We start from the raw sequence: 57,671 nt of genomic DNA, 5'->3' as shown, positions 1-57,671 counted from the left end.
TTTTTTCATTCACATTTACTTATATGTTGTTTGAAGGAACAGCATTAGGATATATAATTACCTCACATCAGTTTTATTTTGTTGCAAGTCTGATCATTATAAATATATTTTTCTTTTGGCTTTTTAGGACATATTCAGGAATTATCCGCCATTCGTCTTATATTGATGCTATAAAACTGCTGTTTTCTCAAATGTCAGTTTTAGTGTTTTTTCTATTTTTCAATTTAGTTTTTGAATTATATACCGGACATAAAGCATTCTTAAATACTGCACTTTTTATCAATTTAGTCTTGTCGTTTTGTGGTTTGTTTTTGTACCGAGTTGTAGTAAAACAAACTTTCGAATTATATTTTTCAGAAAAAACTAATTCTAAGTTAATCAGAACCGTAATTTATGGAACAGATGCTAATGCGATTTCAGTTGCAAATGCATTGAAGTTTGAAACGCCTTCCCGATTTAAAATCGTTGGTTTTGTCGATAAAAATAATCAGAATGCATCTAAACGAATGTTAGATTTGCCTATTTTGATTTTGCGAAAAAAATTACCGGCTTTAATGCGTTCCGTAGCAGCAGAAGGTGTTATTATAGCAGATAAAAGTTTATCTAAGGAAGAGCAATTAATTATTGTTGATCAATGTTTAGAATTCAATTACAGAGTATATACAGTTCCTTTGATATCGGATTGGGAAAATCAAAAAGAAATTTCTCAAAAAGTAAAAAATATTCAGATTGAAGATTTATTAGAAAGAAAACCAATAGTTCTGGACAGTAAATCAATTTCAAAACAATTAAAAGATAAAACGATTCTTATTACAGGTGCTGCAGGATCAATAGGAAGCGAAATCGTAAGACAGGTTTTAGGATTTAATCCTAAAATGGTCATTATATTAGATCACGCTGAAACACCACTTCACAATTTGTGTTTAGAGACTTTAACTTTAAATTCAGAATCAAAAATTGTAGCTGTAATTGCGGATGTAAGAAGTAAAAAAGCATTAGAAAAAGTTTTTAAAAATTACAGTCCACACGTTGTTTTTCATGCAGCGGCTTATAAACATGTTCCTTTGATGGAAGAAAATCCATCACAAGCAATTCAGACAAATATTAAAGGCACAAAGAACTTAGCTGATTTGTCTTGCAAATACCACGTCAAGAAATTTGTTATGGTATCTACTGATAAAGCGGTTAACCCAAGTAATGTAATGGGAGCCAGTAAACGAATAGCAGAGAAATATGTACAATCTTTGTTTTTGAAAAATCAAAGAGAAAATGTAGAAGGTGCAACAAAATTTATTACCACTCGTTTTGGAAATGTTTTAGGTTCTAACGGTTCGGTTGTTCCTTTATTTACAAAACAAATTGCCGAAGGAGGACCAGTTACCATAACACATCAGGATATTATTCGTTATTTTATGACAATTCCTGAGGCTTGTCAATTAGTTCTTGAAGCCGGTGCAATGGGTAACGGAGGGGAGATTTATATTTTTGATATGGGTAAACCAGTTAAAATAATTGACCTTGCTAAAAAAATGATTAAGTTAGCAGGATTTATTCCGGATAAGGAGATAAAAATAAAAATTGTTGGATTAAGACCTGGTGAAAAATTATACGAAGAATTATTAAATGATACTTCTAAAACCTTACCAACTTACCATAATAAAATTATGATCGCTCAGGAAATCCAGGATGAATACGAAAATTTGCACATCGAGATTGATGAGCTAATAGGTATAGCTGATTTTTATGACAATGATGATATTGTAACTAAAATGAAGAAGATAGTTCCGGAATTTAAAAGTATGAATTCTACTTTTGAAATTTTAGATAAGTAGTTTCTTATGATAAATTGAACTTTGATTCAAAATGATATTAAAAAGGTGTTTTTTTATAAAACGCCTTTTTGTTTTTTAGATATTTTTTAAGCGATTAAAAATCTTGTTAATTTCCTTGCTTTAATTTATAAAACTATTTTACACATGATGAAATTTTATTTAAAGAATAAATCATTACAATTTAATTGTAATTAATATAAAATGAACGACAACAATAGCCCCAATGATTGGTTGTTTGAAATAACACCTAAAAATAAATTCTTCTCATTAAATTTAAAGGAAGTTTGGCAATATCGAGATTTACTATTTCTTTTTGTAAAACGAGATGTTATCACAGTTTACAAACAAACTGTTTTAGGTCCGCTTTGGTATTTAATTCAGCCTTTATTTACTTCCGTTACATTTACAATAATATTTAATAACGTTGCAGGAATAGATACAGGAACAGTACCTCCATTTTTATTTAATTTAGCGGGAATAACAGTTTGGAATTACTTCACAGCTTGCCTAACCGGAACATCAGATACTTTTAAGGCGAATGCTGCAATATTTGGAAAAGTTTACTTTCCCAGAATTATTACACCACTATCAGTAGTAATTTCTAATTTGGTAAAATTCGGAATTCAATTTTTAATTTTTATTGGTTTCTATATCTTCTATTATTTTCAGGAAGTTGATTTAAGTTTAAACAGCTCAATTTTATTTTTTCCTATTTTGATTGTAATAATGGGAATATTAGGACTAGGTTTAGGAATGCTTATTTCGGCAACAGTAACAAAATATCGTGATTTTAGTCATTTAATTAGTTTTGGTATACAATTGTTGATGTATTTGTCTGCGGTAATGTACCCTATGGAATTAATCAAAGATAAATTACCAAGTTACGGATGGCTTGTTGAATATAATCCATTAGCTTACATAATAGAAACAGCTCGCTACATGCTTTTGAATGTTGGCGAAGTTTCAATTTTAGGATTAACTTATACTTTTATCGTAACTATCGTAGTATTTATTATTGGACTTTTAGTTTTTAATAAAACTGAAAAAAGTTTTATAGATACAGTATAATAGTTACTTAAACGCAATTTCAAGTTTCAATAACTTACTATTCATAATTTATTAATCGACAATTGAAAAAGGACATAATATTAAAAGCCGAAAACATTTCTAAACAATATCGTTTAGGGCAAGTAGGTACAGGAACTTTAAGTCATGACATCAATCGTTGGTGGCATAAAATTAGAGGTAAGGAAAATCCATATTTAAAAATTGGAGAAACGAACGATCGTTCAACTAAAGGAAATTCAGATTATGTTTGGGCTCTGCAAGATATAAATTTTGAAGTTGAACGTGGAGAAGTCCTGGGAATTATAGGTAAAAATGGAGCAGGAAAATCTACCTTATTAAAAATCCTTTCAAAAGTAACCGCTCCAACTACAGGAAGCATAAAATCCCGTGGACGTATTGCTTCGCTTTTAGAAGTTGGTACAGGCTTTAATGGAGAAATGACAGGAAGGGAAAATGTGTTCCTGAACGGTGCAATTCTTGGAATGACTAAAAAAGAAATCACTTCAAAACTTGATGAAATTATTGAATTTTCAGGTTGTGAGCGATATATAGACACACCGGTAAAAAGATATAGTTCAGGAATGACGGTGCGTTTAGCCTTTGCGGTAGCGGCCTTTTTAGAACCGGAAATTTTGGTTATCGATGAGGTTTTGGCAGTTGGGGATGCTGAATTCCAGAAAAAGGCTATAGGAAAAATGCAAGATATTTCTAAAGGTCAAGGTCGCACAGTTTTGTTTGTAAGTCACAATATGGCAGCTGTCAAAAGCTTGTGTACAAAAGGATTAGTCCTGGTTAATGGATGTGTTGCAATGACTGGAAATGTTGAAAATGCTGTTAATTATTATTTAAGTCATGACTCTGAGTCAATGAATAAAAAAGTTTTTTCTTCAAAATATGAAACAAATGAATTTAAACTTCATGAAATTAGTTTAAATGGAGTTGGAAAATTATCTGATGAACCATTGAATGAATATCAAGAAATTGAAATTAATACGTTATTTACTTTAAAAGATAGTTCAAAGAGTTTGCATTTGACATTTGTATTAAATAATGATTCAGGAGAACCGCTTTTTACATTTTCTCACTCAAATAGTAATTTAAAAATAAAGGAGGGATTGAACAGGGTAAAATGTTCTTTTCCACAAGGATTTTTAAATGTAGGTACTTACTATTTAAGTTTTTATGTCATTGAAGATGCTAAGTCAACGCTTTTTGTTGAAAATGATATCATGTCATTTATTATTCAGGAAGGGGAACGTCCTATTGGTTCCTGGATGGGAAAAGAACCGGGATTTATAAAGCCAAAATTTGAGTGGTCAATTAAAGACAATTAAAATAAAATGAAAAAAAAGATTAAAAAAGTCTCTAAATTATTGCTGAAAAAATTAGGCTACAATTTGAGTAAAGTGAGCGCTTCAAATACAGCAATCGATACAAATAGTAAGAATTTTTTATTATCGAATTTTTATGATACTTTAAAAAAGCTAAACTTTGAGCCCAAACATATTGTAGATATTGGTGCTAATCATGGTACATGGACCCGCGAAACTTTACAATATTTTCCTGAAGCATATTATACGCTGTTAGAACCACAGGAATGGTTAAAAGAATCGTTTCAGGATATTTTACAGACTAATGATAAAGTTCAATTTCACCCAGTTGGTGCCGGTGAAAAAAAAGGCTCTTTTCTTTTTACCATTGTAGATCGTGATGACAGCTGTTCTTTTAGATACACAAAAGAAGAAGCATTAAATGCTGGATTTAAACAATTAGAAATTCCGGTAGTTACTTTAAATGAGTTACTTTTTGAAAGTAAAATTCCAGTTCCGGATATTATAAAAATTGATGCAGAAGGATTAGATATTGAAGTGTTAAAAGGCGCAAGTGATTTTTTTGGAAAAACTGAAATATTCATGGTGGAAGCAGGGGTTGTTATTAAATCATTTGATAATAATATCTTAAAATTAATGAATTTCATGGACGAAAATGGATACAAATTATTTGAAATAACAGATTTAAACAGACCTTTTGCATTAAAAGTTTTATGGCTTGTTGAACTTGTTTTTGTGAAAAAAGATGGGTTTATTGACTCTCAAAAAATCATATAAATGATTACAGTAACTAAAACATTTCTACCACCAATAAATGAATATAATAAGCAAGTACAACGTGCTTGGGATAAACAATGGCTCACAAATCGTGGAGAGCTGGTATTAGAATTAGAAGAAAAGTTAAAAAATTATCTCAATATTTCTAATATCATTACAACAAATAATGGTACTGTGCCATTGCAAATAGCTCTAAAATTATTAGGAAATCAAGGTGAAATAATTACAACGCCTTTTAGTTATGTTGCTACAGCCGCTGCAATAGTCTGGGAGAATTGCACTCCTATTTTTGTAGATATTCATCCTAAATATTTAACAATTGACGAAACTAAAATTGAAGCTGCAATTACTAATAAAACAACAGCAATTTTAGCGACTCACGTTTTTGGAAATCCCTGTAATGTTGAGGTTATAGAAATGATTGCTCAAAAGCATAACTTAAAAGTAATTTATGATGCTGCTCATGCATTTGGTGTAACTTATAAAGGTAAATCATTATTTGATTATGGTGACATTAGTACTTGCAGCTTTCATGCTACAAAATTGTTTCATACAGGTGAAGGCGGAGCAATGTTTGCTAAAGATCCAGATTTATATCATAAAATGTTTTATAGCCATAATTTTGGACATGAAGGGTCTCTATCCTTCTATGGATTAGGTATTAATGGTAAATTATCTGAACTTCAAGCTGCAATGGGTTTGTCAATTTTGCCATATATGGATATGATATTTTCTGAAAGAAAAATAATAGTAGAATACTATAATTCAAATTTAGATTTATCTAAAATTCAACTTTTAAAATTACGAGAATATACAAATTGGAATTATAGTTATTTCCCAATTATTTTCAATAGTGAAAGCAAACTATTGAAAATTGAAAAGGTATTAAATGATAACCAAATTTTTCCTAGGCGATATTTTTATCCTTCTTTAAATACAGTAGAATATATGAAAGGAGACTTAATGATTGTTTCTGAAAGTATTGCATCTCGAATCTTATGTTTACCATTATATATAGGTTTATCAATTGAGGAATTACAAAAAATAGTTTCACTTATAAATGAAAATTTATAAATGAAAGTAGCTATAATGCAACCTTACTTCTTGCCCTACATTGGATATTTTCAGTTAATTAATGCTGTAGATACTTTTGTAATTTATGATGATGTTAATTTTATAAAGAGAGGATGGATTAACAGGAATAATATATTAGTGAATGAAAAACAATTTCTATTTACAATTTCTTTAAAATCAGTTAGTCAGAATAAATTAATAAACCAAATTGAAATAAATGAAAATTCGACATGGAAAGGAGATTTATTAAAGACGATAGTACAAGGATATTCAAAAGCTCCATTTTTTGAGCAAGTTTTTCCTTTGATTCAAGATATAATAAAATTGGAGGAATCTAATGTTTCTAAATTTATAATTTATTCTTTACAGAAGATTTGCTCTTTCCTCGAAATTAATACAAAGATTATTATTTCGTCGGATCTTAAAAAAGATAATAATTTAAAAGGTCAGGATAAAATTTTAGAAATTTGTAAAAAACTTGGAGCCAAAGATTATATTAATGCATCAGGGGGAGTAGAATTGTATGATGAGAAAGTGTTTTTAGAGAATAATATGTTTTTAAAATTTATTAAATCTAATACTGTAATTTATCCACAATTTAAAAATACATTTATATCTCATTTATCAATAATTGATGTAATGATGTTTAATTCAGTTGAAAATATTAGGGACTTTTTAAATCAAGATGTGTTATAATGAAAAATTACAATAAAATAATAGAACATTATGAGCATTGTCTTGAAAAATATGGTGACAATCATTTGGGTGTTGATTGGCCCAAAGAAGAAGATGTTGATAAACGTTATAAAGTAATGTTAGATATTATTAGATTCAATGAAGATTCTAATAAACAACATTCTATGTTAGATTTTGGTTGTGGAACAGCACATCTTTTAGAATACATTCAAACAAACAATATCCAAAATATTAATTATTCCGGTTTAGATATCTCTCAAAAATTTATTGATGTTTCGCTAAAAAAGCATCCAAATAATTCTTTTTATTGCTTAGACATATTTGAGTCCGAGAATTCTATTGATAATTTTGATTATGTAATAATGAATGGTGTTTTTACAGAAAAAAGAGAATTGTCATATGATGAAATGTGGGATTACTTTACAAAGATGATAACCATTATATATAAAAAATGTAACAAAGGATTTTCGTTTAATATAATGTCTAAAATTGTAGATTGGGAAAGAGAGGATTTGTTTCATGTTTCCCATGATGCATTAAGTCAATTTTTATGTGATAATCTTACTAGAAATTATGTTATAAGAAATGATTACGGATTATATGAATATACGGTCTATGTTTTAAAAAAATAATCTATATGGCAAAAGTTATAATTTTTGGAATTCAGGATTTTGCTGAACTAGCTCATTATTATCTTGAAAATGATTCAGAACATGAAGTTGTTGCTTTTAGTGTTAATGAAAATTATTTGTCTGAAAATAAAATTTTTCATGGCTTGCCAATTATAGCTTTTGAAAATATTGAGAAGCAATATTCTCCAGATGAATTTAAATTTTTTGCACCAATGGCTCCTCAAAAAATGAATCAGTTACGAGAAAAAGTTTATAATGATATCAAATCAAAAGGATATGAATTGATAAGTTATGTGAGCAGTAAAGCAATTTTATTTAATAATTCGATAGGAGATAATTGCTTTATATTAGAAAATAATACAATTCAACCGTTTACATCAATTGGTAACAACGTCATTTTATGGAGTGGAAACCATATAGGGCACCATAGCACAATAAAAAACCATATTATGTTTACCTCACATGTTGTTTTATCGGGGCATTGTGTAGTTGAAAATTATTGTACGTTTGGAGTAAATTCAACAATTAGAGATGGTTTGCATATTGCTGAAGGTACTTTTGTGGCTATGTCGGCAAGTATTATTAAAAACACAGAATCTTGGTCAATATATAAAGGAAACCCAGGAGTGAAATCTGAAATATCAAGTAAAAGATTATAAAATATGTGGAAGAAAAAAGGATTGATATTTAGAGTAGATGATTATAAAAATGATTTTATCAAATCACATGCATCAATACCATTCGCATATCAGATTGAAGACGATGTTTTTAGGATTTATTTTAGTTCAAGAAATGAAAATGGGAAATCACTTCCTTATTATGTTGAAGCTAGAATAAATGATGGAAATATACAACTGGTTGGAGACGTTACAGGTCCAATTTTAGAGTTGGGAAAACTGGGCAGCTTTGATGATAGTGGTATTATGCCATCATGTTTAATTAATAATAATAATGGGCAGTTATTTATGTACTATATAGGATGGAATCCTCAAGTAACAGTTTCATACAGACTTTCAATAGGACTAGCGGTAAGCAATGATAATGGGCTTTCATTTACAAAATATAGTGAGGGACCAATCTGTGATAGAAATATAAATGAACCTTACTTTAATACCGCCCCATTTGTAATATTAGAAGATAATAAGTGGAAAATGTGGTATATCTCTTGTACTGGTTGGGAATTAATTAATGATTATCCGGAACCATCTTATCATATAAAATATGCAGAATCTGACAATGGAATTGATTGGGAAAGAAATGGCAAAATTAGTGTAGATTATGATGAAAGAGCAAAAGCATTAGGCAGACCATGTGTATTTAAAAAAAATAATATTTATAATATGTATTTTTCATATAGAAATACAGATGGGTATAGAACATCGGATAAAGACGGGTATAAGATTGGCTTAGCAATATCCACCAATGGAATTGTTTGGGAAAAAGAGTATGAAAACACCAATATTAAATTATCAAATTCAGGATGGGACGATAAAATGATGGAATATTGCCATGTATTTGAACATAATGGAATAATTTATATGTTATATAACGGCAATGATTTTGGAAAAGAAGGATTTGGATATGCAGTTATGTAGTTCCCCATTTTTGGCTATATATATGATTACATATAACCATGAATCATTTATTGAAGAAACGATTGAGTCGATGATGACTCAAAAGACTAATTTTGAATATAAGTTATTTATTGGAGAAGATTTCTCCAAAGATAATACTCGCGAAGTTTGCGTGAGACTTAAAGAAAAATACCCAAACAAAATTGATTTGTTTTTAAATGAAAAAAATTTAGGAGCAAATTTAAATGCCAAACAAATTTTTAAAGCTTGTTTTGAAAGTGGTGCAAAATATATTGCCCTTTGCGAAGGTGATGATTATTGGACAGATCCATTAAAACTACAAAAGCAAGTTGATTTTTTAGAAGCAAATCCAGATTATGTAATCTGTTATCATAAAGTCAAAGTATTGCAAAATGGTATTTTAAAAGAAGATACAATTACACAAGAAGTAGCAGAAACGACTACAATAAAAGATCTTGCAAAAGGAAATTATATTCATACTTGTAGCGTTGTTTTCAAAAATAATTTATTCGAAAAATTTCCGGAATATTTTCATAAATCTCCTGTTGGTGATTACTTTCTTCATATGTTAAATGCACGTTACGGAAAGATAAAATTTCTAGATGAGTATATGGGAGTTTACAGGTTACATGAAACTTCAGTATGGTCATCAAAAACTCAGATTAAAAGAGAGCAAATTTGGAGAGAATTTCTAAAAAATATCAGAAAAAACTTTGATAAAGAAGTTCAGGAAATACTAGACAATCAATTAAAACAATATAAAATTTCACATAAAAAAAGAAGAATAGCATCTATAAAGAAATTCATAAAACGTTTTCTCTTTTTTAAAAGAAATAAATAAAATGCTGGATAATTTACCTTTAATTTCAGTAATTGTTCCAAATTACAATCACGAAAATTATCTCAAACAGCGTTTAGAGGCTATTTTTAATCAAACGTATCAAAACTTTGAGGTCATTTTGTTAGATGATTGCAGTACTGATAATAGTAAGGCGATTTTAGTTGAATATGCCAAAAACTCAAAAGTAACTAATTGTGTTTTTAATATAGTAAATTCAGGAAATACATTTAAACAATGGCAAAAAGGAATTGATTTAGCAAAAGGTGACTTTATTTGGATAGCAGAATCAGATGATTTTTGCGATCCTAATTTTTTAGAAAAAGTTAGTAAACCATTATTTAAAAATGATGAAATTGTTTTGTCATATTGTCAATCTAATCGAGTTAATGAAAACGGTTCAATAACAGGAAATTGGAAAGATCATACAGATCCTTTGGATGTAAAACAATTTGAATCAGATTTTATAATGGATGGTAATTTATTCATAGAAAAATACCTTATCTATTTTAATGTTATTCCAAATGCTAGTGCTGCATTATTAAGAAAAAAAAATCTAAAAATTTCTGATGATTTAGTTTCAAATACGCAATTGAAATCCTGCGGTGATTGGATTTTATATCTTCAGCAAATTACCAATCATCAAATTGCATTTATAGCAGAGTCACTTAACAGTTTTAGATTTCACTCTACCAGCGTTATTGCGACCGCAGCTAAAGTAGAAAGCAGAATTTCGATTATCGAAATCAATTTGCAAATGAGAAAAGTGATGTTTTCATTTTTACAAAAAAATAAGCCGGAAAATTTCACACAAATTACATTAAATAATAAAAGCACTGTAAGATCCTTAAAATATAAAAAAGGCATCATTCTAATCCAGAATAATAAAAAATGGAAAGGCACAATTGTGTTATTAAGTGTTTTAAATGAATTTCTATTAAGGTATCAATTTAAGAAAAGGTTAATCTTAAAATTAAAGAAGATAATTTCATGATTTCGATTATAATCTGCTCCAGAGAAAACAACATTTCGACTTCTTTAAAAGATAATATTGCAAGTACAATTGGATTTGAGTATGAATTAGTAATAATCGATAATTCAAAAAATCAATACTCAATTTTTGAAGCATATAATATCGGAATTGGCAAAAGCTACGGAGAAATACTTTGTTTTATACACGATGATATTAAAATAATTACTGAGAATTGGGGAGAAATTTTAAATACCATTTTAAAACAAAATGAAAAAATAGGGTTAATAGGGATTGCAGGTTCAAAAAGCAAAACTAAAATGCCTTCGGCTTGGTGGGATTCTCCGGCTCAGGATATATTTATAAATATTATTCAACATTCTTTAAACAAAGAAAAAGAACATTGGTTTAGAGGATTTACAAATAATCCGTTAGAAGAAGTTGTAGCAATTGATGGCGTTTTTATGGCTGCAAGAAAAGTTGAATCAATAAATTTTAGTGAAGAACTAAAAGGCTTTCATAATTATGATTTAAATTTTTCTTTCGAATATTTAAAAAAGGGATATAAAATCGTAGTTACAAAAGAAGTTTTATTAGAGCATTATTCGAGAGGAATTATTAATAAAGATTGGTGTAAATCAGCAATAGAATTTTATAAATTATACAAAGATTTCCTTCCTTTGTCAGTATCAGAAACTAATAACATAAAATCTCAAGAGTTTAAAAACGGAAATTATTTTGTGAGTCAATTAATTGGGTTTAATTTAATAAAAGAATCTTTTCGCTTTTGGCTGGATTTAATTTGGATGAAGCCAAAAAGCAAATCTCATTTTCAGCTTTTAAAAAAAATAATCAAACAATCCAAAGTCTTTAAAGTATATAAAAATACAAACCAAACAGATTCTAATAAATGAAAATTCTACTAATATCGATGCCGTCGGTTCATGTAATTCGGTGGATAGAAAATTTGCAGGATAGCAATTATGAATTGTATTGGTTTGATATTCTCGAAAGAGGAGAAATACAAACTTTAGATTCCGTTCATCAATTTACAAATTGGAAAAAAAGAAAAAAAAGATATATAAAAGGAGAGTTTTTTTTAAGTAAAAAAATGCCATTTGTATATAGAAATATTATTCCGTTTCTCGAAGTAACGTTAGATGAAGCTTTGCAGAAAGTGATTTTAGAGATTCAGCCAGATATTATACATAGTTTTGAAATGCAAAGCTGTTCTTATCCAATTTTAAAAACAATTGAAAAGTTTCCCAATATAAAATGGATATATTCTTGTTGGGGAAGTGATTTATACCATTATCGAAATTTTAAAAACCATATTTCACAAATAAAAGCAGTACTTAAAAGAGTCAATTTTTTACTTACAGATTGTGAACGTGATCATATAATAGCAAAAGAATTAGGTTTTAAAAATCAATTTTTAGGAATTATTCCGGGTGGAGCAGGTTTTAAAATTGATGAATTAGAACCTTTGAGATTGCCAATCAATGAGAGGAAACTAATTTTAGTTAAAGGTTATGAACATAATTTCGGGCGAGGATTAAATGTTGTAAAAGCCTTAGAGAGTTTGCAAGCAATAACATCTGGTTATGAAGTTGTAGTTTTTGGAGCTCATCCATCTGTAAAAAAATATATTCATGAAAATAAACTTGATTTTAAAGTATACGATCGCCATGAATTAACGCACCAGAACATCTTGGAACTTATGGGTAAATCATTGCTTTATATAGGCAATAGTATTTCTGATGGTATGCCAAATACTTTACTTGAAGCAATTGTTATGGGAGCATTTCCTATACAATCTAATCCTGGCGGAGTTACAGCAGAAATTATAAATCATAAAGTAAATGGCTTATTAATTGAAAATCCCGAAGATGTAAACGAATTAAAAATTTTAATTGCATACTTTTTTGCGAATAAAAATATAAGCGTACAAGCACAAAAACTTAATTATAGTTTGGCACAGGATAAGTTTGAATACGAGACAAATAAAAAAGCAGTTATCGAGATGTATCAAAAAGCAGCCAATATATGATAGCAATTGTTATTCCGTATTACAAGCTTGAGTTTTTTGAAGCAACTCTACAATCCTTAACAAGCCAGACAGACAAAAGATTTAAAGTTTACATAGGAAACGATGCAAGTCCGGAAAATCCAATATTATTGTTGGATAAATTTAAAGATGCTTTTGAATATAGTTATCATTATTTTGAGTCAAATCTTGGCGGAACATCATTAGTCAAACAATGGGAGCGATGTATTGAGCTTACAGATAATGAAGAATGGATGATGATTCTGGGTGATGATGATGTATTAAGTAATAACGTAGTTGAACAATTTTATAAAAATCAAGAAGAAATATCAAAACAAAATATAAATGTAGTTCGTTTTTCTACCAAGGTAATAAATGAAAAAGGCGAAGTTGTTTCAGATAAATTCGATCATCCGGTTTTAGAAAAAGGGCAGGATTTTCTAGCCAGAAAATTTTCAAAAAAAACAAGAAGTTCCCTAAGTGAATATTTATTTAAAAAAGAAATAGTAAAACAAAAAAACTTTAGAAATTTACCTCTTGCCTGGCATTCAGATGATTTGGCTGTATTAGAGTTTTCGGCGCCCAACTTTATTTATTCAATAAATGATGCTCATCTTTTAATTCGCGTTTCGAATTTAAGTATAACAGGAGATTCAAGTAGCAATGATCTTAAAAATCAGGCGACATTTGATTTTGTTAAAATACTTTTTACAGATTATAGCAGCGTTTTAACTAGATTTCAAAGCAAAGCGATTTTAAATAAACTGGAAGTTGCTTTTTTTAATATACCATCGTTTCAAAATTATAAAACAGTACATAATTATCATTTTAAGCAAATAGGATTTGTGTCGGCAATAAATTTTCAGTTACGATTAATAAAATATCGTATAATTTTAATCTTAAAAAAACTTAATATTTTCCAAGCTGTTTACACAGTATATGCTAAAATATTCAATAAATGAAAAACTTTTTTTTAGTTATCCCAACAAGAGACAGATTAGAATGTCTTTCTGATTTATTATTAGATTTAAATGCTTTCGAAAAAAGTATTTCGCAAGTAATTATAGTCGATCAAAGTCAGCTTGACATACAAGCAGATATTGAGAAACTGCCATTGAATTACAACTTTACTTTCGTAAAAAACGGAAGAGATAAATCAGTAAATCATTCCAGAAACCAATCTTTAAAACATTATAAAAACGAAGAATGGCTGTTTTTTCTTGATGATGACTTAAGAATTCCTAATATTGCATTTGAGCAAATTATAGAAATCTTAAAACCTAATATTATTGATGTTTTAATTCCCGGAATTCAATTTGAAGGAATGGAAACAGCAGAATTTAAATATCAAACTATTTTAGATACTATTGCAAAACCACATAATTTTTCAAAACCAAGATTTAGATTGCAAGTATGCTCCGGTTTAAATATTGTAAAAAAAGATGTTTTTAAAGATGCGGGATTCCTGTTTGATGAAAATTTCACAATATGGGGCGATGATTGGGACTACGGAATGCGTTTGCTTCAGGCTGGAGCAAATATTTATTATCAGCCTAAAATTCTAGTCGAACATTTACAAGTTCCCATTGGCGGGCAAAGAGATAAAGGAAAATCAATTGATGTTGAATTAGAAAGACAAAAGCTATATTTCTACTTCTACAAAAAACATTTTTCTACAACTGTTTTAAAACAGCAATTTTATCTGGGTGTAATCGAAGGAATCAAAATAGTGTTACAAACAGGCAAGATTTCAAAATTAAGAAATTGTATCAAAGGACATCGATTAATGAAATTAATCAAATAATAACATCTGTTAATTCAAATAAATGAAAATAGCAATTACAGGAGAAAAAGGTTTTATAGGTATACATCTAACCCAATATTTTAGAAATATTCTTAAATATGAAGTCATTGAACTTGGAAGAGATTATCTGGATCAGCTTTCAAAAGTAAAAGAATTAGATTGGCTTATTCACGGCGCTTTTATTCAACGACATAAAGATCCTGACACTTTAATCGCATTAAATAGAAAACTTACCAGCGAAACAATAAAATGTTTAACAGATAATGATCTTAAATGTAATATTGCTTTTTTGTCATCCTTACAAGAGGATTTAGATAATCCATACGGACAAGCTAAAAAAGAAGCAAAAATTGCTTTAAACGATTATTGTACCTCAGTTAGTAAAGCGTTTATATCCTTTAAACTCCCTAATTCTTTCGGGGTTTACGCTGTTCCTGACAAAACATCTTTTGTGGCCACATTTTGCTACAATCTGCATAATGATTTGCCAATAGAATTTAATAAAAACAAAGTAAAACTGGTTAGTATTAATGATGTATTGCCAATAATTGGTCATTTAAAACAAAGCGAAATTTTGTATCAGGAAACTTCAGTTGATGAAATTTACAGACTTTTACAACATTTTCATGAAATCAACCAAAGTCATAAATTTCCGGAATTGAAGACAAAATTTGAATTAGATTTGTATCAAACTTATTTGAGCTATATTAATTATAAAATATGAGATTATTTATCACGGGTGGAGCTGGTTATCTTGGAAGAGAAATAGTAAAAAGTTTTTATGACAAAGCCGAAATAACAATTTATAGCAGAGATGAGGCTAAACATTATTATTTAAAGAAACAATTCCCAAAAATTAACTGTGTAATTGGCGACGTCTCAGATTTTAAGTTAATGAATAAAGCTGCTAAAAATCATGATCATGGTATTTTTGCAGCCTCTTTGAAACAAATAGAAGCAGTAGATCAAAATGTTGAGGTAGCGCTTAGAACGATTGTAAATGGAGCAATTAATTCCCGCAATGTAGCCGAAGAAAATGATTTTAAAGCCGCATGTTTTATATCTTCGGATAAAAGTCGTGCAGCAACAACATTGTACGGAGCAATGAAGTTTATTGGCGGAGAATCTTTTATAGTTGATGCCGAAAAATCAAATGTTAATCTTACTACAGCAATTTACGGTAACGTATTAAATTCAACCGGAAGTATAATACCATTGATATTAGATTCTATTAAAAATAAATACGAGCTAAAATTATATTCGCCTGAAATGACACGTTTCATGATCGATGTAGAAGAAGCCGTTGGACTTATACACAACTCATTTCAATTTACAGGATTCAATATTATCCCAAATATTCCGAGTTTTAGAGTTTTAGACCTTTTTGAAATTTATAAAGAAGAATATGGATTGAAATTTTCATTAGGAGTACCAAGAATTTCAGAAAAAATACATGAAATTATGATCGCCAAGGAAGAAACTCCAAGAACTTATCTTGATGAAAAACTTAATTTATACATGATGCATTATAAAAGCATTTATGAAAATTCAAATGTGAATTTTGATGAATTTTCAAGTCATAATGTTTCAGTATCAAAAGAGGAATTATATAAAAAGTTGAAAGAAAATAATTTTTTCAGCATTTAAATATTCATCGCTTCCAGTTTTAAAAATAAGCATTTTATGAGAATAGGTAACAATCCTAATAAAGAAATTAGTCAAGAACAATCCTTCTTTATACATCAAATAATAGTTCCTGTTTACATACCCAATGAAGAAGGATATTTTTTAGATGGACTGAAAATATTAAAAATATGTCTGGATTCCTTATTCAATACAATTCATGACAGAACTTTTATTACGATTGTCAATAATGGCAGTTGTAGCAATGTTGTAGAATATCTTAATGATCTTTTTGAACAGAAAAAAATAAAAGAGTTAATTCATACGGATAACATCGGTAAAATTAATGCTGTTTTCAAAGGGCTTTCAGGAAACAATATAGAACTTGTAACTGTTACAGATGCTGATGTTATGTTTCTTTCGGATTGGCAAACGGAAACAATAAAAGTTTTTTCAGAAATTCCAAAAGCAGGAGTTGTCGGAATCGTTCCGCAATTTAATATGTTTAAAAGATATTGTGGAAATGTCATTTTTGATAATTTTTTCAATAAAAATTTAAAATTTCTTCCTGTGAAAAATCAGGAATCCATGATTCATTTTTATGACAGTATAGGATGGGATCGAAACTATAATCAGGATTATTTAAAATTTGCATTAGGTTTAAATTATGGTGACGTTAAATGTTTTGTAGGTTCAGGACATTTTGTTGCCACTTATAAAAAAGATGTTTTTGAAGAATTGCTCTCTTTCATAGGAGGTAAAAAAGCAGCTGGAATTGGCGAAGATTATATTGATAATAAACCCTTGAAAAAAGGATATTGGAGGCTTACAACTTATGATAATTACGCATTTCATATGGGTAATATTTATGAAGACTGGATGCAAAAGATACCAAATAAAATACCAGCCGTTAATTATTCAAACCTGAATTTTATAAAACGTAAAAATGTAAGTGGTATCAGTTATTTTATAAAGAATAAATTTTTTACCAAATTAATCGCTGTAAATTGGGTTTCAAGAAGTTTTATGAAGTGGAAAAAATTACCAGAACAAATGGTGAAAAAATATTAAATGAGCGTAAATCAAATGACTTTTTCAATTTTAATAGCCACAAAAAACCGCAAAGAAGATTTGGCTGTTACATTGACTAAAATAAATTATTTATTAGAAACAGAAGATGTTGAATGCGTTATCATCGATGACGGATCTACTGACGGAACTTTTGAAAGAATAAAAAAAGATTTTCCCCGAGTTAAAATTTATCGTAATGAAATATCAAAAGGATATCTTTATTGTCGGAATAAAATGCTTAATGAAACACAGGCAAAATATGCCATTTCATTAGATGATGATGCACATTTTATTACTCAAAACCCATTACAGCTGATTCAGAAACATTTTGATACAAACAAAAATTGCGGATTAATTGCACTTCGTATTTTTTGGGGATTAGAAGAACCAGCTAAATTTACATCAACAGAAAAATCACAAAGAGTAAAAGGATTTGTTGGTTGCGGACATGTCTGGAGAATGAGCGCATGGAAAGATATTCCTGATTATCCGGAATGGTTTGAGTTTTATGGCGAAGAAGATTTCGCTTCAATGCAATTATTTAAAAAAAACCTGGAAGTTCATTATTTTCCGGACGTTTTAGTAAATCACAGAGTGAATATTAAAGCAAGGAAAAAAAATGCCGATTATACCATTAGATTACAAAGATCACTTAGGGCTGGCTGGTATTTGTATTTTTTGTTTTTACCAGTAAAATTAATTCCGAAAAAAATGACATATTCCATCTGGATGCAGCTAAAACTAAAAGTTTTCAGAGGTGATTTTAAGGCACTAAAAGCATTGGTTTTTGCAGGATTTAATTTAATTGTTTCCATGCCTAAGATTAATAAAAATAAAAACAGATTTTCAGATCATGAATTTTCAGAATTTCAAAAACTTGAAAACACTAAAATTTATTGGCAGCCGGAAGAAACTATCACCTCTTAATTTTTTTTAATGAAAAACATTGCTATAATTCCAGCTCGTGGCGGATCTAAAAGATTGCCGGAAAAAAACATAAAATTAATAGGTGGTTTTCCACTACTGGCGTTTAGTATATTATATGCGCAGGCAAATAGTGAAATTATAGATGAAGTTTATGTTTCAACAGACGATCAGGAGATAAAAAAGATAGCATTGCAATATGGTGCGAAAGTTATTGACAGGCCAGAACATTTATCTGGCGATTTCGAGCCCACAGTTTCGGCATTAAAACATGTTTTGCAAAGCATAGATTCAAATGTTGAAAATGTCATTTTACTTCAGGCAACAAATCCCATAAGACCGGAAAATTTATTGCGTCAAACTTTTGAAATATATCAAGAAGAAAATTGCCGTAGTTTATTTACGGTTTCAGCAAATCATAAAAAATTTGGAAAAATAACAGACCAAAAATTTATTCCGTATAATTATAAAATTGGTCAGAGAAGTCAGGATTTAGAACCGCTTTTTTATGAAAACGGATTACTTTATATCACAAAAGCCGCATTAATTATGGACGATATAATTATTTCTGAAGATGCATTTCCTTTCGAAATAGATCATATTTTTGCCAACATTGATATTGATACACAAGAAGACTTTGATTACGCCCAATATTTATACAACAAACACATAAAACCTTAATTCAGAACCTACTTTATGAATCCATTTATAGAAATAGCAGGAAGAAAAATTGGACAAGATTTTCCGCCTTTAGTAATAGCCGAAATAGGAATTAATCACGAAGGCTCTTTACAAGTAGCAAAAGAAATGGTTGATGCAGCTCATCGCGCAGGTGCTGAGGTTGTAAAACATCAAACCCATATTGTAGAAGATGAAATGAGCGGAGCTGCTAAAAAAGTAATTCCCGGTAATGCCGATGTTTCTATTTATGAAATCATGGAACGCTGTTCATTGAATGAAGTCGATGAACTAGAACTTAAAGACTATGTTGAAAGCAAAGGCATGATTTTTATTTCAACCCCATTTTCAAGAGCTGCGGCAGAACGATTAAAGAAATTTGATATTCCCGCTTATAAAATCGGTTCAGGCGAATGCAATAATTACCCGTTATTAGAACATATTGCTTCTTTTGGCAAACCGGTTATTTTAAGCACCGGCATGAATACTATCGAAAGCGTTCAAAAAGCAGTTGCTATTTTTGACAAACATAATATTCCGGTCGCACTTTTGCATACTACTAATTTATATCCTACGCCCATTCATTTAGTGCGTTTTGGTGCAATGGTAGAATTGCACGAAGCTTTTCCTGATAAAGTTTTTGGTTTAAGTGATCATACTTTAAATAATAATGCTTGTTTAGGTGCCGTTGCATTAGGCGCAAGTATTTTAGAGAGACATTTTACAGATCATATGCAGCGAACTGGTCCGGATATTATTTGCAGTATGGATGAAAAAGCATGTCAGGAATTAATCGTTTCTTCTGCAGAAATAGCTTTAATGCGAGGAGGAACTAAAAAACCGGCTTTAGAAGAACAAGTAACAATTGATTTTGCATTTGCAACAGTCTGCGCTATAGCTTCAATAAAAAAAGGAGAAGTTTTATCTAAAGAAAATATCTGGGTAAAACGTCCGGGAACAGGAAAAATTTTAGCCGAACATTTTAATGATTTAATCGGAAAAACGGCAACAAGAAACATTGAAAACGATGAACAATTGGATTTTTCTGATTTTGAATAAATCAATTTAAATGAAAAAAATCCTCTTTCTTACTGGTACACGCGCTGATTTTGGCAAAATAAAATCATTAATCCAAACGCTGGAAAAACAAGATAATTTTGAAGTCTTTGTTTTTGTAACCGGTATGCATTTACAAGAAGTGTACGGTTATACACTGATAGAAATTGAGCGATGTAATTTTAAAAATGTTTTTACATTCGAAAATCACACGCACGAAACCACAATGGATTTAACCCTGGCAAAAACCATCGAAGGATTATCAAATTATTGTAAAACGATCAATCCGGATATGATAGTGGTACACGGCGATCGTGTAGAAACACTTGCAGGAGCTATTGTAGGTTCACTAAATAATATTTTAGTATCACATATAGAAGGCGGGGAAATTTCAGGAACTGTTGATGAGTTAATTCGCCATAGCGTGAGTAAATTAAGTCATATTCATTTTGTTTCAAATAAGCAGGCAGCAAAACGACTCATTCAAATGGGAGAAATCGAAGAATCTGTTTTTACAATAGGTTCACCGGATATTGATATCATGTTTTCAGACCAATTACCGGATTTAGAAACTGCTAAAGAATACTATAAAATTCCATTTGATGATTTTGCAATCGTAATGTTTCATCCGGTTACTACCGAATTTTCAAAGATGAAAGAATACGCAGAAACATTTGTTGAATCATTATTAAACGACTCTCATAATTACATTGTAATTTTTCCGAATAATGATTTAGGAAGTCAATTTATCCTTGATGCATACCAAAAGCTAAAAGAAAATCCAAGATTCAGAATTTTTCCCTCACTTAGATTTGAATATTTTCTGACTTTATTAAAAGATAGTCAATTTATAATAGGCAATAGCAGTGCAGGAATAAGAGAAGCTCCTTATTACGGAATCCCAATTATAAACATTGGAACAAGACAGCAAAACAGAGCAGTTCACGCAGATATCATCAACACAGATTATTCATCGATTGGCATAAAAGAAGCATTGTCAATAATTGACACGCATCAGGTTCAGGGATCAATTGCCGATTTTGGCGAAGGAAATAGTAACGAATTATTTCTTCAGTCGCTTCAAAAATCGGATATTTGGCACCTCAATCATCAAAAACAATTTAGAGATAGTTAATGCAAAATAAAAAAATATTCATTTTACTTCCCGATGGAGTAGGACTTAGAAATTTTGCTTTTTCTAATTTTTACCAATTCGGATTAAAGCAAAATTTCCAGATAACATATTGGAATAATACTCCTTTTGATTTAACCACTTTAGGTTTTGATGCAATAAATATCAGGAATGCAAAAACAAATCTTTTAACGGATAGTTATAAAAACGCTCGAAAACACATCGAACTTAATTTAAGTATTCAGGCCGAGAAAGATTTGGTTTATAATACATATCGTTTTCCTTTTTCATATAAAAAATTAAAACCAGCCGTAAAAAATTTAATTTCTCAGTTTTTAATTGCCACACATTCTTCAAATAAAGGTTTGGAGAAGATTTGTCAAAAAATTAAAAATTTAGAACAAAGCGGCGATTATTACAAACGTTGTTTAGCAACTCTTCAAACCGAAAAGCCGGATATGGTTTTTTGTACGAATCAGCGCCCGGTTTTGGCAATTGCGCCATTATTAGCAGCACAAAAATTAGGAATTCCAACAGCGACTTTTATTTTTTCATGGGATAATTTGCCAAAAGCAACAATGGTCGTTGAGACTGATTTTTATTTTGTCTGGAGCGAACACATGAAAAATGAATTGTTGCATTATTATCCAAATATAAAAGAAACTCAGATTTTTATCACCGGAACACCACAATTCGAAAGTCATTTTGATACCACTAAAATAGTTTCAAAGAATGAATTTTTTGAAAAACATCAGCTTGATCCAAACAAAAAATATATTTGTTATTCCGGCGATGATTTTACAACTTGTCCGGATGATCCAAAATATTTATCTGATGTTGCAAATGCAGTTAGAGAATTGAATAATGAAGGAAATTCGCTAGGAATTATTTTTAGACGTTGTCCTGTAGATTTCTCTAATAGATACGATCAAATTCTTGAAAAGAACAAAGATATTATCAAACCAATTGCACCTTTATGGCAAAAAGTTGGAGAAGATTGGGATACTATTTTGCCAACAAAAGAAGATCTTGAACTACAAATGAATACAATCAAACATACTGAAATGGTACTTAATTTAGGATCATCAATGGTATTTGATTATGTTGCCCATCAAAAAGCTTGTGCTTTTATAAATTATGATGTTCAAAATAAAATAGATAAAAATTGGTCAGTTTCAAAAATTTACAAATATGTTCATTTTCGTTCCATGCCCAATAAAAATGCTGTTTTGTGGTTGAATTCACCTCAGGATATAAAAGAAAAAATCAAACTTGGTTTAGTGCAACAATCTGAAACTATTGCAAATGCTCAAAAATGGTTTGAAATCATCACTCAGCATCCACCGCAGAATGTGTCAGAAAGAATTTGGAAAGCTATAGAAACCATACTTAACTAATTTCGAATTTTATTTTTAAATAAATTGTTTACCAAATTTTCAAAATAATATGTTTTTTAACTCTTTAGCATTTGCAATCTTTTTACCAATCGTTTTTTTATTGTATTGGTTTGTTTTTAATAAAACAAAAAGCACACAAAATGCTTTATTAATTATAGCCAGTTATTATTTCTATTCCTGCTGGGATTGGAGATTCTTATTTTTATTGGTTTTCTCCACATTTCTGGATTATTACACCGGAATTCAAATTGAAAAAGGAAAATCAGAAGGAAGTCGAAAATTTTGGTTTTGGCTTAGTATTTTAGTCAATTTAGGATTTTTAGGAATATTCAAATACTACAACTTTTTTGCATCATCATTTGCAGATTTATTAAATTCTGCAGGATTAAAAGCAAGTCCAATTTTACTCGAAGTAATTCTTCCCGTAGGAATTTCATTTTACACTTTTCACGGACTTTCGTATGTAATTGATATTTATTACAAACGAATCAAAGCCGAATATAACTTTGTAGATTATTCCTTATTTGTCAGCTATTTTCCGCTTTTAGTTGCCGGACCAATAGAAAGAGCAACACATTTATTGCCTCAGGTAAAAGTAAAACGTGAGTTTGATTTTGAGAAAGCCAAAGAAGGTATTTGCCAGATAGTTTGGGGTTTAGTCAAAAAAGTAGTTATTGCAGATACCTGTGCGACTTATGCAAATGCTATTTTTGACAACTATACCGGAATGAATTCATTTTCATTAATTCTGGGAGCAATTTATTTTGCATTTCAAATTTATGGAGACTTCTCCGGATATTCAGACATAGCACTTGGAGTATCAAAATTATTTGGATTGGATTTGCTGCGAAACTTCAATTATCCTTATTTCTCAAGAGATATAGCCGAGTTTTGGCGTCGTTGGCATATTTCACTTTCATCATGGTTTCGCGATTATTTATACATTCCGTTAGGCGGAAGCAAAGGCGGAATCTGGATGAAAATCAGAAATACATTCATCATTTTTGTAGTAAGCGGATTCTGGCACGGTGCAAACTGGACATACATCGTTTGGGGATTCATAAATGCGGTTTACTTTTTACCATTATTACTATCTGATAGTAACAGAAAAAACATGGACGCCATTGTGTTAAAGTGGAATTTTGACTCTGCAAAAGTACTATTAAGCATTTTATATACATTTTTATTGACTTGTGTGGCCTGGGTGTTTTTTAGGGCAAAAACCATATCAGATGCAGTTTTGTATTTAAAAAGAATCTTTACTAACAGGGAATTCAATTTTCAATATCTGCAAAACGAGCGTTATAATTATGAATTACTCCTTATGATTGGGGTTTTTGTTTTAGTCGAATGGAATAATCGTAACAAAGTAGAACCTTTGTCAGGAAAAAGAAATATGCTTAAACTGGCTTTAGCAATAACAGCAATAATAGCATTTGGAACTTTCTCAGATTATAAAGAATTTATATATTTTCAATTTTAATGAAGCGTTTTTTAATTTATATAATCAAAATTATTGTTGTAGTCATTTTCATTGCCGTTGCTTTGGATGATATATATACAGCCATTTTTATGCAGTCTAAAAACAGAGGAAAAATTGAAACTGTTTTTAACTCCAAAGCCCAAAACTACGATGTTGTCATTTTAGGATCATCAAGAGCAAATAATCATTTTGTTTCACAAATGTTTGAAGACAAAGGATTGAAAACATTTAATTATGGTATGAGTGGCGGTCATTTATTCGAAGCATCATTGATGTTGAAATTAATGATTGAAAGAAAATACGATATCAAAAATGTAATTCTTGAGTCGGATTTGAATCTTTCAAGTGATCATGAAGCCGAAGGAATTGCAGCTTTGTTCTTGCCGTATATTCATAATTCCGGAGTAATAAAAAAGCACTTTTCTAATCAGGAAAATTTCAATGAATTGTATTATATTCCATTCTATCGATATATAAAATATGATTCTAAAATAGGAGTAAGAGAAACTTTTTTTACAACAATTCATAAAAAAACCACGGCTTTAGATAATTTAGGATATTATCCATTAGAGAAACATAAAAATGGCAATATGAAAAACAATATTGCTAACTTAAATCCTTTGAAACACAACAAATATTACGAAGAAATAAAAAATATCTGTAAAACAAACCACATTAATTTTATTCCCATTATGACCCCAATGTGCGAGAATGTTGTTGGAATGAATTATTTTGATAAAGTAAAAAAGACATATCCTGAAATTCATAATTATGAAAACGTAGTAGTTGAAAATAAATACTTTTCGTCTTGCGGACATATGACAGATCAGGGAGCCAAAATGTTTACAGCCAAAATAATTAAAGATTTTTTTAAGAAATAGATGAAGTTAAGAATCCAGTATAAAATCTTTTTTAAAGAGCAAATCACTTTATTTAAATGAGAAAGTTTTTGTTCTATTCCTTAAAGATATTTCTTTTAATTCTTATGCTTTCAATAATAATGGATAAGGCATATTCATATGTTTTCCTTCAATCAAATCAAAGAGATAAAATAGGATATATTTACAATACAGCCCCAAAAAATTATGATGTCGTTATATTAGGATCATCAAGAGCAAATAATCATTTTGTAACCCAAATGTTTAGTGATAAAGGTTTTAAAGCCTTTAATTTTGGCATGCAAGGCTCTAAATTATTTGAATCTGATCTTGTTTTAAAATTGTTACTTGAAAAAAAGAATACAATTAAAAACGTAATAATCGATGTCGATGTAACACTAAAATCAGAACAAAAATCAGACGGTACTTTTATACATTTTTTACCTTATTTGCATTCCTCAGCTGTTGTGAAAAGCCAATTTGAAGATTTAGACGATTTTAAAAGTTTTTATTATATCCCATTTTACAGATATTTAAAATATGATGCGAAAATTGGTTTTAGAGAAATGTTTTTTTATAGTTTAAATAAAAAAAGTAAAGAACTCGATAACGGTGGATTTGATGGTTTAAAATCTAATGCAGAAAAGCTAAATGAAGAAAATTTAAATTTCGAGCCAAAAGCAAATCATTATTATGAAGAGATAAAAAAGATTTGCAAAACAAACCATATTAATCTTATTGCTATAATGACGCCAATGTGCGAAAATGTTATTGGAAAAGATTACTTTAAAAAAGTTAATAAATTATATCCTGAAATTCATAATTATGAAAATGTAGTTATTGAAGATCAATATTTTTCATCTTGCGGACATATGAATAATCAAGGCGCGAGAATTTTTACCGCAAGAATTATAAAAGATTTTTTTTAAGAAATAAAATGCATATAGCTTTTCTAACATCAGAATATCCACATGAGAAAGTTGCGCAGGCAGCAGGAATTGGTACGAGCATAAAAAATCTCGCTACTGCATTAAAAAATGATGGAGAAGAAGTTACAGTTTTTGTTTTTGGGCAAAAAAATCAGGAAATTATTGTTGAAAATGGTATCAGAATTCATCTTATTAAAAATAAAACATATAAATTTTTTGGATGGTTTTTTCATAGAAAGCATATTGAAAACTATTGTAATTCAGTAATTAAAAATGAGCAAATTTCTATTTTAGAAGCTCCGGACTGGACAGGAATTACAGCATTCATGAAATTTAAAATTCCGTTAGTAATTCGTTTTCACGGAAGCGATACTTATTTTTGTCATTTAGAAAATCGCAAACAAAAAAAGAAAAATTTTTGGTTTGAAAAATTAGCTTTACAAAACGCGAATGCATTTATAGCACCAACTGATTTTGCCGGAAAATTAACAAATTCCCTTTTTAAGATTAAAAATAAACAAACCAAAGTAATTCATAATGGGTTAAATCTGGAATCATTTCAAAATTTATTTCCGTCTGAATATCAAAAAGGATTGATGCTATACATTGGTACTTTGATTAGAAAAAAAGGAGTTTTAGAATTACCCGGAATTTTTAACAAAGTTCGCAAAGATAATCCTGATGCAAAATTGGTTTTAATAGGCAGTGATTCATATGATATTCAAACAAAGTCAGCTTCAACATGGGAACTCATGAAAGAACAATTCGGGAATGACGATTTGAAAAACGTTACTTACTTAGGGAAAATACCCTACAGCGAAGTACAAGATTATATTAAAAAGGCAAACGTGTGCGTGTTTCCAACTTTTGCAGAAACTCAAGGAATGGTAACAATTGAGTCAATGGCAATGCAAAAAGCAGTAGTAAACAGTAATATTGGCTGGTCGCAAGAACTTATGATCGATCAGGAAAGCGGCTTTTTAGTACATCCGGGAAATCATGAATTGTATGCTCAAAGAATTACTGAAATTTTAAATAATGAATCGTTTAGTCTCAAAATAGGTAAACAAGCACGAGGAAAAGTAGAAGAAAAGTTTGATGTCAAAAAATTATCGAAAGATAATATTGAGTTTTATCAGGAAATAATCAGACAATATAAAAAGAAATAATGATCGTTATTTATCATAAAAAAAATAAAGTTGTTGAGGTTAAACACGATGAAGAAAATGTTGCTTTTTCAGGAAATAATATTGCAAAGACTTTATTCGAACTAGGATCAAAATTTCCGGATAAGTTAATAGTTTGGTGTCATTATGATCTAAAATCGAATTTAAATATTTCTGAATTTCCTTTTGTATTTCATCATAATAAAATAATGGCTTCGTATAATCCGTTTGAAAAAGAATATTTATCAAATGCAATTGGTTATGTTGAAGAATCTCCATTTATAAAAATCAATAAAAAAGTAAGTTACCCGACATGGCAAATGAGCAGCAATGTTGGCGGAATTCAAGCTTCGGTTTTGACAGCTTTCAAAAATCAAATTAGCCCAACTGATAATTTTGATTATTTTTTGAATTCTCTGGCAAAACTTGCAATGCCAAACGGAGTTTTATGTTACTCTGAACCTAAACTTTTAAAAGAATTTTTAGACACAAAAATAAAACAAGGCAATAGTAATTTTGTTTTATTTCGATTTGTAAAGCAGCATTATAAAACACGTTGGACATTTTTATTATTTTTAAATCTATTTTTATACGAAAGAAGAATAGCATTTTTGCCGCTATTTTTCAGCATATTTTATTCTAAAAGAAAATTGAAAAATGATTCTGTAATTGAAGCAATTCAGGTTGAATCAAAAAAGGAAATAATTAGCAACGGAACAATCGACGTTATAATCCCAACAATTGGCAGAAAACAATATTTATATGATGTTTTAAAAGATTTGTCAAAACAAACTTATTTGCCCATAAATGTCGTTATTGTAGAGCAAAATCCAATGCCAGACAGTATCTCTGAACTTGATTATATTTCAGGTGAAAATTGGCCTTTTATAATAAAACATATTTTTACCCATCAAACCGGAGCTTGTAACGCAAGAAATTTAGCTTTGGCAGAAGTTAAAAGTGAATGGGTTTTTCTAAATGACGATGATAATAGATTTGATGAAACTTTATTGAAAGATGTCTTTAATAAGATCAAAAGTTATGGAGTAAAAGCGATTTCGACATCTTATTTACAACTCAATGAAATAAAAACTGATGTTTTTATTAATCAATCTTCAATATTTGGTTCCGGAAATAGTTTTATAGATTCGGGTTTATTACAGAAAGTTAAATTCAATAAAATGTTTGAATTTGGTTATGGCGAAGATTCAGATTTTGGAATGCAGCTTCGTAATGAAGGTGTAGATATCATTTACTTTCCAAAACTTGAAATTTTACATTTAAAAGCACCAATGGGAGGTTTTAGAATCAAACCGGTTTTAGAATGGCATAATGATTTGATCCAGCCAAAACCGTCGCCAACTATTATGCTGTACAAAATTTTGCATTTAAGTAAAGAGCAAATTAACGGGTACAAAACGATTTTATTTTTGAAATTTTATAAAGCGCAGACAATAAAAAATCCAATTCGTTATTTTTTGAGTTTTAAAAAGCAATGGAAACAAAGTGAATATTGGGCAAATCAATTAAAAAATAAAGCATAAATTTTGATAGAATCAATAGTAATTATAACATCTTCAAGAAATCAAAAAGTTGGGTTTGACGCAAATCATCACGCAAAATGTGCTATAGATTTAAATACATTGAATCTTTCAAATTACAATTCTTTCGATATAAAAATCACGTTTTCTGATCCCATTGCTCAATTTCGTGATCATGATTACACTTGGCAAAAATGTAAAAAAAATTATATTGCAAACCCATTTAGCCCAAAAATTATTAAACTGCAAAACGCGCAGATCGTTCAGTCTAATATTACTAACGGAATTTGGGAAATTGATTATAATAAGCCAACAGTTTTATTATGGCGCTTTAATCCTGAGTTTTCTTCGCCACTTACCGCTTATTTAGGAAACGAAAATAGTAAATCAATTGTTTTAGCAGAACAAAAATTAAATTTTATTGAAAATCCAACGCTGTTATTCCCCAAAAATGAGGCAATTGAAATAAGCAGATCAAAGAAACCGTTTGTTGCAATCGCTTGTTTTACGGATCATTGTGATTTTGATACTGCCGAAAATCTGATTTTGCAAAGAGATTTTTTTAAGAAACATCAGATAAGAATAACTAAAGGCTTTTTTCTGAATCATTTTTCAAAGCGAGAAGACAATGCGTCATTTCAAAATCAGCAAGACGAACTTTTAAAATGGAGTAATGATGGGCATGAGTTATGTTATCATTCGCTTTCTCAATCAATAAAATCGAATGAAAATAGTTTTGCAGATTTTGAGCAATTTGTTCCTCCATTAAATGATATTAAAGTTTGGATCGATCATGGATTTCAACCTTATAATTTTTCTCTTTTAAAAAATAGTGATATCAGCGACAAAAAGTTTGAAGAAATTTTACACGATAAAAATATCAATACACTATGGAATTATATTGATTCCGGAACCGCAACTAATGGAGTTATAAATCAGTTTAATATGCAGCATTTTACGTTGCGTAACTTTTTAAAAGGAAATAAAGATTTAGGCTTTGTAAAGAAAATGCAGCTCATAATCAAAAACATTATTTTTCATTATTATAATGAAGAGGATTTAATTTTGAAATATAAATACACTGCTTCGCGTTTTAAAAAAGTATTTTTTCAAAGAGATTTAAAATCGTTTTTTCCGTTCATAAAAGATGTATCGAAACTTGGAAGTTCTATCTTTTCGATTTTACTATTTTGGAATAAAAAGAAAAATATCCCTTATAAATTAGCAAAATATTCTCCAATTGTATTTAAACATACAATCACAGATAAAGAGTTTTATGTTTTTCAGACCTTAGAAATGCTTGATTTTAAGAAATCATTATCTAACGAAAATATAAATGTCTTAACAAATGAAAAAGGTGTTTTTATTGCACATACTTATTTCTCTGTGCCAATGAAATACCATAACGGAAAATTATTTTCAACTCCAACAACAATAGATAAAAAAGTAGATGAGAATTTTAAGTATTTAGGAGACAAAATCGTAAATAACGAAATCTGGAATCCAACTCTTACCGAATTAATTGACTATTGGAAAGGTTTTGAAAAAGTAGTTTTTGATATTGATTTTAAAGGGGATATATTTGAAAAAAGCAACACAAGTCTACAAATGCGAAAGGCAATTTAATTACATATGAATCATAAATTAAAAACTATATTGTTTAAATCACTTTCTTTATTACCCAATAAAGTTGATGATTATTGTTATCATAAGATTCAAAGCTTTTTTGATAAATCAACTTTAGAAGATCGATTAAAAAGTGTTGAGTCTACTTATTTGAGACTTTCAAAGGTTTTAAGCGATTTAAACATTGACTTAAAAGATAAAGTCGTTTTTGAGTTTGGTTCAGGCTGGTTTCCTGGTATGCCTTACTTTTTTAAATACAAATTTGGAGCAAAAAGAGTGCTTACTTTTGACATTAATGAACACTTTAAAAAAGAGACCGTTTTAGAATTAAATGAACTTTTTTCTAAAAAGTATAATTCTGAGGTATTATCAAATCCAGATAATAAATACAAGCTTCCGGATGGAGTTGAGTATTTTCCAAACTACGATATTGTAAAAAATGATATCCCGGATGTTGACGTGATTTTTTCGCGTTATGTACTTTCACACATGAATGAAAATGATGTTGATGAATTGCATAAAAAAATGAAAGCCACATTAAAAAGAGGTACGTATGTTATTCATTTTATTTCGCCAAGCGATTTAAGACAACATAACGACAGCTCATTATCTCTTCAGGATTTCTTGCAATATAACAAGCAAGAGTGGGATAAAATTCACACTAAATTTGACTATCACAATCGTTTAAGATTGCCTCAATTTCTGGAAATATTTAAAAAATACGATTATGAAATTGTTCATTTGGACTATATAAGTTTAAGCAAAGAAACGAAATCGTATGATTTGTTCAAAAAAGTCCAACTTCATGAAGATTATAAAAAATATTCTGATGAAGAATTAACTGCGGGAAATATCTTTGTGATTTTAAAAGTATAATAATTAATGAATATACACTTTCGCTTTTCTTTAATCATTTGTACTTACATGCGCCCTGAACCTTTGCTAAAACTATTGCAATCGGTTCAGAAGCAAACCTTATATCCTGATGAAATTTTAATAATTGACGGTTCTACAAATAAAGAAACTGAAACAATTCTAAAGGATAATAAGTTTGAGAAATTAAAATATTTTCTTGTTTCAGATGAAGAAAGAGGATTGACCAAACAGCGAAATTTGGGAATATCTAAGGTAATGCCAAATTGTGAAATTGTTTGTTTTCTTGATGACGATACTATTCTTGAAGAAAATTATTTTGAAGAATTAATTAAAACATATAGTACTTACCCAAAAGCATTAGGAGTTGGAGGTTATGTTACTAACGAAACAAAATGGGAAAAAGCAGGCAATGATTACAAAACTTCAATAAATGAGTTTTATTTTGACGGATGGAAACGCAAAGATGGAAGCAGATTTGTTTTACGAAAAAAACTCCATTTAGACAGTGATTGTCGACCTGGTTTTTTACCCTTATTTTCACACGGCAGAAGTGTTAGTTTTTTACCGCCAACGGATAAAATATATGAAGTAGAACAATTAATGGGCGGAGTTTCTTCGTTTAGGAAATCAGTTTTTGAAAAACTTTCATTTTCAACTTATTTTGAAGGTTACGGTTTGTACGAAGATGCAGATTTCACTTTGAGAGTTGCAAAAACGGGAAGTTTATATATAAATACAGCCGCAAAATTAGGTCATTTTCATGATGAATCAGGAAGGCCAAATCAATACTATTATGGTAAAATGGTAGTGAGAAATGGTTGGTATGTTTGGAGAATTAAAAATCCCAATCCTGCCTTAAAAGACAGGATAAAATGGAATTTGATTACCATTTTATTGCTTTTAATTAGGTTTACAAACATTTTATCAGAAAAAAATAAAAAAACAGCTTTTACTGAAGCATTAGGAAGAAGTGTTGGCTTTTTGAGTTTATTGGTTACTAAACCAAAAATAAAATAATGAAATTCGCCATAATAACCCACGTATCGCATATTCATCAAGATAATCAGTATTTTGCTTACGCACCGTATGTTCGCGAAATGAATATTTGGTTCAAATACGTTGATGAGGTAATTGTTGTTGCTCCATTAAAAACTGAAGAACCAACAGCAATAGATATTCCTTATCAACACGGTAAAATTGATTTTAGAAAAGTTTCTGATTTTAATTTTACTAATTTTAGAAATAGTCTAATTTCAATTATCAAATTACCAATTATTTTGTGGAAAATCTTTTTGGCGATGAAAAATGCTGACCATATACATTTACGTTGTCCGGGAAATATGGGTTTAATTGGCTGTTTTGTTCAAATTTTATTTCCACACAAAACTAAAACCGCAAAATATGCAGGAAACTGGGATCCTAAAAGCCAGCAACCTTACACATACAAAATTCAGAAGTGGATTTTAAGTAATACTTTTTTAACCCGTAATATGAAGGTTTTGGTTTATGGTGATTGGGAAAATCAATCTACAAACGTTAAACCTTTTTTCACCGCTACTTATTCAGAATCTGAAAAAGAAATAAGTCAGAAATCAAGTTTTACCAATACAATAGAATTCATATTTGTTGGAGGTTTAGTTGGAGGGAAAAATCCTTTATATGTTGTAAAATTAGTACATGAATTAATAAAAAGAGGATATAAAACAGTTTTGAATTTATACGGAGAAGGTTCTGAAAGAAGTACTTTAGAAAGCTATATTTTGACACATAATTTAGGAACTTTCGTTATTTTAAATGGAAATCAAAATAATGAAACACTAAAGAAAGCGTATCAAAAAAGCCATTTTGTAATTTTACCTTCTAAAAGTGAAGGCTGGCCCAAAGCAATTGCCGAAGGAATGTTTTGGGGATCTATCCCGGTTTCGAGTAAAGTTTCATGTGTGCCTATTATGTTAGATTATGGAAAAAGAGGTGTTTTGCTAGAAATGAATTTAGATAAAGATGTAAATCAAATGATTGCAATGCTTAATGACGAATCTGGTTTTTTTACCAAAAGCAAATTAGCTATAGAATGGTCACAAAACTATACCACTGAAGTATTTGAAGCCGAAATTAAAAAGCTATTAACGAAATGAGAGTTGTACAAATAATAGACTCGTTAAATGCTGGCGGAGCAGAACGTATGGCTGTTAATTATGCCAATGCTTTATCTAATAAAATAAAATTTTCCGGCTTAATTGCAACCAGAGCCGAAGGAAGTTTGAAAAAACAAATTAATGGAAAAGTATCTTATTTATTTTTAGAAAAGAAAAAAAGCGTCGATTTTCAGGCAATTTTTCGTTTAAGAAAATATATAATTCAAAATAAAATTGAGATAATTCATGCACATAGTTCCTCTTTTTTTATTGCAGTATTGGTTAAATTGACTTTGCCCGGAATCAGAATTATTTGGCACGATCATTATGGAACCAGAGCAAAAGAAAGTAAAAAAGAGAATAGAGTTTTGATTTTTTTATCTCTTTTCTTTTCTTCTATTTTCGTGGTGAATCACCAATTAGAAAATTGGAGTAAGAAAAACATGAAATGCCCGAAAGTAACTTTTATTCCTAATTTTACCACTTCTCAAAATAGTGATGAAAAAATAACCACATTGAAAGGCACATCAGGTAAAAGAATTGTTTTTTTAGCAAATTTAAAAAAACCTAAGAATCATATTGTAGTTTTGAAAGCATTTCAGGAGTTAAAATTAAATGAAGCTGGGTGGAGTCTTCACTTAATAGGAAAAGACTATTTCGATTCATATTCAGATCTCTTAAAAGAATTTATAAAATTACATTCGTTGGAGAATTACATACATTTGTACGGAGAAAAAAATGATATCAGACATATTTTATCACAAGCTTCGATTGGTGTTTTGGCATCAACAGATGAAGGATTTCCGGTAACACTTATCGAATATGCTTTAGAGAATTTAGCAGTTATTTCGACAAATGTGGGTTATTGTTCCGTTATTATTCAAAATGATAATAATGGGTTATTGTTTGATCCTTCTTCTATTTCTGAAGTAAAAAAGCAATTATTAAAATTAGTTGAAGATGAATCCTTAAGGAAAAAAGCAGGAGATAATTTTAAGCAATCAGTTTTGGAGAATTATTCAGAAGAAATTGTAATCGAAAAATTAATTTTGGCTTATAAATAAGTAATTAATGAAAAAACTTTCTTTATCATATAATCTTCTGCTTCTAATTCATGTAATTATTGCAATAATAATATTTGTTGCACCTCTTTTGTCTCGGATATATGCTCTGGCAATCATAATTGTTGGTTTTTTTATTGTCTATAGATCTAAAAATAAAAACAATGAAGTTATATTGATTTCGGCTTATTTAGTTGGGGTTGAGGTTTTTTTGCGAATGACAGGAGGAAATTTTAATAATGAGTTTGTTAAAACAAGTGTTATTTTTTTCATGCTATTAGGCATGGTTTACAGCAATTTCTCCACAAATGCATTTATATATTGGTTCTTTTTGATTTTATTGATACCGGGAATTTTAATAACGTCTACTGTAATTAATTATGATGTAGATATAAAAAAATCATTAGTTTTCAATTTATCAGGACCCGTATGTCTGGCGATCTCGTCGATTTATATGTTTAAAAGAAGAATTTTATTTTCTGATTTACAAAATATAGTAGTTGCAATGGGATTGCCAATTGTAAGTACAACAATCTATTTGTTTTTATTTAATCCCAGCGTAAGAGATGTTGTAACCGGAACACAATCTAATTTTGAAACTTCTGGCGGATTTGGTCCTAATCAGGTTTCTACAGCTTTAGGTTTAGGCATGTTCGTTTTTTTTACGCAACTAATATTATTCTCAAAATCAAAAAAGGCAATCTTGATAAATGGCGTTTTATTAATTTTTATCACTTATAGAGGAGTTGTAACCTTTTCGAGAGGAGGGATTATAACTGCCGTCATGATGATTGTTTGCTTATTATCTTTATTGTATATTTTTTCAAATGCCAAAGGTAAAAGTAAGTTTGTGTGGGTTTTTATTTTAACAGGTTTAATGGGACTTGGCGTTTGGACTTATTCTTCTGTTCAGACTAACGGGCTTATAGAGAAACGTTACGCTAATCAGGACGCCGCCGGAAGAGTAAAAAAAGATCGTTTGGGTGGAAGAGAAGGGATTATGAACGAAGAACTTACGATTTTTCTGGATAATCCTATTTTAGGAATTGGAGCCGGAATGGGAAAACAAATCCGAAAAGAAACATTTGGTGAAGAAGCTGCTTCGCATAATGAAGTTACCCGTATGCTAAGTGAGCATGGTTTATTTGGGATTTTTGGTCTTCTGATACTTTTTATAACTCCATTTGTTGTGTACATCAATAATAAACAGCATTTATATTTTCTGTCCTTTTTTGTCTTCTGGATGTTAACTATAAATCACGCTGCAATGCGAACCGCTGCCCCAGCTTTTGTCTATGCATTATCATTGCTTTTAGTACAAGTAAAAATTCCTGAAAAGCCAGAAAATTCCGTAGACTAAAGTCTCTTTTTTTATAATACATTTGCCTCAAGTTTAAGCCCTAAACCAATTGAATAAATGTTTTCTAACAACAAAATGCATTTCGAAATTTCGGAAAGAAGAATTTTACTTCTTGTTTTTGATGCTATTTTTATTTTATCAGCGCTATACATATTAAGTTTAATATTTAATTATAATTACTTTGTTTTTGATGCAAGTAATTTTTTAAGTATCGTTTTGCTTCTTAGTTATGTATATATTTTTGGTGTTATATTTGAAATGTACAATTTGCAAGTTGCAAGTAATCAGCTTCAAATTCTTCAAAGTGTAATGTTCACAACTACAGCTACAAGTTTAGCGTATTTGTTTACTCCCGTTTTATCTCCGGAATTGCCTAAACAGCGACTAATTATATTTATCTTTTATTTTACTATTCTTGGTACATTATTGCTATGGCGTTTATTTTATGTTTATTTCCTCGCGTCACATCGTTTTTCTCAAAATGTAGTTTTAATATGCGATCAAAATCAAGTTGAAGAATTAGTCTTAGGATTAGAAAGTGTTGACCCGCATTATAAAATTATTGGCTTTGTAAATTCCGATTCAATTTCTAAAGAAGATTTGGATTTTCATTATGTAAAAGAAATTAAAAAGAATGATTTTGAAGATTTTGTAATCAAAAACCAGGTTTCTGAAATTGTGATTGCTTCTCAAAAAACAGACGGAATTACTGCTGATTTATACCAACAATTACTTCATTTATTAGAATCCGGAAATGTCATTCGTGAATATACCCAGGTTTATGAAAGTAAAACCCAGCGTATTCCGGTACAATATATTGCGAGAGATTTTTATCGCTTTTTCCCCTTTAGCAGAAGTAACAGTAATAGGCTTTACCTTTTTTTGGTGCGTTCTATGGAGTTCTTCTGTTCAGTTACAGGTTTATTAATTTGCGCTGTTTTTATTCCTTTAATTTTTATTGGAAACCTTTTTGCAAATAAAGGAACATTGTTTTACACTCAGGAACGTGTTGGCAAAAACGGAATCATTTTCAAAATATATAAGTTTAGAACAATGATCGAAAACTCAGAAGCAAATGGAGCTGTTTTTGCAACTTCAAATGACAGGCGAATAACTCCTTTTGGAAAAATGATGCGTAAGTCAAGAATAGATGAATTACCACAATTTTTTAATGTTTTAATAGGAGATATGGCGGTTATTGGACCAAGACCTGAAAGACCATTTTTTGTTGAAGAAATAGCCCGTGTAATGCCTTTTTATGAAACAAGGCACGTTATTAGGCCAGGACTTACCGGTTGGGCGCAAGTTAATTATTCGTATGGAGAATCTATTGAAGAGAGTTTGATAAAATTACAATACGATTTATATTACATCAAACATCGAAGTATATTTCTGGATTTGAGTATTACTTTCAAAACCATTACTACAGTTTTATTTTATCGCGGACAATAATTTAGATAATAATCGGAATACGTTTTTTATTTCGAATTGCTACTCTTACTAAAACAAATCCGCTTGTTATGATCATTGGCAACACAATAAAAAAGTGCGCTTTATTGATCATGAAAATTCCGTAGACTATTAGAAAAAGCAAATGTAAAACTGCAAAGCGATACGTCCATCTTTTGTTTTTTATTATAGACAGGAAAATCAAAATCAATAATAACGGATTAAATAAAAGTACATTATAATTCATTGCCAGTTCTTGGTGAAACGAATAAAATCCCATCAAAACAAAAAATAAACCGATTAATGATACAATCAAAAGATAGATTTTATCAACTATTTTGTTGTGCGCTAAAACAACAAATCCAAGAATAAACAAATAAGTATAAACGTTATTCCACCATGAGCCTGGTGTTTCTTTTTTAAAGCTAAGAAGCGTTTTAGTTTTGTCAACTAAAGAATGATTTTGATAAGTGATTTTTTCTAAGCTATTTTTCAATTCAAACGGAAGGAATATTTTGGTTCCTAATTGATCTACTTTTGTTCCAAAAATGATACTTGTTCCTAATTGATCATAAAAATGTCCATCAAAATAAGGAAATAAAATAGAGCGGTAGGTTATATCTGTTTCTCCTTTTTTTACAATTACGTTTTCTCCTAAACTTGTATTGATGACATTTACTACCATCGAAGTACAGTTTTTATCAATAAATTTATAAGTATACGATCTGTTTTCCGGAAGTAAAGAAGTATTTAAATTATCAAAAAGCTTCTGTTTTAAATCTTGAGGAATAATTAATTCCTGTTCAAAAACACTTCTTTTTTCATAGTTATAATCGTTTATAAAATCAGAAAAAGAGCTTACAACTGCAAAATAATCTAAATCTCCTTTCGCAAATTTGGCAACAAAGTTTTGCGTTCTAAAATCAAAAGCACCATAATTATATACAACGTCAATATTGTTTCCCGGATCAGCGACTCTAATTGCATTATGACCAAAATAAGAATAGGTTTCATTGCCCAATCCGCAAGTAATCACGCTTATTTTTGCTTCTTTAGATAAAGGCAAACTTTGGCTAAAACCAACAAAACTTAATAATAATAGTAAACTAAAAAGTGTTTTTTTGAAAATGACATTTTTCATAATTTAAAATTTTTAAGAAGTTTATTGTGTTATAATTTTATCTAAAGATACCTAAATCTACTTTCAAAGAGAATATATTTGAGTACAAAGCAGTACTTTGGTTTCCCAGATCAGTCAAAGCGTAGTCAACCTGAATGCCTTTGTACTTGAAACCAAGACCAATATTAGGCTGAAAGTTAACTTTTTCGGTATTGTCTAATTGCGTAACATTCTGAAAATTTCCTGCGCCGGCTCTTAAAAATACAAGATCAGTATATCCAAATTCAAATCCTACAGCAGGATCAATACTTACCGCTTTTGTAGAAATAATATCGTTCGTTTGTTCAAAACGCATATTCAAATTAGTAGCAACTAAAAGGCTGTAATCATTATGGAATTCAAATTTTCTCGATACTCCTAATTGTGCTTTTGGTAAAGTTATTTCGGTACTTTCAGGTAATTCATTGTTTTCTCCCGGAATTGCATTCGCAATTTTCGCATATTCTTCTTCATCGATATTCCAGACATTATAAGTAGTTGTAATATCACGTAGCATTAATCCGAATTTCCAATTGTTTCTTTCAAACTGAAGTCCAACATCAAAACCAAATCCCCAGGAATTCGCGAATTTTCCAATAATTCTTCTGATTATTTTTGCGTTTACACCATATTGAAGTCCTTCAACGGGTAGTTTTCTCGCATAAGAAAAAGTAAAACCATAATCAGCAGTCGAAAATAAACTGATTCTATTGTAATCAATATTTCCTTGATTGTCAATTAATTGTGTCGTATCAAGAATATCATCAACACCAAAACGAATCATCGAAATTCCCCACGCACTTCTGTCATCAATCGGGCTTGCATATCCTATATAATCATATTGCGCAATATTCGCAAAATAATTCGCGTGCATCAATGATATCTGATGATCTTCGAGATTGGTTAAACCAGCCGGATTCCAGTAAACAGAATTGACATCATTTGTAGAAGCTACAACGGCACTCGACATTCCTAATGCGGCAGCGTCAACACCAATATTCATAAATTCGTTCGAATATTTCCGAGCGGTTTGCGCATACTGTAACGTACAACTCCATAATAATAAAAGCACAAAGATTTTCTTCAACGGATATTTTTTAGCAAACCGAAGTCTGTTTTAATTTTTACCAAAAATATAATATTTTACTCAGCAAATTTATTCCTTTTGATAAATAATGCAAAAGTCAGAATTTTGAATGGAAAAGACTCTTTTAAAGACGTTTTAATAATTACCGTTTTAGAATGGTAATCATTTTTAAGTTTTAGTAATAATTTTTATTACTAATAGTAATAATTGTCAGTTATTATGCGAAATTTGTCGTTGCAAAAATAAAACTATAAAACATGAATATTAAAAAACACGTTCCTAATTTAATCACATTAATCAATTTATTTTGTGGTTGTATCGCAGTAGTTTTCGTTTCACAAAACGATTATTTAATGGCTTTTTACATGGTTTGTTTAGGAATCTTTTTTGATTTTTTTGATGGTTTTTTTGCCAGATTATTTAAAGTATCAAGTCCGCTTGGTTTACAATTAGATTCTTTGGCAGATATGGTTACCAGCGGAGTTGTGCCTGGTTACGTCATGTATTCTATGTTTGTAAATAGCGCACACGAATTAGGGACAAGTCCAATAATTCCGTTTTTAGGATTTATAGTGACTTTGGGTTCTTGTTATCGATTAGCAAATTTTAATATTGATACACGTCAAACCGATTCATTTATAGGTTTGCCAACTCCTGCAAATGCACTTTTTATTTTAAGTTTACCTTTAGTATTAAAATTTTCAGATTCTTTATTGATGCTGGAAATTTTAACCAATCAATGGGTTTTACTTATAATTGTGTTATGTAGTGCCTATATTTTAAATGCCGAAATTCCATTATTTGCATTAAAAATCAAGAAATTCACTGTAAAGGATAATGTCCTTCAAATAGTGTTTTTATTGATTTCGTTACTTTTGGTAATTACGCTTCAATATCTTGCGATCCCGTTACTTATAATTTTTTATGTGTTGTTATCGGTTGTCAATAATATGTTTTTGAAAAAGTAGTTTTATTCCAATGGCAAGAAAAACGACACGACGAACTTCTTACTCTCGCAAATCTCAATCCAGCCGATCTGTTTTCAGTAAGATGATTCGCTTTATTGTATTCTCTTTTTTGTTCTTGATTTTATTTGCAGCAGTTTATCATTATCGTGATGGACTGGCATATTATCTTGGCTTTAAGTCAAGTAAAGTTTTAGATGAAGATGAGGTCGATAAACACCTTTCGGATGTTCGAAATATTCAGGTTCTCGAGAATCATAAAGGAAAAGTAATAGGAATTGATGTATCTGAATTTCAGGGAAAAGTAGAATGGGACGAAGTTGAAATTTTAGAAGAAAAATATCCGGTTCAATTCGTTTTTATCCGTGCCACAGCAGGAAATGACCGAGTAGACAGGCAATTTAAAAAAAATTGGGAAGGCGCAAAAGAACATAAAATTATGCGCGGAGCTTATCATTATTATCGTCCGAACGAAAATTCTATTGAGCAGGCAAATCTTTTTATTAAAACAGTAAAATTGCAAAAAGGCGATTTGCCACCCGTTGTAGATATCGAAAGATTACCTAAAAATCAACCTTTGGATAGTTTGAAAAAAGGATTAAAACGCTGGCTGACTAAAGTTGAGGCACATTATCAGGTTCGTCCAATAATTTATACCGGCGAACGCTATTATGCTGATTTCTTGAAAGAAGAATTTGGAGAATATTTATTTTGGATAGCCAACTACAACTTCTACAGAGAAAAAATTGAAGATGATTGGCTTTTTTGGCAATTTACTGAAAAAGCATCTTTGCCCGGAATCAAACACAGAGTTGATGTCAATATTTACAACGGAGATATAGAACAATTGCAGTTTATAACCGTTGAATAGATTTTAGTATTCAGTCGCAGTTTTCAGTTATCATTGAGACTAAAAACTGCGACTGTAAACTTTTTTTACACTAAAATTCAAGTTTCTTTTTACGAAGTTCAAAGTTTTGACCTAAGTAAACTCTACGAACCATTTCGTCTTCAACTAATTCTTCAGGAACTCCGGCTTTCAGGATTCCTCCTTCAAACATTAAATATGTTTTATCTGTAATTGCTAAAGTTTCCTGAACGTTGTGATCCGTAATCAGAATCCCGATATTTTTATTTTTTAACTGAGCAACAATTCTCTGGATGTCCTCAACCGCAACAGGGTCAACTCCCGCAAAAGGCTCATCTAATAAAATGAATTTTGGATCTGTTGCTAATGCACGTGCAATTTCGGTACGACGGCGTTCTCCTCCGGACAGTAAATCTCCTCGGTTCGTGCGAATATGTTCTAAGCTGAATTCTTCAATTAGACTTTCCATTTTTGCAATTTGTTCTTCTTTTGAAAGTTTAGTCAATTGCAAAACACTTAAGATATTATCCTCAATACTTAATTTTCTAAAAACAGAAGCTTCTTGTGCTAAATAACCAATTCCTTGTTGAGCACGTTTGTACATTGGATAATCTGTAATATTCAAATCATCCAGATAAATATTACCTTGATTTGGTTTTACCAATCCTACAATCATATAGAATGAAGTCGTTTTTCCGGCACCATTTGGTCCCAAAAGCCCAACAATTTCTCCTTGATTTACCTCAACAGAAATTCCTTTTACAACGCTGCGACCTTTATAGGTTTTGATTAAATTATCGGCTCTTAATTTCATTTTTTAAGTTTAATCGTTTAAACGTTGAATCGTTTATTCGTCACAAATTAACGAATAAACGATTCAACAAATAAACGTATTAACAATTATTTAGTTTCAGCTTCTTCTAAAGCTTCCCAAAATTCGTAAGCCCTGCGTAAATGAGGTACTACAATTGTTCCTCCAACAAGAGTTGCGATTCCCATTGCTTCCATCATTTCTTCTTTTGTAACACCTTCTTTATGGCTCGTTTCCAAGTGGTATTTTACGCAGTCATCACAACGTAAAACTGCCGAAGCCACTAATCCTAAAAGTTCTTTTGTTTTTACGTCAAGAGCTCCGGCTGCATAAGCATTCGTGTCAAGGTTAAAAATTCGCTTTACGATTTTGTTATTATCAGCGAGTAATTTTTCGTTCATTTTAGAACGATAGTCGTTAAATTCTTGTATGATATCAGACATTTTGTTTCAATTTATTTTTATAAACAATCCTCGAAATCAGGATACTCACTTCGTAAATAAGCAACATAGGTATTGCTACAATAGTTTGACTAACTACGTCTGGAGGAGTTACGATTGCTGCAATAATTAAAATAATTACAACGGCATATTTCCAATATTTTCTTAAGAAAACAGGAGTTACTAATCCTAATTTTGTTAAGAAATAAATAATTATAGGTAATTCAAAAAACAATCCGCTGGCAAGAATACTCGTTTTTACCATTCCCATATATGATTCAAGCGTGAATTGGTTTTTTACAACATCACTCACAGAGAATGTAGCAACGAAATTTACTGACATTGGGATAACGATGTAATACCCAAACAATACTCCTAAAAAGAAAAGTAATGAAGAAGTGAAAATGAATACTTTAGCATTTTTACGCTCTTTTTCATATAAAGCAGGACTGATAAATTTCCAAAGTTCCCATAAAATGTAAGGAAAACTTAAAATGAAACCGGCTAGAAGACACATCCATACAAAAATATTAACCTGTCCTTCCATTTCTGTATTCTGAATAATAAAATTCAGTTCAGTAATACAAATACTGTCTGCAAAACCCAATTGATGCGATAAATCACAAAACCAGACATAAGTAAAAAAGGTAGGTCGTATTGGTCCTAAAATAATCTGATCAAATAAATAATCACTAATAAAATAAACCGCAAATGCCATGATGCATATTGCAATTGTACTTCTAACTAATAACCATCTTAATTCTTCAAGATGGTCTAAAAATGACATCTCGCCAAGGTTTTTTTTTGCCATTATACGATTCCTTCTTTTAATATGTCATGTAAATGTAATACTCCTTTGTACTCGCCGTTGTCTGAAACAATCAGTTGTGTTATCGAAAAATCTTCTAAAATGTTTAAAGCGTCAACCGCCATAGTTTCCGAAGATACTAATTTAGGGTTTTCTGACATAATATCCCTTGCAGTTAAGTCAGCAATAGTATCTACGTCATTTAGCATTCTTCGGATGTCTCCATCGGTAATAATTCCAATTATTTTATCATCTTCGATCACAGCCGTAACCCCTAATCTTTTTTCAGAGATCTCAAAAATAACTTTTTTAACTGAGGTATCAGGAGTCACCATTGGTTTTAACGAATGTTCAATCATGTCTTTTACGCGAAGCAATAATTTTTTGCCTAAAGCTCCGCCTGGATGATATACGGCAAAATCTTCAGGTTTAAAATCGCGCATTTCCATTAGACAAACCGCAAGAGCATCACCCATAACAAGTTGTGCAGTTGTACTATTTGTTGGCGCTAAATTTATCGGGCAAGCTTCCATTTCAACCGTTGTGTTCAGGACATAGTCAGAACCTTTGGCTAAAGATGAAGTTATATTTCCGGTAATGGCAATTAAAATGTTTCCAAAACGTTTTAATAACGGTACTAAAACTTTTATTTCAGGACTGTTTCCGCTTTTAGAAATGCAAATTATGATGTCTTCTTTCTGAATCATTCCTAAATCACCGTGAATAGCTTCTGAGGCGTGCAGGAACATAGATGGTGTTCCGGTAGAATTAAAAGTGGCGACCATTTTTTGAGCGATAATTGCGCTTTTTCCGATGCCCGTAACGATCAAACGACCTTTGGTTTCGTAAATGCGTTGTGTTGCTTCGTAAAAATTTTCGTCTAAAAAATCAATTAGCTTTGTAATTGCTTCACTTTCAGAGAGTATTGTTTTTTTGGCGATCGCCAATATATTTTCTTTTGTGATCAAAACAGAATATTTAAAATTTGTATGTATAAAAGAAAGTTGTATCTTTATGTGTTGCAAATTTATACAAAATACCATTAATATAAAGAATGAATTCAAACGAAATTGAAATACACAAGGAATTAAAGAAGTATTTCGGCTTTAGCCAATTTAAGGGTTTGCAGGAGCAAGTCATTACGAGTATTTTAGGTCAGACAAATACATTCGTAATCATGCCTACTGGCGGTGGAAAGTCCCTTTGTTATCAATTACCCGCTTTAATTCAGGACGGAACAGCTATTGTTGTTTCTCCTTTGATTGCTCTAATGAAAAATCAGGTTGATGCGATCAGAAGCCTTTCTTCAGAAAACGGAATTGCGCATGTGTTAAATTCCTCCCTTACTAAAACAGAAATTGCACAAGTAAAAAAAGATATTACTTCCGGATTAACCAAGCTTTTATATGTTGCTCCGGAGTCTTTGACTAAAGAAGAATATGTGGCTTTTTTACAAAGTGTGCCTATTTCGTTTGTTGCTATTGATGAAGCACATTGTATATCAGAATGGGGTCATGATTTTAGGCCGGAATATAGAAATCTGAAAAATATAATCAAACAATTAGGTCAGGTTCCAATTATTGGACTTACCGCAACCGCAACCCCAAAAGTTCAGGAAGATATTCTGAAAAACCTTGATATGTCTGATGCGAATACTTTTAAGGCATCATTCAACAGACCGAACTTGTACTACGAAGTTCGCACAAAAACTAAAAATATTGAATCGGATATCATTCGATTTATCAAACAACATAAAGGCAAATCCGGAATTATTTACTGTTTAAGCCGTAAAAAAGTAGAATCGATTGCCGAAGTTTTACAAGTTAACGGAATAAGTGCCGTTCCTTATCACGCAGGTTTAGATGCCAAAACACGCGCCAAACATCAGGATATGTTTCTTATGGAAGACGTAGATGTGGTTGTGGCAACAATTGCCTTCGGAATGGGAATCGACAAACCAGACGTTCGTTTTGTAATTCATCATGATATTCCAAAATCATTAGAAAGCTATTATCAGGAAACTGGTCGCGCCGGACGTGATGGAGGCGAAGGACATTGCCTGGCGTATTACTCCTATAAAGATGTAGAAAAACTGGAGAAATTCATGTCAGGAAAACCAGTTGCAGAACAAGAAATTGGTTTTGCCCTTTTGCAGGAAGTTGTGGCTTACGCCGAAACCTCAATGTCACGCCGAAAATTTTTACTCCATTATTTTGGTGAAGAATTTGACGGTGAAACCGGAGAAGGCGCAGATATGGACGACAATGTTCGTAATCCTAAAAGTAAAGTTGAAGCAAAAGATCAGGCTGTTAAATTACTTGAAATTGTTCGCGATACAAAACATATTTATAAGTCAAAAGAAATTGTATTTACTTTAATAGGTAGAATAAACGCGGTAATTAAAGCACATAAAACAGATATACAATCATTTTTTGGATCAGGTTCAAATCACGACGAAAAATATTGGATGGCATTATTGCGACAAGTTTTAGTAGCAGGTTATTTATCAAAAGATATCGAAACCTATGGAGTGGTGAAAATCACTAAAGAAGGTTTAGACTTTATTGAAAATCCGGTTTCATTTATGATGTCTGAAGATCATGAATACAATGAATCTGAAGACGAAGCCATCGTAACCGCAGCAAAATCATCAGGAACTGCCGATGAAGTTTTGATGGGAATGTTGCGTGAACTGCGTAAAAAAGTAGCCAAGAAACTTGGAGTTCCTCCGTTTGTTGTTTTTCAGGACCCTTCTCTTGAAGATATGGCCTTGAAATATCCAATCACTTTAACTGAATTATTCAATATTCACGGAGTTGGTGAAGGAAAAGCTAAAAAATACGGAGCAGATTTTATTACCTTAATTAATCGTTATGTTGAAGATAATGATATCGTTCGACCAGACGATTTAGTAGTAAAATCTACAGGAGTAAATTCAGCTAATAAGTTATATATCATTCAAAATATAGATCGAAAATTATCACTTAAAGATATTGCTTCTGCAAAAGGTCTTTCAATGGATGCTTTGATCAAAGAAATGGAAATGATCGTATATGCCGGTACAAAATTAAATATAAAATATTGGGTTGATGATATGCTCGATGAAGATCAGCAGGAAGAAATTCATGATTACTTCATGGAATCAGAATCAGATAAAATCGAAGATGCTCTTAAAGAATTTGATGGCGATTATGATATCGACGAACTACGTTTGATGCGAATTAAATTTATTAGTGAAGTTGCTAACTAAAGTTAAATTCCAAATTCCAACTTTAGAATAGTAAAAAGTCAAAATCCAAATTCCAATGCTAGCGATAGTTTGGAATTTGGAATTTTTTATTTAAGCTTTTTCAAAATTGGAATTTTATTCAATATATACTTCTCCACGATGCGGTTTCAAGGCATCTCTTACCTGAATCATATTTTCATCGGTGACAACCATAAAAGCGGTTGCATGCATTTCGTTTATGATTTTAAAACCAGTAATATTTAGCGCAAGTTTTTCAATAGCAATATATTCTTTTAAATGAATTTCGTGATGTTCAGCTGTTTTTTCAGAAGCCGGACCACGAAAATCCCAAATCAATTTTATTTTTCTAGACATTTTTTTTAAGGTTAATCCCGAAAGTTCGGGACAGAGTTGCAAAGGTACAAAGTCTAATTTGAAAATGGATTTAACAATACTAATTAATTAAATAGTATATATAGTATATACGGTATATATTTGTATAAAATTTATTTCAAATGAGAAAGCTAATAGATATAGATGAAGCAACTTTAACAAAATTGAAAGTGATTTCAATTTTTGAAAAAACCAGCGTCAAAGGTTTGATAGAGAATGCTGTTCAGGCTTATGTAAAAAACATTCAGTCAAATCAATTTAGTAATTTGTCTGATGAGGAAAAAGAAGATTTCGGTTTGCTGATGTTGATGCAGGAAGTTGATAGATCAGAATTTGTTTCAAGAGAAGAAATCATGAAAATCTTAAAATCATGAAAGTCATATTTGGAAAATTATTTTCTAAAGATTTGATAAAAATAAAAGATTCTACTCTAAAAGATGATATTATTCAGGTAATTATTATGCTTGAAAATGTTGAAAGTATTCAAAAGATTCCAAACATAAAAAAGATGAAAGGTCATTCCGAAGCTTATAGAATTAGAATTGGAAAATATAGATTAGGATTTTTTTTTGAAGAAGAAGTCATAGAACTTGCTAGATTTGCAAGACGGGAAGATATTTATAAGTTATTTCCATAAAATTTCAGAATCCATAAAAAATGCCAAAAGAACTTCTATTACAAGTTTCTCCAGAAATAGCAGCAGACGAATTGTTGCTAAAAGACTATTTGTCTAAACAAATAAAGGTTTCTCCAAAGGAAATTCAACATATTTCTATTTTAAAACGATCAATTGATGCGCGCCAAAAAGCGATAAAAATCAATTTGAAAGTAATCATCTATTTACAAGGCGATCCTTTTCAGGAAACTAAAATCGAGCTGCCTATATATAAAGATGTTTCTTCGGCTCAGGAAGTAATTGTTGTTGGAGCAGGTCCAGCCGGACTTTTTGCAGCTTTGCAATTAATAGAATTAGGCTTAAAGCCAATTGTAGTTGAACGCGGAAAAGATGTTCGAGGTCGCCGTCGTGATTTAAAAGCGATAAATGTAGATCATATCGTTAACGAAGATTCTAATTATTGTTTTGGAGAAGGCGGAGCAGGAACGTATTCTGACGGAAAATTATATACACGTTCTAAAAAACGTGGTGATGTTACGAGAATATTAGAACTTCTGGTTGCTTTTGGCGCTTCTGAAGATATTTTGGTAGAAGCTCATCCGCATATTGGGACAAATAAATTGCCTAAAATCATAGAAGATATTCGAAATAAAATCATCGAATTTGGCGGTCAGGTTTTATTTGATACGCGAGTAACCGATATTTTGGTAAAGAATAATGAAGTGGAAGGAATAGTTACTCAAAACGGGGATAAAATCCTATCAAGTAAATTGATTTTAGCCACAGGACATTCGGCGCGGGATATTTTTGAACTATTAGATAAAAAGAAAATTTTTATCGAAGCCAAACCTTTTGCTTTGGGAGTTCGTGCAGAGCATTCACAGGAATTGATTGATAGTATTCAATATAGCTGCGATTATCGCGGCGAACATTTACCACCGGCGCCATATTCTATTGTAAAACAAGTTAACGGTCGCGGAATGTATTCATTTTGTATGTGTCCGGGAGGTGTAATTGCGCCTTGTGCGACAAGTCCTGGCGAAGTAGTTACAAATGGTTGGTCGCCATCAAAACGTGATCAGGTTACGGCAAATTCCGGAATTGTAATCGAATTAAAATTAGAAGATTTTAAACCTTTTGCAAAATTTGGAGCTTTAGCTGGAATGGAATTCCAAAAAAGTATCGAACAAAAAGCGTGGTATTTAGCAGGAGAAACTCAAAAAGTTCCGGCGCAAAGAATGGTCGATTTTACGCAAAATAAAGTTTCGGCAGATATCCCAAAAACATCATATGTTCCGGGAACAACTTCGGTAGAAATGGGACAGGTATTTCCGGGCTTCTTATCGCAAATTTTACGTGAGGGTTTTACAGAATTCGGGAAATCAATGCGTGGTTATTTGACCAATGAAGCTATTTTACATGCACCGGAAAGCAGAACTTCATCTCCGGTTAGAATCCCGAGAGATGCAATTACGTACGAACATTTACAAATAAAAGGGTTATATCCGTGTGGAGAAGGAGCAGGTTATGCTGGCGGAATTATATCAGCCGCAATTGATGGTGAGAAATGTGCTTTAATGATTGCGGAAACTTTAAAATAAGATATTCATGAAAGACTTTTTTTCTAATTTTTTTGGCAGAAATAATGATCTGAAATCCATAGTTTCGTTTGACGTTTTGGATGCTATTTATTCAAAATTGTACAATGAGATAAATAATTTTGAATTTAAAATTCATGGAATTCACGATACAGTTTTAGTAAATTTATATTCATTTCCCGGTTCATTTGATTATGAAGAAGCGCATGATGAAATTAAAAAGGCAGGTTTAAAAAATGCTTATGGAGTTTTAAATGAATTGTATAAAAAAATAGATATTGGGCCAGTTACTGAAGAACAAATGCTTCAGGAATTAGAATTCGATTATATTCATATTCAGTTTTACACAGAGCCAACTCCTGAAGTAAAAAAATACCTGAAACATGTTTTGCATAATTTCGTCATCTTTTTTTGTTCTACGAATAGTTTAGAGACAAATGATTTCAAAATATTATATAGCGGCGGTCATTTTGTAAATTATACGAAAGGAATATTAGAAACAGAGTCTATTGATATAAAAGATCCAAAAACCGATATTCAGAAAATAGGATTTAAAGAGTTCGAAAAGGTTTTACAGGGAATTTGTGAATATTTAAATATTAAATTGCCTGAAAATATTGAGCTTCCATCACAGGAAAATTTAATTCCTGATGAAATTGAAGTTACTCAGGAAATTTTTGAAGAATTTATCCAATTAGTTTCAAGAGGAGATATTGAAGAAAAAGAACTGAAAAGACAATCGAAAAAACTTTTCAAAAATTATCAAAAAGAGACAAAAGAATATCATGCAATTGTTGAAGGGCATTGGGATTTTTTTGAAATAATAGATTGCTGGAACAGCGATTGGAAATTTGGTCCCGAAGATGCAGAATACTTCATTTCAGAAATGATTGGCGAAGATCTTAATTTCAACTATCCGGAAGAAACCTATAGTCACGATTTGTTTCCGTATATTCAAACGGCATTAGGAAAACGAGATTTAGAATTAATGACGTACGACACACAAGGAGATAATTATTTGTTTTTTGTAGCAAATAAAGAAGATGTGGGCAGGATTTTACAATTATCTGCATTGACGAAAATTGAAATAAATCAGTTGTAGGGTTGGATTGAATTTTTAACGAAGCGGGATTGTGGAGAAGTACGCGGATAAAACGGATCCGCTAAAGCGAAAACGCGGATAAAACACGAATTTTTATGCTTATTTTTGTCATTTCGACGAAGGAGAAATCACACTTGTAAATCGACAAAGATTGGTGATTTTGATTGTAGAGTTTCTGGTGCGATTTCTCCTTCGTCGAAATGACAAGATTGAGAAAAGGATATGAGAAATTCTTACAGATTAATTTAAATTCAGTTGTGAAAAAAATCAACGTTCATCAGCCTAAATCTTTTTAAATCTGCGTGAAAAATAATTTGTGAATTTGTGGCGAAAATTTATATTGATTTTATACTAAGGAATCAAAATAATTTTCCCCGTACTTTTTCGGCTTTCAAGATAATCATGCGCTAATTTTCCTTCGGATAATTTGAAGGAAGTTGGTTTTGAAAGCGTAATTTTCCCTTCGATAATCCACTGGAATAACTGACTGGATCTTTTGATTCTTTCTTCTTTAGAATTTAAATAACTCCATAAATCTCCTCCGGTTAAAGTTTTGGATGTATCCATTAACATTCTGGGATCTACAGGTTCAGGATCTCCACCCGCCATTCCGAAGAAAACAACTTGTCCGCATTCTTTTGTAACTTCAAAATTGTCCTTTAAAGTACTTCCGATACTGTCATAAACGACATCAACTCCATTTGGGATTGTCTTGAAGATATCTGATTTCCAATCTTCGTTATATAGAAATACATGATCTGCACCTTGTTCAATGGCCACTTTTGCTTTGTCAGGCGATGAGGTTAAACCAATAACATTCGCGCCTAAAAGTTTGCTTATTTGTGTTAGAAATTGTCCAACGCCTCCGGCAACGGCATGAATTAAAACAGTTTCACCTTTTGCGGTTTTATGACTGTCAGTTGCTAAATAATGTGCTGTTAAACCTTGTAATAAAATTGAAGCTGCGGTTTCAAAAGAAATTCCTTCCGGTAAAGGAAGAACGTGATTTGTATTTACTGCAACTAATTCTGCATTGGCAAAAGGAACATCGGCGAAAGCCACACGATCTCCAACTTTGTATTCGGGATGATTGTTTGCGTCGACTATAATTCCGGCACCTTCATAACCGGCAATAAAAGGAGGATTTCCTTTTAAATGATAGTTTCCTTTTCGTCTGTAAACATCGGCAAAATTTAATCCAATGGCTTTCATCTCGACTAAAATCTCATCGGTTTTTAATACAGGATTCGGAATTTCGATATATTCTAAAACGTCAGAATTTCCGAAAGAAGAAAAGGTAAGTGCTTTCATTTTTTATATTTTTAGGAATACAAAGTACGTGAAAATTCTGCATAAAAATACCTCGTTTTGAGAGAAACGAGGCTTAGCTTGTATTTTTTTTTTAGCCACAGATTAAAAAGATTAAAAAGATTAAAAAGATTTTTTTAAATTTTAACTTAATTAATCTGTGCGAATCATTTTAATCCGTGGCAAAAATATCGTTGTACTCTAAATTATATTTTAGGAAATTTCATTTCATTAAAATTGCTTTTTTGTGTTGCCAGTTTTTCAACATCCTGCCATTTTCTCGGAGATTCGGCAGATAAATTTTCATATGAATCTTTTGTGATCGCGATATCATCTTCGATACGAACACCAATATTCCACCATTTTTTATCACATTTGCTATTTGCCGGAATGTAAATTCCAGGTTCAACAGTCAAAATCATATTTTCTTTAAGATTGCCCATATAATTTCCTTTGTCATGAACATCTAAACCCAGAAAATGCGAACATCCATGCGGATAATATATTCTAACATCTTTAGGATCTGTAATAATTCCGAGTTTGATTAATCCCGCAGCAACAATTTCTTTTGATTTTTGAGTCAAATTCTGGATTGGAGTTCCAGGTTTACAAATTTTAAAAACTTCTTCCTGCGCTTCATAAACTAATTGATAAATGGCTTTTTGTTCTTCGGTAAATTTTCCGTTGGCGGGAATTGTTCTTGTAACATCAGCCGAATACCCGTGATATTCTGATCCTACATCCATCAATAATAACTGATTGTCGATTTTTGTGGAGTTGTTTTCTCCATAATGTAAAATGCAGCCATTTGCGCCGGCGCCTACAATTGGCGGATAGCCTTCGCCTTCGGCACCATAATGTCTATGAATATAGGCGTGAATTCCGTCAGCTTCGTTTTCGCTCATATCCGGACCTACGGCTTTCATGACTTCATTGTGCGCAATGCAGGAAAGTTTGACTGTTTTACGCATTAAATCCATTTCTTCGGGAGTTTTTATTTCTCGAAGTGAGTTTGTAATGTTTGTAAATAAATCTACTGAAGTTTTATCTTCAATTGTAATTCCGGCTTTAGTTTTAAAGGTTTCTAATAATCCGTAAAGATCAAATCCGCTTTTATCGTTGCTAATATCGGTTGGGATATTATCATAAATTATTTTGTCGAATTTCTTTAAATCAATTGTAAAATCTTTAAAGTCTTTTCCGTTATAAACAGTAGTAATTCCTAGTTTAGATTTTCCGCCATCAACTCCCAAACGTCTTCCTGTCCACATTTCGCGAGAAGCATTTTTTTCTCGAACAAAAAGAATTTCGTTGTATTTTTCAGTTCCCTGTACTTCTTTAAAAAGAATTAAAACTGCATCCGGTTCTTTATATCCTGATAAATAAAATAAATCGGGATTTTGGTGGAAATTATAATTGATATCTTTTGAAAAAACTCTTTCGGGATAAGAGAAAATTACGGCAACAGAATTTGCGGGCATTAAATTTCTAAAAGCTTCTCGACGACCTTTATGAAATTCTTTTGAAAGATAATCTGTTGGTAAATTTTCCTGAGAATGAATTTGTAAAGTTGAAATTAATAAGGCAAAGAATAAGAATAATTGCTTCATTTGATGGTTTTTGATGATTGATTTTTGTTTTTTAGTCCGATGCAAATTACAAAAAATATGAATTGGATTTGGAAAAGAGTTTGCCACGATTTCACGAATTTTCGCGAATTACAATTAAATTTTATGCAGAAAAAATTCGTGGCAAAAAAAACACAAAAAAACCGTTCATTTTCATGAACGGCAACTATTATTAACCAATATAAAAGTCTGTTATTTCTTTTTTAGTTTGTCTTTAAAAACTTTTTCGAATTTTTCAATTTTTGGCTGAATTACCATTTTGCAATACGGTTGGTTTTTATTATTTGCATAATAATTCTGATGATAATCTTCGGCTTTATAGAATGCTTTAAAAGGTTCTACTTTTGTTACAATAGGAGTGCCGTAAACTTTTGCTTTGTTTAATTCGGCAATAATACTTGTTGCAGCATTTTTTTGTTCGGCATTTTTGTAGAAAATCACAGAGCGATATTGAGTTCCTACGTCAGCACCTTGACGGTTTAAAGTTGTAGGATCGTGAACGGTAAAGAAAACCTTGAATATTTCATTAAGATCGGTTTTTGTTTTGTCGTACGTAATCTGAACTACTTCGGCGTGACCGGTTGTTCCTGTGCAAACTTCTTCATAAGTTGGGTTGGCAACATTTCCTCCGGCAAAACCGGAAACTACAGATTTTACTCCGTCTAAATTTTCATAAACAGCTTCAACGCACCAATAACAACCTCCGCCTAGCGTAATTGTTTCAAAGTTTGAAGTGTTTTTTGCTGTAGCAGTTTGTGCAAATCCGTTTAAGGATAATGCCAAAACGCAAATCAAAAATATATTTTTCATGTTTTTATTATCTTAATTATTTAGTATCAGGAACAAAATCAAGTGCAATCGAATTCATGCAATAACGTTTTCCTGTTGGTTCAGGTCCATCATCAAATAAATGTCCTAAATGTCCGCCGCAACGACCACATAAAGCTTCGGTTCTTTCCATTCCCAAAGAGTTATCATTTTTATAGATTACACTTTTTTTGTTGTCTTGTTCAAAAAAGCTTGGCCATCCGCAACTGCTTGCAAATTTAGCGCCGGATCTAAAGAGTTTATTTCCGCATGAAGCGCAATAATAAGTTCCTTTTTCGTCTGTATTCCAGTATTTTCCTGTAAAAGGTCTTTCGGTATCTGCATTACGCATTACGTCATAAACATCTTCAGGTAATACTTTTTTCCATTCGGCATTAGTAACGTTTAATTTCGTTGTATCAGTATTCGAATAATAAGGATTTCCCGGTTTCGTGATTTTGTTTTCCATGACAACTGTTTTGGTATTTTGTTTTTTTGCATTTTGTCCACATGCCTGCAATATAAAAAGCGGAATTAAAAAGCAAAGGCTGAAGATTTGGGTTTTTGTTTTCATTTGTTTTTGAGTGCTTTAATTCTGTGATTTCAAAAATACAACTAGATTTCGCCTTGAAATGTCGTGTACTTTACAATTGAGATTTTTTTAAGTATGTTTTAACTTTTCTTTATTTACGTAAAACAAAAGGTTATAGTTTTTAAGGCTTAATTTTTAAGGTTTTTTGGATCTCTGTAATTTGTATTTTGCTGCTAATCAAAATTTTGTAAAATGTGATGCTCGTTAAACTTTTCACAATCTCGCTTAGGATTTTCAAGCCATTTCTTTTTTCGTATTTTTGTTTGATCAATAATCCCTATGATAGAAGAAAACGTAATATTAGTAAACCAAAACGACGAGCAAATTGGCTTAATGCCAAAATTAGAAGCACATGAAAAAGCAGTTTTACATCGCGCTTTTTCAGTTTTTATTTTAAATGATAAAAACGAAATTATGCTTCAGCAGCGTGCTCACCACAAATATCACTCGCCTTTACTTTGGACCAATACATGTTGCAGCCATCAGCGTGAAGGAGAAACAAACGTTGAGGCAGGAAGCAGAAGATTGTTTGAAGAAATGGGTTTTAAAGCTGAACTAAAAGAACTTTTTCATTTTATTTATAAAGCACCTTTTGATAACGGTTTAACAGAGCATGAATTAGACCATGTTATGATAGGATATTATAATGATAATCCTGCCATAAATCCTGAAGAAGTTGAAGATTGGAAATGGATGACAATTGAAGATGTAAAAGCAGATATTGAAAAACAACCCGAAATTTATACCGTTTGGTTTAAAATAATTTTTGATGAATTTGATCATTATTTAGAAGACCATAAAATTTAACCCCAGACTAACCAACCACCAAAATGAAAGTAACCATATCAAGAAAAGCGCATTTTAATGCTGCACATCGATTGCACAGAAAAGATTGGACATCTGAAAAGAACAATGCTGTTTTTGGAAAATGTAATAATCCCAATTTTCATGGTCATAATTATGGTTTAACAGTAAGTGTTACAGGAAAAGTTGACCCTGAAACTGGTTTTGTTCTCGATGTGAAAGTATTAGCGGATATTATACTCGAAGAAGTAGAGATTCCGTTTGATCACAAAAATCTGAATATGGATGTTCCGGAATTTCAGGATTTGAATCCAACTGCTGAAAATATTGCTGTTGTGATATGGAATAAAATTAGAAAAAGAATTCAACCCGATTTTGATCTGGAAATCGTTTTGAATGAAACGGACCGCAATTTTGTAACTTATAAAGGAGAATAATAAATGTCACTAAAAATAGGAGATATAGTTCCGAATTTTACTGCAAAAAATAGTCATGGAGAAGTTTTTGAAAGCCAAAGTGTTTTGGGACGAAAACCACTTGTGATTTATTTTTACCCAAAAGATAATACGCCTGGATGCACAACCGAAGCTTGTAGTTTTAGAGATCAATACGAAGATTTTAAGGATTTAGGCGCTGAGGTTATTGGTATTAGCAGTGATAGCGTGAAATCGCATCATAAATTTGCTAATAAACATCAATTGCCTTTTATACTTTTATCTGATCAGGATAAAAAATTACGACACATTTTTGGGGTTCGCGATAATTTATTTGGTCTTTTACCCGGAAGAGTAACGTATGTAATTGACAGAAATGGTGTTGTTATTTTGATTTTTGATAGCATGAATGCCGCAAAACACATCCCGAAAGCTCTTGCAACAGTTAAAGAATTAGTATTGTAGAAGTAAAAAAATAGTATCAGATTGATATTAGATTAATAAAGATATTAGCACCAAAAAACATGAATCCAAAATCGTATCCTTTACAATTTGAACCTATCTTAAAAGATAGAATCTGGGGCGGAGAAAAATTAAAAACGCTGCTTAACAAACCAATTTCATCTAAGATAACTGGCGAAAGCTGGGAATTATCAACCGTTGAAGGCGATGTAAGTGTTGTTGCAAACGGAGTTTTGAAAGGAAAATCGTTGATGGAACTCATTGATGAAACACCAAACGAAATTTTGGGAACCAAAGTTTATAGCCGTTTTGGAAAACAATTTCCGTTGCTTTTTAAATATCTGGATGCGCGCGAAGATCTTTCGATACAAGTTCATCCCAATGATAAATTAGCAAAAGAACGTCATAATTCTTTTGGTAAAACCGAAATGTGGTATGTAATGCAGGCGGATCCCGATTCCAGAATTATTGTAGGTTTTAAGGAAAATTCAAGTAAAGAAGAATATCTGAAACATTTAAATGGTAAAACATTAGTTTCGATTTTAGATGATGTAAAAGCCAAAGCCGGTGATGTTTTCTTTCTGGAAACCGGAACCGTTCACGCTATTGGCGCAGGATTAGTTGTTGCCGAAATTCAGCAGACATCTGATATTACGTATCGTTTATATGATTTTGATCGAAAAGATGCTCAGGGAAATACCAGAGAACTTCATGTTGAATTGGCACTTGATGCAATTAATTATAATAAGGTAGAAACTCAGAAAAAATATGAGAGAAAACCTGATACTTCAAACGAAGTTGTAGATTGTCCTTATTTTACAACGAATTTTATTCCGTTAGAGAATAAAGTTGAAGTTGAAAAATCCGGAGAAACTTTTACGGTTTATATGTGTATCGACGGAAGTTTTGAAATTGAATATGACGGTTTCAAACAATCCTATATAAAAGGAGATACGGTTTTAGTTCCGGCTGAGATAAATGCATTTATTTTGAGCGGAAAAGCTTCTATTTTAGAAATTTACATTTCATAGCGCTTAATAAAAAGATTATATGTACTTTTGCAGTCGCAAATTAAAATTAAAAAGAAAATGGCAAACGTTAAAAATTTAAAGAAAGACATCAACTTCGTATTAGGAGATATTATAGAGGCAATTTACTTATTTGAAATGTCTACAACAGGAAATCCTACTCCGGAAACTAACACTTTGATCGATGAAGCAATCGCTGCTTTTGATACTTTGATCACAAAAGTGAATGCTAAAAACGTTGAAAACAAAAAAGCACACTTCAAACAAATCAATGTTGAATTGGAAGAAACTGCTAATCAATTGATTGCTAAAATCAACCAATTGTAAGCAAAAAAAAGTATAAAAAAGTGCAGATTTATTTTGGTAAAACGAAAAACCGCTCTATATTTGCACCCGTAATGAGTCGCCAGCGTAGCTCAGTTGGCTAGAGCAGCTGATTTGTAATCAGCAGGTCGTGGGTTCGAGTCCCTCCGCCGGCTCAAC

General features: G+C 30.9%; 58 protein-coding genes and 1 tRNA gene (1 of these 59 running past the window's edge). 48 read left to right on the top strand and 11 right to left on the bottom strand.

Annotation, left to right across the window (positions count from 1 at the left end):
* The 35 genes from ACHZDT_RS13215 to ACHZDT_RS13045 form a co-directional block, all read left to right on the top strand.
* Positions 1-1,832, top strand: the 3' portion of a protein-coding gene (locus tag ACHZDT_RS13215; RefSeq protein ID WP_394775098.1) for a polysaccharide biosynthesis protein. It extends 136 nt beyond the left edge of the window; the window shows 1,832 of its 1,968 coding nt (coding positions 137-1,968); its start codon lies off the left edge, out of view; its stop codon occupies positions 1,830-1,832.
* A gap of 201 nt (positions 1,833-2,033) precedes the next feature.
* A complete protein-coding gene (locus tag ACHZDT_RS13210; RefSeq protein ID WP_394775097.1) occupies positions 2,034-2,900 on the top strand; it encodes an ABC transporter permease in 867 nt (288 codons plus the stop codon).
* Between the two features lie 62 nt (positions 2,901-2,962).
* Positions 2,963-4,234, top strand: coding sequence for a polysaccharide ABC transporter ATP-binding protein (locus ACHZDT_RS13205; protein WP_394775096.1), 1,272 nt, complete (start codon positions 2,963-2,965; stop codon positions 4,232-4,234).
* Between the two features lie 6 nt (positions 4,235-4,240).
* Positions 4,241-5,008: an FkbM family methyltransferase gene (locus ACHZDT_RS13200; RefSeq protein ID WP_394775095.1), complete on the top strand. Its 768-nt coding sequence runs from the start codon at positions 4,241-4,243 to the stop codon at positions 5,006-5,008.
* On the top strand, positions 5,009-6,082 hold the full coding sequence (locus ACHZDT_RS13195) for a DegT/DnrJ/EryC1/StrS family aminotransferase (RefSeq protein ID WP_394775094.1): 1,074 nt from the start codon (positions 5,009-5,011) through the stop codon (positions 6,080-6,082). It abuts the gene before it with no gap.
* Complete coding sequence (locus ACHZDT_RS13190; RefSeq protein ID WP_394775093.1) at positions 6,083-6,778, top strand: WbqC family protein; 696 nt, start codon at positions 6,083-6,085, stop codon at positions 6,776-6,778.
* Positions 6,778-7,410, top strand: a complete 633-nt coding sequence (locus tag ACHZDT_RS13185) for a class I SAM-dependent methyltransferase (protein WP_394775092.1) — start codon at positions 6,778-6,780, stop codon at positions 7,408-7,410. Before ACHZDT_RS13190 ends, ACHZDT_RS13185 begins: the two co-directional genes overlap by 1 nt.
* A gap of 5 nt (positions 7,411-7,415) precedes the next feature.
* A complete protein-coding gene (locus ACHZDT_RS13180; protein ID WP_394775091.1) occupies positions 7,416-8,069 on the top strand; it encodes an acetyltransferase in 654 nt (217 codons plus the stop codon).
* A gap of 3 nt (positions 8,070-8,072) precedes the next feature.
* Positions 8,073-9,005, top strand: a complete 933-nt coding sequence (locus ACHZDT_RS13175; protein WP_394775090.1) for a hypothetical protein — start codon at positions 8,073-8,075, stop codon at positions 9,003-9,005.
* A gap of 22 nt (positions 9,006-9,027) precedes the next feature.
* The gene (locus tag ACHZDT_RS13170; protein ID WP_394775089.1) at positions 9,028-9,846 is read left to right on the top strand and encodes a glycosyltransferase; all 819 of its coding nucleotides are present in this window, start codon (positions 9,028-9,030) and stop codon (positions 9,844-9,846) included.
* A 1-nt stretch (position 9,847) separates the two neighbouring features.
* Positions 9,848-10,837, top strand: coding sequence for a glycosyltransferase family A protein (locus ACHZDT_RS13165; protein WP_394775088.1), 990 nt, complete (start codon positions 9,848-9,850; stop codon positions 10,835-10,837).
* Positions 10,834-11,727, top strand: a complete 894-nt coding sequence (locus ACHZDT_RS13160) for a glycosyltransferase (protein ID WP_394775087.1) — start codon at positions 10,834-10,836, stop codon at positions 11,725-11,727. The genes ACHZDT_RS13165 and ACHZDT_RS13160 overlap by 4 nt, the downstream gene beginning before the upstream one ends.
* The gene (locus ACHZDT_RS13155; RefSeq protein WP_394775086.1) at positions 11,724-12,863 is read left to right on the top strand and encodes a glycosyltransferase; all 1,140 of its coding nucleotides are present in this window, start codon (positions 11,724-11,726) and stop codon (positions 12,861-12,863) included. The genes ACHZDT_RS13160 and ACHZDT_RS13155 overlap by 4 nt, the downstream gene beginning before the upstream one ends.
* The gene (locus ACHZDT_RS13150) at positions 12,860-13,822 is read left to right on the top strand and encodes a glycosyltransferase (RefSeq protein WP_394775085.1); all 963 of its coding nucleotides are present in this window, start codon (positions 12,860-12,862) and stop codon (positions 13,820-13,822) included. The genes ACHZDT_RS13155 and ACHZDT_RS13150 overlap by 4 nt, the downstream gene beginning before the upstream one ends.
* On the top strand, positions 13,819-14,664 hold the full coding sequence (locus ACHZDT_RS13145) for a glycosyltransferase family 2 protein (RefSeq protein WP_394775084.1): 846 nt from the start codon (positions 13,819-13,821) through the stop codon (positions 14,662-14,664). The genes ACHZDT_RS13150 and ACHZDT_RS13145 overlap by 4 nt, the downstream gene beginning before the upstream one ends.
* Before the next feature lie 22 nt (positions 14,665-14,686).
* Positions 14,687-15,388: a hypothetical protein gene (locus ACHZDT_RS13140; RefSeq protein WP_394775083.1), complete on the top strand. Its 702-nt coding sequence runs from the start codon at positions 14,687-14,689 to the stop codon at positions 15,386-15,388.
* Entirely contained in the window at positions 15,385-16,311 is a 927-nt protein-coding gene (locus tag ACHZDT_RS13135) for a polysaccharide biosynthesis protein (protein ID WP_394775082.1), read from the top strand. The genes ACHZDT_RS13140 and ACHZDT_RS13135 overlap by 4 nt, the downstream gene beginning before the upstream one ends.
* A gap of 36 nt (positions 16,312-16,347) precedes the next feature.
* A complete protein-coding gene (locus ACHZDT_RS13130) occupies positions 16,348-17,358 on the top strand; it encodes a glycosyltransferase family 2 protein (protein WP_394775081.1) in 1,011 nt (336 codons plus the stop codon).
* Positions 17,359-18,285, top strand: coding sequence for a glycosyltransferase family 2 protein (locus tag ACHZDT_RS13125; protein WP_394775080.1), 927 nt, complete (start codon positions 17,359-17,361; stop codon positions 18,283-18,285).
* 9 nt (positions 18,286-18,294) lie between these two features.
* Positions 18,295-18,963 (top strand): cytidylyltransferase domain-containing protein, encoded by a 669-nt coding sequence (locus ACHZDT_RS13120; RefSeq protein WP_394775079.1) that lies wholly within the window; start codon positions 18,295-18,297, stop codon positions 18,961-18,963.
* Positions 18,964-18,978: 15 nt separating this feature from the next.
* The gene (neuB, locus tag ACHZDT_RS13115) at positions 18,979-20,019 is read left to right on the top strand and encodes an N-acetylneuraminate synthase (protein WP_394775078.1); all 1,041 of its coding nucleotides are present in this window, start codon (positions 18,979-18,981) and stop codon (positions 20,017-20,019) included.
* 10 nt (positions 20,020-20,029) lie between these two features.
* Positions 20,030-21,151, top strand: coding sequence for a UDP-N-acetylglucosamine 2-epimerase (gene neuC, locus ACHZDT_RS13110; protein ID WP_394775077.1), 1,122 nt, complete (start codon positions 20,030-20,032; stop codon positions 21,149-21,151).
* Positions 21,151-22,545, top strand: coding sequence for a UDP-glycosyltransferase (locus ACHZDT_RS13105; protein ID WP_394775076.1), 1,395 nt, complete (start codon positions 21,151-21,153; stop codon positions 22,543-22,545). The genes neuC and ACHZDT_RS13105 overlap by 1 nt, the downstream gene beginning before the upstream one ends.
* A gap of 49 nt (positions 22,546-22,594) precedes the next feature.
* Positions 22,595-24,028: an MBOAT family O-acyltransferase gene (locus ACHZDT_RS13100; protein WP_394775075.1), complete on the top strand. Its 1,434-nt coding sequence runs from the start codon at positions 22,595-22,597 to the stop codon at positions 24,026-24,028.
* Positions 24,028-24,909, top strand: coding sequence for a hypothetical protein (locus tag ACHZDT_RS13095; RefSeq protein WP_394775074.1), 882 nt, complete (start codon positions 24,028-24,030; stop codon positions 24,907-24,909). Before ACHZDT_RS13100 ends, ACHZDT_RS13095 begins: the two co-directional genes overlap by 1 nt.
* A 104-nt stretch (positions 24,910-25,013) precedes the next feature.
* Positions 25,014-25,835 carry a hypothetical protein gene (locus tag ACHZDT_RS13090; protein ID WP_394775073.1) on the top strand — a complete coding sequence of 274 codons (822 nt, stop codon included), beginning with the start codon at positions 25,014-25,016 and terminating at the stop codon, positions 25,833-25,835.
* A gap of 8 nt (positions 25,836-25,843) precedes the next feature.
* Positions 25,844-27,004, top strand: coding sequence for a glycosyltransferase family 4 protein (locus ACHZDT_RS13085; RefSeq protein ID WP_394775072.1), 1,161 nt, complete (start codon positions 25,844-25,846; stop codon positions 27,002-27,004).
* Positions 27,004-28,545 carry a glycosyltransferase family 2 protein gene (locus tag ACHZDT_RS13080; protein WP_394775071.1) on the top strand — a complete coding sequence of 514 codons (1,542 nt, stop codon included), beginning with the start codon at positions 27,004-27,006 and terminating at the stop codon, positions 28,543-28,545. Before ACHZDT_RS13085 ends, ACHZDT_RS13080 begins: the two co-directional genes overlap by 1 nt.
* Positions 28,546-28,548: 3 nt before the next feature.
* A complete protein-coding gene (locus ACHZDT_RS13075) occupies positions 28,549-30,168 on the top strand; it encodes a hypothetical protein (RefSeq protein WP_394775070.1) in 1,620 nt (539 codons plus the stop codon).
* Positions 30,169-30,174: 6 nt separating this feature from the next.
* Entirely contained in the window at positions 30,175-31,044 is an 870-nt protein-coding gene (locus tag ACHZDT_RS13070) for a hypothetical protein (RefSeq protein ID WP_394775069.1), read from the top strand.
* Positions 31,045-31,050: 6 nt separating this feature from the next.
* A complete protein-coding gene (locus ACHZDT_RS13065) occupies positions 31,051-32,061 on the top strand; it encodes a glycosyltransferase family 2 protein (protein ID WP_394775068.1) in 1,011 nt (336 codons plus the stop codon).
* Positions 32,061-33,179, top strand: coding sequence for a glycosyltransferase (locus ACHZDT_RS13060; RefSeq protein ID WP_394775067.1), 1,119 nt, complete (start codon positions 32,061-32,063; stop codon positions 33,177-33,179). Before ACHZDT_RS13065 ends, ACHZDT_RS13060 begins: the two co-directional genes overlap by 1 nt.
* Positions 33,176-34,243 carry a glycosyltransferase gene (locus tag ACHZDT_RS13055; protein WP_394775066.1) on the top strand — a complete coding sequence of 356 codons (1,068 nt, stop codon included), beginning with the start codon at positions 33,176-33,178 and terminating at the stop codon, positions 34,241-34,243. Before ACHZDT_RS13060 ends, ACHZDT_RS13055 begins: the two co-directional genes overlap by 4 nt.
* A gap of 7 nt (positions 34,244-34,250) precedes the next feature.
* Positions 34,251-35,600, top strand: coding sequence for an O-antigen ligase family protein (locus ACHZDT_RS13050; RefSeq protein ID WP_394775065.1), 1,350 nt, complete (start codon positions 34,251-34,253; stop codon positions 35,598-35,600).
* Positions 35,601-35,657: 57 nt separating this feature from the next.
* Complete coding sequence (locus ACHZDT_RS13045; protein ID WP_394775064.1) at positions 35,658-37,052, top strand: sugar transferase; 1,395 nt, start codon at positions 35,658-35,660, stop codon at positions 37,050-37,052.
* A 1-nt stretch (position 37,053) separates the two neighbouring features.
* On the opposite strand, the gene ACHZDT_RS13040 is transcribed toward ACHZDT_RS13045, so the two are convergent.
* Together ACHZDT_RS13040 and ACHZDT_RS13035 are read right to left on the bottom strand one after the other, a co-directional pair.
* Positions 37,054-38,190 carry a DUF4105 domain-containing protein gene (locus tag ACHZDT_RS13040; RefSeq protein ID WP_394775063.1) on the bottom strand — a complete coding sequence of 379 codons (1,137 nt, stop codon included), beginning with the start codon at positions 38,188-38,190 and terminating at the stop codon, positions 37,054-37,056.
* Between the two features lie 37 nt (positions 38,191-38,227).
* Positions 38,228-39,211 carry a PorV/PorQ family protein gene (locus ACHZDT_RS13035; protein WP_394775134.1) on the bottom strand — a complete coding sequence of 328 codons (984 nt, stop codon included), beginning with the start codon at positions 39,209-39,211 and terminating at the stop codon, positions 38,228-38,230.
* Between the two features lie 341 nt (positions 39,212-39,552).
* On the opposite strand from ACHZDT_RS13035, the gene ACHZDT_RS13030 reads away from it, so the two are divergent.
* Together ACHZDT_RS13030 and ACHZDT_RS13025 are read left to right on the top strand one after the other, a co-directional pair.
* A complete protein-coding gene (locus ACHZDT_RS13030; protein WP_394775062.1) occupies positions 39,553-40,263 on the top strand; it encodes a CDP-alcohol phosphatidyltransferase family protein in 711 nt (236 codons plus the stop codon).
* A 10-nt stretch (positions 40,264-40,273) separates the two neighbouring features.
* Complete coding sequence (locus ACHZDT_RS13025) at positions 40,274-41,131, top strand: glycoside hydrolase family 25 protein (RefSeq protein WP_394775061.1); 858 nt, start codon at positions 40,274-40,276, stop codon at positions 41,129-41,131.
* Between the two features lie 70 nt (positions 41,132-41,201).
* On the opposite strand, the gene lptB is transcribed toward ACHZDT_RS13025, so the two are convergent.
* The 4 genes from lptB to ACHZDT_RS13005 all read right to left on the bottom strand — a co-directional run bounded on the left by lptB (position 41,202) and on the right by ACHZDT_RS13005 (position 44,155).
* Entirely contained in the window at positions 41,202-41,942 is a 741-nt protein-coding gene (gene lptB / locus ACHZDT_RS13020) for an LPS export ABC transporter ATP-binding protein (protein WP_029272155.1), read from the bottom strand.
* Positions 41,943-42,028: 86 nt separating this feature from the next.
* Positions 42,029-42,382, bottom strand: a complete 354-nt coding sequence (locus ACHZDT_RS13015; RefSeq protein ID WP_394775060.1) for a carboxymuconolactone decarboxylase family protein — start codon at positions 42,380-42,382, stop codon at positions 42,029-42,031.
* Positions 42,375-43,190, bottom strand: a complete 816-nt coding sequence (gene tatC / locus ACHZDT_RS13010; RefSeq protein ID WP_394775059.1) for a twin-arginine translocase subunit TatC — start codon at positions 43,188-43,190, stop codon at positions 42,375-42,377. Before tatC ends, ACHZDT_RS13015 begins: the two co-directional genes overlap by 8 nt.
* The gene (locus ACHZDT_RS13005; protein WP_394775058.1) at positions 43,190-44,155 is read right to left on the bottom strand and encodes an SIS domain-containing protein; all 966 of its coding nucleotides are present in this window, start codon (positions 44,153-44,155) and stop codon (positions 43,190-43,192) included. Before ACHZDT_RS13005 ends, tatC begins: the two co-directional genes overlap by 1 nt.
* Positions 44,156-44,241: 86 nt before the next feature.
* Between ACHZDT_RS13005 and recQ the strand changes: the two genes are divergently transcribed.
* Entirely contained in the window at positions 44,242-46,437 is a 2,196-nt protein-coding gene (gene recQ / locus ACHZDT_RS13000) for a DNA helicase RecQ (protein ID WP_394775057.1), read from the top strand.
* A gap of 114 nt (positions 46,438-46,551) precedes the next feature.
* Here the strand turns inward: recQ and ACHZDT_RS12995 are convergent, their stop codons facing one another.
* The gene (locus tag ACHZDT_RS12995; protein WP_394775056.1) at positions 46,552-46,791 is read right to left on the bottom strand and encodes a hypothetical protein; all 240 of its coding nucleotides are present in this window, start codon (positions 46,789-46,791) and stop codon (positions 46,552-46,554) included.
* A gap of 140 nt (positions 46,792-46,931) precedes the next feature.
* Between ACHZDT_RS12995 and ACHZDT_RS12990 the strand changes: the two genes are divergently transcribed.
* Genes ACHZDT_RS12990 through ACHZDT_RS12975 form a run of 4 tightly spaced genes read left to right on the top strand, consistent with a single transcriptional unit; the run spans position 46,932 to position 50,125 of the window.
* A complete protein-coding gene (locus tag ACHZDT_RS12990) occupies positions 46,932-47,183 on the top strand; it encodes a hypothetical protein (RefSeq protein ID WP_394775055.1) in 252 nt (83 codons plus the stop codon).
* On the top strand, positions 47,180-47,446 hold the full coding sequence (locus ACHZDT_RS12985; protein WP_394775054.1) for a type II toxin-antitoxin system RelE/ParE family toxin: 267 nt from the start codon (positions 47,180-47,182) through the stop codon (positions 47,444-47,446). Before ACHZDT_RS12990 ends, ACHZDT_RS12985 begins: the two co-directional genes overlap by 4 nt.
* Positions 47,447-47,466: 20 nt before the next feature.
* A complete protein-coding gene (locus ACHZDT_RS12980) occupies positions 47,467-49,026 on the top strand; it encodes an NAD(P)/FAD-dependent oxidoreductase (RefSeq protein ID WP_394775053.1) in 1,560 nt (519 codons plus the stop codon).
* A 7-nt stretch (positions 49,027-49,033) separates the two neighbouring features.
* Positions 49,034-50,125, top strand: coding sequence for a hypothetical protein (locus ACHZDT_RS12975; RefSeq protein WP_394775052.1), 1,092 nt, complete (start codon positions 49,034-49,036; stop codon positions 50,123-50,125).
* 351 nt (positions 50,126-50,476) lie between these two features.
* Here ACHZDT_RS12975 and ACHZDT_RS12970 read toward each other — a convergent pair whose 3' ends face one another.
* The 4 genes from ACHZDT_RS12970 to msrB form a co-directional block, all read right to left on the bottom strand.
* Positions 50,477-51,436: a quinone oxidoreductase family protein gene (locus tag ACHZDT_RS12970; RefSeq protein WP_394775051.1), complete on the bottom strand. Its 960-nt coding sequence runs from the start codon at positions 51,434-51,436 to the stop codon at positions 50,477-50,479.
* Between the two features lie 203 nt (positions 51,437-51,639).
* Complete coding sequence (locus tag ACHZDT_RS12965; protein ID WP_394775050.1) at positions 51,640-53,043, bottom strand: aminopeptidase P N-terminal domain-containing protein; 1,404 nt, start codon at positions 53,041-53,043, stop codon at positions 51,640-51,642.
* A 210-nt stretch (positions 53,044-53,253) separates the two neighbouring features.
* Positions 53,254-53,871, bottom strand: a complete 618-nt coding sequence (gene msrA / locus ACHZDT_RS12960; RefSeq protein WP_394775049.1) for a peptide-methionine (S)-S-oxide reductase MsrA — start codon at positions 53,869-53,871, stop codon at positions 53,254-53,256.
* A 16-nt stretch (positions 53,872-53,887) separates the two neighbouring features.
* Positions 53,888-54,442: a peptide-methionine (R)-S-oxide reductase MsrB gene (gene msrB / locus ACHZDT_RS12955; RefSeq protein WP_394775048.1), complete on the bottom strand. Its 555-nt coding sequence runs from the start codon at positions 54,440-54,442 to the stop codon at positions 53,888-53,890.
* Between the two features lie 297 nt (positions 54,443-54,739).
* On the opposite strand from msrB, the gene idi reads away from it, so the two are divergent.
* From idi to ACHZDT_RS12925, 6 genes are all read left to right on the top strand, one after another.
* On the top strand, positions 54,740-55,267 hold the full coding sequence (gene idi / locus ACHZDT_RS12950) for an isopentenyl-diphosphate Delta-isomerase (protein WP_394775047.1): 528 nt from the start codon (positions 54,740-54,742) through the stop codon (positions 55,265-55,267).
* Between the two features lie 23 nt (positions 55,268-55,290).
* Positions 55,291-55,701, top strand: a complete 411-nt coding sequence (locus tag ACHZDT_RS12945) for a 6-carboxytetrahydropterin synthase (protein ID WP_394775046.1) — start codon at positions 55,291-55,293, stop codon at positions 55,699-55,701.
* A 3-nt stretch (positions 55,702-55,704) separates the two neighbouring features.
* Complete coding sequence (locus ACHZDT_RS12940; protein ID WP_394775045.1) at positions 55,705-56,163, top strand: peroxiredoxin; 459 nt, start codon at positions 55,705-55,707, stop codon at positions 56,161-56,163.
* Positions 56,164-56,222: 59 nt separating this feature from the next.
* On the top strand, positions 56,223-57,191 hold the full coding sequence (locus tag ACHZDT_RS12935; RefSeq protein ID WP_394775044.1) for a type I phosphomannose isomerase catalytic subunit: 969 nt from the start codon (positions 56,223-56,225) through the stop codon (positions 57,189-57,191).
* A 57-nt stretch (positions 57,192-57,248) separates the two neighbouring features.
* The gene (locus tag ACHZDT_RS12930; RefSeq protein WP_394775043.1) at positions 57,249-57,515 is read left to right on the top strand and encodes a hypothetical protein; all 267 of its coding nucleotides are present in this window, start codon (positions 57,249-57,251) and stop codon (positions 57,513-57,515) included.
* A gap of 78 nt (positions 57,516-57,593) precedes the next feature.
* Positions 57,594-57,667 (top strand) — tRNA-Thr (locus ACHZDT_RS12925).
* The last annotated feature ends 4 nt before the right edge of the window (positions 57,668-57,671 follow it).

Origin of the sequence: Flavobacterium sp., assembly GCF_043722275.1 — a bacterium.
Lineage (GTDB): Bacteria > Bacteroidota > Bacteroidia > Flavobacteriales > Flavobacteriaceae > Flavobacterium.
Note: the sequence above shows the minus strand (reverse complement) of the source record. Positions and strands in the feature narration are given on the sequence as shown.

Excerpts from the sequence above, each read along its gene's own strand:
- ACHZDT_RS13015 (WP_394775060.1), bottom strand. The coding sequence starts at position 42,382 with ATGTCTGATATCATACAAGAATTTAACGACTATCGTTCTAAAATGAAC.
- ACHZDT_RS13175 (WP_394775090.1), top strand. The coding sequence starts at position 8,073 with ATGTGGAAGAAAAAAGGATTGATATTTAGAGTAGATGATTATAAAAAT.
- ACHZDT_RS13125 (WP_394775080.1), top strand. The coding sequence starts at position 17,359 with ATGAGCGTAAATCAAATGACTTTTTCAATTTTAATAGCCACAAAAAAC.
- msrB (WP_394775048.1), bottom strand. The coding sequence starts at position 54,442 with ATGAAAACAAAAACCCAAATCTTCAGCCTTTGCTTTTTAATTCCGCTT.
- ACHZDT_RS13030 (WP_394775062.1), top strand. The coding sequence starts at position 39,553 with ATGAATATTAAAAAACACGTTCCTAATTTAATCACATTAATCAATTTA.
- ACHZDT_RS13100 (WP_394775075.1), top strand. The coding sequence starts at position 22,595 with ATGTTTTTTAACTCTTTAGCATTTGCAATCTTTTTACCAATCGTTTTT.
- ACHZDT_RS12965 (WP_394775050.1), bottom strand. The coding sequence starts at position 53,043 with ATGAAGCAATTATTCTTATTCTTTGCCTTATTAATTTCAACTTTACAA.
- ACHZDT_RS12970 (WP_394775051.1), bottom strand. The coding sequence starts at position 51,436 with ATGAAAGCACTTACCTTTTCTTCTTTCGGAAATTCTGACGTTTTAGAA.
- tatC (WP_394775059.1), bottom strand. The coding sequence starts at position 43,190 with ATGGCAAAAAAAAACCTTGGCGAGATGTCATTTTTAGACCATCTTGAA.
- ACHZDT_RS12940 (WP_394775045.1), top strand. The coding sequence starts at position 55,705 with ATGTCACTAAAAATAGGAGATATAGTTCCGAATTTTACTGCAAAAAAT.
- ACHZDT_RS13185 (WP_394775092.1), top strand. The coding sequence starts at position 6,778 with ATGAAAAATTACAATAAAATAATAGAACATTATGAGCATTGTCTTGAA.
- ACHZDT_RS13055 (WP_394775066.1), top strand. The coding sequence starts at position 33,176 with ATGAGAGTTGTACAAATAATAGACTCGTTAAATGCTGGCGGAGCAGAA.
- ACHZDT_RS12980 (WP_394775053.1), top strand. The coding sequence starts at position 47,467 with ATGCCAAAAGAACTTCTATTACAAGTTTCTCCAGAAATAGCAGCAGAC.
- ACHZDT_RS13105 (WP_394775076.1), top strand. The coding sequence starts at position 21,151 with ATGCAAAATAAAAAAATATTCATTTTACTTCCCGATGGAGTAGGACTT.
- ACHZDT_RS13095 (WP_394775074.1), top strand. The coding sequence starts at position 24,028 with ATGAAGCGTTTTTTAATTTATATAATCAAAATTATTGTTGTAGTCATT.
- ACHZDT_RS13140 (WP_394775083.1), top strand. The coding sequence starts at position 14,687 with ATGAAAATAGCAATTACAGGAGAAAAAGGTTTTATAGGTATACATCTA.
- ACHZDT_RS13180 (WP_394775091.1), top strand. The coding sequence starts at position 7,416 with ATGGCAAAAGTTATAATTTTTGGAATTCAGGATTTTGCTGAACTAGCT.
- idi (WP_394775047.1), top strand. The coding sequence starts at position 54,740 with ATGATAGAAGAAAACGTAATATTAGTAAACCAAAACGACGAGCAAATT.
- ACHZDT_RS13130 (WP_394775081.1), top strand. The coding sequence starts at position 16,348 with ATGAGAATAGGTAACAATCCTAATAAAGAAATTAGTCAAGAACAATCC.
- neuC (WP_394775077.1), top strand. The coding sequence starts at position 20,030 with ATGAAAAAAATCCTCTTTCTTACTGGTACACGCGCTGATTTTGGCAAA.
- ACHZDT_RS12985 (WP_394775054.1), top strand. The coding sequence starts at position 47,180 with ATGAAAGTCATATTTGGAAAATTATTTTCTAAAGATTTGATAAAAATA.
- ACHZDT_RS13040 (WP_394775063.1), bottom strand. The coding sequence starts at position 38,190 with ATGAAAAATGTCATTTTCAAAAAAACACTTTTTAGTTTACTATTATTA.
- ACHZDT_RS13080 (WP_394775071.1), top strand. The coding sequence starts at position 27,004 with ATGATCGTTATTTATCATAAAAAAAATAAAGTTGTTGAGGTTAAACAC.
- ACHZDT_RS13165 (WP_394775088.1), top strand. The coding sequence starts at position 9,848 with ATGCTGGATAATTTACCTTTAATTTCAGTAATTGTTCCAAATTACAAT.
- ACHZDT_RS13190 (WP_394775093.1), top strand. The coding sequence starts at position 6,083 with ATGAAAGTAGCTATAATGCAACCTTACTTCTTGCCCTACATTGGATAT.
- ACHZDT_RS12930 (WP_394775043.1), top strand. The coding sequence starts at position 57,249 with ATGGCAAACGTTAAAAATTTAAAGAAAGACATCAACTTCGTATTAGGA.
- ACHZDT_RS13035 (WP_394775134.1), bottom strand. The coding sequence starts at position 39,211 with ATGAATATTGGTGTTGACGCTGCCGCATTAGGAATGTCGAGTGCCGTT.
- neuB (WP_394775078.1), top strand. The coding sequence starts at position 18,979 with ATGAATCCATTTATAGAAATAGCAGGAAGAAAAATTGGACAAGATTTT.
- ACHZDT_RS13050 (WP_394775065.1), top strand. The coding sequence starts at position 34,251 with ATGAAAAAACTTTCTTTATCATATAATCTTCTGCTTCTAATTCATGTA.
- msrA (WP_394775049.1), bottom strand. The coding sequence starts at position 53,871 with ATGAAAAATATATTTTTGATTTGCGTTTTGGCATTATCCTTAAACGGA.
- ACHZDT_RS13160 (WP_394775087.1), top strand. The coding sequence starts at position 10,834 with ATGATTTCGATTATAATCTGCTCCAGAGAAAACAACATTTCGACTTCT.
- ACHZDT_RS13150 (WP_394775085.1), top strand. The coding sequence starts at position 12,860 with ATGATAGCAATTGTTATTCCGTATTACAAGCTTGAGTTTTTTGAAGCA.
- ACHZDT_RS13085 (WP_394775072.1), top strand. The coding sequence starts at position 25,844 with ATGCATATAGCTTTTCTAACATCAGAATATCCACATGAGAAAGTTGCG.
- ACHZDT_RS13025 (WP_394775061.1), top strand. The coding sequence starts at position 40,274 with ATGGCAAGAAAAACGACACGACGAACTTCTTACTCTCGCAAATCTCAA.
- ACHZDT_RS12995 (WP_394775056.1), bottom strand. The coding sequence starts at position 46,791 with ATGTCTAGAAAAATAAAATTGATTTGGGATTTTCGTGGTCCGGCTTCT.
- ACHZDT_RS13070 (WP_394775069.1), top strand. The coding sequence starts at position 30,175 with ATGAATCATAAATTAAAAACTATATTGTTTAAATCACTTTCTTTATTA.
- ACHZDT_RS12935 (WP_394775044.1), top strand. The coding sequence starts at position 56,223 with ATGAATCCAAAATCGTATCCTTTACAATTTGAACCTATCTTAAAAGAT.
- ACHZDT_RS13090 (WP_394775073.1), top strand. The coding sequence starts at position 25,014 with ATGCTTTCAATAATAATGGATAAGGCATATTCATATGTTTTCCTTCAA.
- ACHZDT_RS13170 (WP_394775089.1), top strand. The coding sequence starts at position 9,028 with ATGATTACATATAACCATGAATCATTTATTGAAGAAACGATTGAGTCG.
- ACHZDT_RS13155 (WP_394775086.1), top strand. The coding sequence starts at position 11,724 with ATGAAAATTCTACTAATATCGATGCCGTCGGTTCATGTAATTCGGTGG.
- ACHZDT_RS12975 (WP_394775052.1), top strand. The coding sequence starts at position 49,034 with ATGAAAGACTTTTTTTCTAATTTTTTTGGCAGAAATAATGATCTGAAA.
- ACHZDT_RS12945 (WP_394775046.1), top strand. The coding sequence starts at position 55,291 with ATGAAAGTAACCATATCAAGAAAAGCGCATTTTAATGCTGCACATCGA.
- ACHZDT_RS13200 (WP_394775095.1), top strand. The coding sequence starts at position 4,241 with ATGAAAAAAAAGATTAAAAAAGTCTCTAAATTATTGCTGAAAAAATTA.
- ACHZDT_RS13135 (WP_394775082.1), top strand. The coding sequence starts at position 15,385 with ATGAGATTATTTATCACGGGTGGAGCTGGTTATCTTGGAAGAGAAATA.
- ACHZDT_RS13060 (WP_394775067.1), top strand. The coding sequence starts at position 32,061 with ATGAAATTCGCCATAATAACCCACGTATCGCATATTCATCAAGATAAT.
- ACHZDT_RS13045 (WP_394775064.1), top strand. The coding sequence starts at position 35,658 with ATGTTTTCTAACAACAAAATGCATTTCGAAATTTCGGAAAGAAGAATT.
- ACHZDT_RS13210 (WP_394775097.1), top strand. The coding sequence starts at position 2,034 with ATGAACGACAACAATAGCCCCAATGATTGGTTGTTTGAAATAACACCT.
- ACHZDT_RS12990 (WP_394775055.1), top strand. The coding sequence starts at position 46,932 with ATGAGAAAGCTAATAGATATAGATGAAGCAACTTTAACAAAATTGAAA.
- ACHZDT_RS13145 (WP_394775084.1), top strand. The coding sequence starts at position 13,819 with ATGAAAAACTTTTTTTTAGTTATCCCAACAAGAGACAGATTAGAATGT.
- ACHZDT_RS13120 (WP_394775079.1), top strand. The coding sequence starts at position 18,295 with ATGAAAAACATTGCTATAATTCCAGCTCGTGGCGGATCTAAAAGATTG.
- ACHZDT_RS13065 (WP_394775068.1), top strand. The coding sequence starts at position 31,051 with ATGAATATACACTTTCGCTTTTCTTTAATCATTTGTACTTACATGCGC.
- ACHZDT_RS13195 (WP_394775094.1), top strand. The coding sequence starts at position 5,009 with ATGATTACAGTAACTAAAACATTTCTACCACCAATAAATGAATATAAT.
- lptB (WP_029272155.1), bottom strand. The coding sequence starts at position 41,942 with ATGAAATTAAGAGCCGATAATTTAATCAAAACCTATAAAGGTCGCAGC.
- recQ (WP_394775057.1), top strand. The coding sequence starts at position 44,242 with ATGAATTCAAACGAAATTGAAATACACAAGGAATTAAAGAAGTATTTC.